Source organism: Achromobacter pulmonis (assembly GCF_002885955.2).
GTDB lineage: Bacteria > Pseudomonadota > Gammaproteobacteria > Burkholderiales > Burkholderiaceae_B > Achromobacter > Achromobacter pulmonis_A.
Genome location: NZ_POQS01000008.1, coordinates 228,157 through 283,533, shown reverse-complemented (window position 1 = coordinate 283,533; position 55,377 = coordinate 228,157). Strand labels below are relative to the sequence as shown.

At 68.6% G+C, this 55,377-nt stretch carries 54 protein-coding genes and 1 riboswitch (1 of these 55 only partly in view); of the genes, 24 read left to right on the top strand and 30 right to left on the bottom strand.

The genetic code is table 11. The annotated features are described in order from the left end of the window. Positions 1-433, top strand: partial view of a DUF2946 family protein gene (locus tag C1I89_RS27815; RefSeq protein ID WP_102775608.1) — the 3' portion only. It extends 167 nt beyond the left edge of the window; the window shows 433 of its 600 coding nt (coding positions 168-600); its start codon lies off the left edge, out of view; it ends in the stop codon at positions 431-433. Between the two features lie 8 nt (positions 434-441). Here C1I89_RS27815 and C1I89_RS27810 read toward each other — a convergent pair whose 3' ends face one another. Beyond that, positions 442-909 carry a nuclear transport factor 2 family protein gene (locus C1I89_RS27810; protein ID WP_181391072.1) on the bottom strand — a complete coding sequence of 156 codons (468 nt, stop codon included), beginning with the start codon at positions 907-909 and terminating at the stop codon, positions 442-444. A gap of 54 nt (positions 910-963) precedes the next feature. After that, complete coding sequence (locus C1I89_RS27805; protein ID WP_102775607.1) at positions 964-1,365, bottom strand: DoxX family protein; 402 nt, start codon at positions 1,363-1,365, stop codon at positions 964-966. Positions 1,366-1,469: 104 nt separating this feature from the next. Here C1I89_RS27805 and C1I89_RS27800 point away from each other — a divergent pair, with 104 nt between their 5' ends. The 5 genes from C1I89_RS27800 to C1I89_RS27780 are packed head-to-tail and all read left to right on the top strand — an operon-like array spanning position 1,470 to position 5,633. Beyond that, entirely contained in the window at positions 1,470-2,402 is a 933-nt protein-coding gene (locus C1I89_RS27800) for a LysR family transcriptional regulator (RefSeq protein ID WP_181391071.1), read from the top strand. A gap of 10 nt (positions 2,403-2,412) precedes the next feature. Beyond that, complete coding sequence (locus C1I89_RS27795) at positions 2,413-2,994, top strand: NUDIX hydrolase (protein WP_102775606.1); 582 nt, start codon at positions 2,413-2,415, stop codon at positions 2,992-2,994. Then, complete coding sequence (gene aat / locus C1I89_RS27790) at positions 2,991-3,764, top strand: leucyl/phenylalanyl-tRNA--protein transferase (RefSeq protein ID WP_102775605.1); 774 nt, start codon at positions 2,991-2,993, stop codon at positions 3,762-3,764. The genes C1I89_RS27795 and aat overlap by 4 nt, the downstream gene beginning before the upstream one ends. Before the next feature lie 40 nt (positions 3,765-3,804). After that, positions 3,805-4,542 (top strand): arginyltransferase, encoded by a 738-nt coding sequence (locus tag C1I89_RS27785; protein WP_102775604.1) that lies wholly within the window; start codon positions 3,805-3,807, stop codon positions 4,540-4,542. 50 nt (positions 4,543-4,592) lie between these two features. Next, positions 4,593-5,633 (top strand): quinone-dependent dihydroorotate dehydrogenase, encoded by a 1,041-nt coding sequence (locus C1I89_RS27780; RefSeq protein WP_102775603.1) that lies wholly within the window; start codon positions 4,593-4,595, stop codon positions 5,631-5,633. A gap of 124 nt (positions 5,634-5,757) precedes the next feature. Here the strand turns inward: C1I89_RS27780 and C1I89_RS27775 are convergent, their stop codons facing one another. Next, positions 5,758-6,339, bottom strand: a complete 582-nt coding sequence (locus C1I89_RS27775) for a phasin family protein (RefSeq protein WP_102775602.1) — start codon at positions 6,337-6,339, stop codon at positions 5,758-5,760. Between the two features lie 384 nt (positions 6,340-6,723). Between C1I89_RS27775 and C1I89_RS27770 the strand changes: the two genes are divergently transcribed. Beyond that, positions 6,724-7,701 (top strand): tripartite tricarboxylate transporter substrate binding protein BugD, encoded by a 978-nt coding sequence (locus tag C1I89_RS27770; protein ID WP_102775601.1) that lies wholly within the window; start codon positions 6,724-6,726, stop codon positions 7,699-7,701. 73 nt (positions 7,702-7,774) lie between these two features. Here C1I89_RS27770 and C1I89_RS27765 read toward each other — a convergent pair whose 3' ends face one another. From C1I89_RS27765 to C1I89_RS27755, 3 genes are all read right to left on the bottom strand, one after another. Continuing rightward, positions 7,775-8,638: an IclR family transcriptional regulator gene (locus C1I89_RS27765; RefSeq protein WP_102775600.1), complete on the bottom strand. Its 864-nt coding sequence runs from the start codon at positions 8,636-8,638 to the stop codon at positions 7,775-7,777. Positions 8,639-8,783: 145 nt separating this feature from the next. Then, entirely contained in the window at positions 8,784-9,599 is an 816-nt protein-coding gene (locus C1I89_RS27760) for a competence/damage-inducible protein A (protein WP_102775599.1), read from the bottom strand. A gap of 33 nt (positions 9,600-9,632) precedes the next feature. Next, positions 9,633-10,442, bottom strand: a complete 810-nt coding sequence (locus tag C1I89_RS27755) for an EI24 domain-containing protein (RefSeq protein ID WP_102775598.1) — start codon at positions 10,440-10,442, stop codon at positions 9,633-9,635. 64 nt (positions 10,443-10,506) lie between these two features. On the opposite strand from C1I89_RS27755, the gene C1I89_RS27750 reads away from it, so the two are divergent. Beyond that, positions 10,507-10,890, top strand: a complete 384-nt coding sequence (locus C1I89_RS27750) for a thioredoxin family protein (protein ID WP_102775597.1) — start codon at positions 10,507-10,509, stop codon at positions 10,888-10,890. A 66-nt stretch (positions 10,891-10,956) separates the two neighbouring features. On the opposite strand, the gene C1I89_RS27745 is transcribed toward C1I89_RS27750, so the two are convergent. The 3 genes from C1I89_RS27745 to C1I89_RS27735 all read right to left on the bottom strand — a co-directional run bounded on the left by C1I89_RS27745 (position 10,957) and on the right by C1I89_RS27735 (position 13,815). After that, complete coding sequence (locus C1I89_RS27745; RefSeq protein WP_102775596.1) at positions 10,957-12,408, bottom strand: DEAD/DEAH box helicase; 1,452 nt, start codon at positions 12,406-12,408, stop codon at positions 10,957-10,959. Between the two features lie 325 nt (positions 12,409-12,733). After that, positions 12,734-13,069 (bottom strand): AzlD domain-containing protein, encoded by a 336-nt coding sequence (locus tag C1I89_RS27740; protein ID WP_102775595.1) that lies wholly within the window; start codon positions 13,067-13,069, stop codon positions 12,734-12,736. Further along, complete coding sequence (locus C1I89_RS27735; protein ID WP_168202235.1) at positions 13,066-13,815, bottom strand: AzlC family ABC transporter permease; 750 nt, start codon at positions 13,813-13,815, stop codon at positions 13,066-13,068. The genes C1I89_RS27740 and C1I89_RS27735 overlap by 4 nt, the downstream gene beginning before the upstream one ends. A 203-nt stretch (positions 13,816-14,018) precedes the next feature. On the opposite strand from C1I89_RS27735, the gene C1I89_RS27730 reads away from it, so the two are divergent. The 4 genes from C1I89_RS27730 to C1I89_RS27715 all read left to right on the top strand — a co-directional run bounded on the left by C1I89_RS27730 (position 14,019) and on the right by C1I89_RS27715 (position 16,815). Then, on the top strand, positions 14,019-14,939 hold the full coding sequence (locus C1I89_RS27730) for a branched-chain amino acid transaminase (RefSeq protein ID WP_102775593.1): 921 nt from the start codon (positions 14,019-14,021) through the stop codon (positions 14,937-14,939). A gap of 79 nt (positions 14,940-15,018) precedes the next feature. Then, positions 15,019-15,240, top strand: a complete 222-nt coding sequence (locus tag C1I89_RS27725; RefSeq protein ID WP_102775592.1) for a zinc-finger domain-containing protein — start codon at positions 15,019-15,021, stop codon at positions 15,238-15,240. A 34-nt stretch (positions 15,241-15,274) separates the two neighbouring features. Continuing rightward, complete coding sequence (locus tag C1I89_RS27720) at positions 15,275-15,697, top strand: YybH family protein (RefSeq protein ID WP_102775591.1); 423 nt, start codon at positions 15,275-15,277, stop codon at positions 15,695-15,697. Between the two features lie 17 nt (positions 15,698-15,714). After that, positions 15,715-16,815, top strand: a complete 1,101-nt coding sequence (locus C1I89_RS27715) for a YheT family hydrolase (protein ID WP_102775590.1) — start codon at positions 15,715-15,717, stop codon at positions 16,813-16,815. Between the two features lie 3 nt (positions 16,816-16,818). Here the strand turns inward: C1I89_RS27715 and C1I89_RS27710 are convergent, their stop codons facing one another. Beyond that, the gene (locus C1I89_RS27710) at positions 16,819-18,342 is read right to left on the bottom strand and encodes a M48 family metalloprotease (RefSeq protein WP_258231543.1); all 1,524 of its coding nucleotides are present in this window, start codon (positions 18,340-18,342) and stop codon (positions 16,819-16,821) included. 56 nt (positions 18,343-18,398) lie between these two features. Here C1I89_RS27710 and galU point away from each other — a divergent pair, with 56 nt between their 5' ends. Next, a complete protein-coding gene (gene galU / locus C1I89_RS27705; RefSeq protein WP_102775589.1) occupies positions 18,399-19,250 on the top strand; it encodes a UTP--glucose-1-phosphate uridylyltransferase GalU in 852 nt (283 codons plus the stop codon). Positions 19,251-19,265: 15 nt separating this feature from the next. Here galU and C1I89_RS27700 read toward each other — a convergent pair whose 3' ends face one another. The 11 genes from C1I89_RS27700 to C1I89_RS27650 form a co-directional block, all read right to left on the bottom strand. Further along, positions 19,266-20,132: a cytochrome c oxidase assembly protein gene (locus C1I89_RS27700; protein WP_102775588.1), complete on the bottom strand. Its 867-nt coding sequence runs from the start codon at positions 20,130-20,132 to the stop codon at positions 19,266-19,268. 77 nt (positions 20,133-20,209) lie between these two features. After that, positions 20,210-21,301, bottom strand: a complete 1,092-nt coding sequence (locus C1I89_RS27695) for a porin (RefSeq protein WP_102775587.1) — start codon at positions 21,299-21,301, stop codon at positions 20,210-20,212. Positions 21,302-21,335: 34 nt separating this feature from the next. Then, positions 21,336-24,113, bottom strand: a complete 2,778-nt coding sequence (gene mgtA, locus C1I89_RS27690; protein ID WP_102775586.1) for a magnesium-translocating P-type ATPase — start codon at positions 24,111-24,113, stop codon at positions 21,336-21,338. Positions 24,114-24,531: 418 nt separating this feature from the next. Then, positions 24,532-24,864 carry a hypothetical protein gene (locus C1I89_RS27685; RefSeq protein ID WP_102775585.1) on the bottom strand — a complete coding sequence of 111 codons (333 nt, stop codon included), beginning with the start codon at positions 24,862-24,864 and terminating at the stop codon, positions 24,532-24,534. Positions 24,865-25,272: 408 nt separating this feature from the next. Beyond that, complete coding sequence (locus tag C1I89_RS27680) at positions 25,273-26,235, bottom strand: alcohol dehydrogenase catalytic domain-containing protein (protein WP_102775584.1); 963 nt, start codon at positions 26,233-26,235, stop codon at positions 25,273-25,275. A 14-nt stretch (positions 26,236-26,249) separates the two neighbouring features. Next, positions 26,250-26,579, bottom strand: a complete 330-nt coding sequence (locus C1I89_RS27675) for a phenolic acid decarboxylase (RefSeq protein WP_102775583.1) — start codon at positions 26,577-26,579, stop codon at positions 26,250-26,252. A gap of 8 nt (positions 26,580-26,587) precedes the next feature. Beyond that, entirely contained in the window at positions 26,588-27,616 is a 1,029-nt protein-coding gene (locus tag C1I89_RS27670; protein ID WP_102775582.1) for an aldo/keto reductase, read from the bottom strand. A gap of 3 nt (positions 27,617-27,619) precedes the next feature. Further along, positions 27,620-28,738 (bottom strand): alkene reductase, encoded by a 1,119-nt coding sequence (locus C1I89_RS27665; protein ID WP_102775581.1) that lies wholly within the window; start codon positions 28,736-28,738, stop codon positions 27,620-27,622. Next, the gene (locus tag C1I89_RS27660) at positions 28,731-29,696 is read right to left on the bottom strand and encodes a TIGR03571 family LLM class oxidoreductase (protein WP_102775580.1); all 966 of its coding nucleotides are present in this window, start codon (positions 29,694-29,696) and stop codon (positions 28,731-28,733) included. The genes C1I89_RS27665 and C1I89_RS27660 overlap by 8 nt, the downstream gene beginning before the upstream one ends. 12 nt (positions 29,697-29,708) lie before the next feature. Then, positions 29,709-30,515, bottom strand: coding sequence for a 2,5-didehydrogluconate reductase DkgB (dkgB, locus tag C1I89_RS27655; protein WP_102775579.1), 807 nt, complete (start codon positions 30,513-30,515; stop codon positions 29,709-29,711). 189 nt (positions 30,516-30,704) lie between these two features. Then, on the bottom strand, positions 30,705-31,889 hold the full coding sequence (locus C1I89_RS27650) for an MFS transporter (RefSeq protein WP_102775578.1): 1,185 nt from the start codon (positions 31,887-31,889) through the stop codon (positions 30,705-30,707). 102 nt (positions 31,890-31,991) lie between these two features. Between C1I89_RS27650 and C1I89_RS27645 the strand changes: the two genes are divergently transcribed. Then, positions 31,992-32,894 (top strand): LysR family transcriptional regulator, encoded by a 903-nt coding sequence (locus C1I89_RS27645; RefSeq protein ID WP_102775577.1) that lies wholly within the window; start codon positions 31,992-31,994, stop codon positions 32,892-32,894. 37 nt (positions 32,895-32,931) lie between these two features. On the opposite strand, the gene C1I89_RS27640 is transcribed toward C1I89_RS27645, so the two are convergent. Next, positions 32,932-33,936, bottom strand: a complete 1,005-nt coding sequence (locus C1I89_RS27640) for a sodium:calcium antiporter (RefSeq protein WP_102775576.1) — start codon at positions 33,934-33,936, stop codon at positions 32,932-32,934. 43 nt (positions 33,937-33,979) lie between these two features. Further along, positions 33,980-34,177, bottom strand: a riboswitch (yybP-ykoY riboswitch). Positions 34,178-34,306: 129 nt separating this feature from the next. On the opposite strand from C1I89_RS27640, the gene C1I89_RS27635 reads away from it, so the two are divergent. Continuing rightward, positions 34,307-35,650, top strand: coding sequence for an aminopeptidase P N-terminal domain-containing protein (locus tag C1I89_RS27635; protein WP_102775575.1), 1,344 nt, complete (start codon positions 34,307-34,309; stop codon positions 35,648-35,650). 6 nt (positions 35,651-35,656) lie between these two features. On the opposite strand, the gene C1I89_RS27630 is transcribed toward C1I89_RS27635, so the two are convergent. Beyond that, positions 35,657-36,124 carry an NINE protein gene (locus C1I89_RS27630; protein ID WP_102775656.1) on the bottom strand — a complete coding sequence of 156 codons (468 nt, stop codon included), beginning with the start codon at positions 36,122-36,124 and terminating at the stop codon, positions 35,657-35,659. Positions 36,125-36,206: 82 nt separating this feature from the next. On the opposite strand from C1I89_RS27630, the gene C1I89_RS27625 reads away from it, so the two are divergent. From C1I89_RS27625 to ruvA, 6 genes are all read left to right on the top strand, one after another. Continuing rightward, a complete protein-coding gene (locus C1I89_RS27625; protein WP_102775574.1) occupies positions 36,207-37,373 on the top strand; it encodes a UbiH/UbiF/VisC/COQ6 family ubiquinone biosynthesis hydroxylase in 1,167 nt (388 codons plus the stop codon). Between the two features lie 115 nt (positions 37,374-37,488). Beyond that, a complete protein-coding gene (gene dusB / locus C1I89_RS27620; RefSeq protein ID WP_168202257.1) occupies positions 37,489-38,514 on the top strand; it encodes a tRNA dihydrouridine synthase DusB in 1,026 nt (341 codons plus the stop codon). Positions 38,515-38,553: 39 nt separating this feature from the next. Next, positions 38,554-38,793 (top strand): helix-turn-helix domain-containing protein, encoded by a 240-nt coding sequence (locus C1I89_RS27615; protein ID WP_006217670.1) that lies wholly within the window; start codon positions 38,554-38,556, stop codon positions 38,791-38,793. Between the two features lie 103 nt (positions 38,794-38,896). Further along, positions 38,897-40,486 carry a bifunctional phosphoribosylaminoimidazolecarboxamide formyltransferase/IMP cyclohydrolase gene (purH, locus tag C1I89_RS27610; protein WP_102775572.1) on the top strand — a complete coding sequence of 530 codons (1,590 nt, stop codon included), beginning with the start codon at positions 38,897-38,899 and terminating at the stop codon, positions 40,484-40,486. Continuing rightward, a complete protein-coding gene (gene ruvC / locus C1I89_RS27605) occupies positions 40,486-41,034 on the top strand; it encodes a crossover junction endodeoxyribonuclease RuvC (protein ID WP_102775571.1) in 549 nt (182 codons plus the stop codon). The genes purH and ruvC overlap by 1 nt, the downstream gene beginning before the upstream one ends. Before the next feature lie 112 nt (positions 41,035-41,146). Beyond that, entirely contained in the window at positions 41,147-41,719 is a 573-nt protein-coding gene (gene ruvA / locus C1I89_RS27600) for a Holliday junction branch migration protein RuvA (RefSeq protein WP_102775570.1), read from the top strand. Between the two features lie 39 nt (positions 41,720-41,758). Here the strand turns inward: ruvA and C1I89_RS27595 are convergent, their stop codons facing one another. The 5 genes from C1I89_RS27595 to C1I89_RS27575 all read right to left on the bottom strand — a co-directional run bounded on the left by C1I89_RS27595 (position 41,759) and on the right by C1I89_RS27575 (position 47,345). After that, positions 41,759-42,667, bottom strand: coding sequence for a complex I NDUFA9 subunit family protein (locus C1I89_RS27595; protein WP_102775569.1), 909 nt, complete (start codon positions 42,665-42,667; stop codon positions 41,759-41,761). Positions 42,668-42,771: 104 nt separating this feature from the next. Beyond that, positions 42,772-43,737: a threo-3-hydroxy-L-aspartate ammonia-lyase gene (locus C1I89_RS27590; protein WP_102775568.1), complete on the bottom strand. Its 966-nt coding sequence runs from the start codon at positions 43,735-43,737 to the stop codon at positions 42,772-42,774. Between the two features lie 74 nt (positions 43,738-43,811). Beyond that, positions 43,812-44,885, bottom strand: coding sequence for a Holliday junction branch migration DNA helicase RuvB (gene ruvB, locus C1I89_RS27585; protein WP_102775567.1), 1,074 nt, complete (start codon positions 44,883-44,885; stop codon positions 43,812-43,814). A 210-nt stretch (positions 44,886-45,095) separates the two neighbouring features. Further along, on the bottom strand, positions 45,096-46,631 hold the full coding sequence (locus C1I89_RS27580) for a sensor histidine kinase (RefSeq protein WP_181391069.1): 1,536 nt from the start codon (positions 46,629-46,631) through the stop codon (positions 45,096-45,098). A 12-nt stretch (positions 46,632-46,643) separates the two neighbouring features. Continuing rightward, the gene (locus C1I89_RS27575) at positions 46,644-47,345 is read right to left on the bottom strand and encodes a response regulator (RefSeq protein WP_102775566.1); all 702 of its coding nucleotides are present in this window, start codon (positions 47,343-47,345) and stop codon (positions 46,644-46,646) included. 199 nt (positions 47,346-47,544) lie between these two features. Between C1I89_RS27575 and C1I89_RS27570 the strand changes: the two genes are divergently transcribed. Both C1I89_RS27570 and recQ read left to right on the top strand, forming a co-directional pair. Further along, the gene (locus C1I89_RS27570; protein ID WP_102775565.1) at positions 47,545-48,852 is read left to right on the top strand and encodes a fimbrial protein; all 1,308 of its coding nucleotides are present in this window, start codon (positions 47,545-47,547) and stop codon (positions 48,850-48,852) included. Between the two features lie 80 nt (positions 48,853-48,932). Then, positions 48,933-50,762, top strand: a complete 1,830-nt coding sequence (recQ, locus tag C1I89_RS27565; RefSeq protein WP_102775564.1) for a DNA helicase RecQ — start codon at positions 48,933-48,935, stop codon at positions 50,760-50,762. 156 nt (positions 50,763-50,918) lie between these two features. Here the strand turns inward: recQ and C1I89_RS27560 are convergent, their stop codons facing one another. Then, positions 50,919-51,971: a cytochrome d ubiquinol oxidase subunit II gene (locus C1I89_RS27560; protein WP_102775563.1), complete on the bottom strand. Its 1,053-nt coding sequence runs from the start codon at positions 51,969-51,971 to the stop codon at positions 50,919-50,921. Further along, entirely contained in the window at positions 51,968-53,311 is a 1,344-nt protein-coding gene (locus tag C1I89_RS27555; protein WP_102775562.1) for a cytochrome ubiquinol oxidase subunit I, read from the bottom strand. The genes C1I89_RS27560 and C1I89_RS27555 overlap by 4 nt, the downstream gene beginning before the upstream one ends. A gap of 136 nt (positions 53,312-53,447) precedes the next feature. Between C1I89_RS27555 and C1I89_RS27550 the strand changes: the two genes are divergently transcribed. Beyond that, the gene (locus C1I89_RS27550) at positions 53,448-55,214 is read left to right on the top strand and encodes a glutamine--tRNA ligase/YqeY domain fusion protein (protein WP_102775561.1); all 1,767 of its coding nucleotides are present in this window, start codon (positions 53,448-53,450) and stop codon (positions 55,212-55,214) included. The last annotated feature ends 163 nt before the right edge of the window (positions 55,215-55,377 follow it).

Here is a 55,377-nt window from a genome sequence, read left to right as displayed (position 1 = left end):
CAACCGCAATTACGAACATGACGAGGCCGGCCGCTGGTATTTCCAGAACGGCCCGCAGCGCGTGTACCTGCGCCTGGATGCCGCGCCCTACGTGTTGCGGCTCGACGATGAGGCCGGCGCCCTGCTCACCCACACGGACGCCGCGGTCGAGGCGGTGACCGGCTGGCGGCTGGACGATGCCGGCCGGCTTTACGCCATGACGCCGCTGGGCGCGGGCATCGTGCTGGACCGCGACCTGCCGCCGCTGCTGGAAAAGCTGGTCACCGGCGACGGCGCGCCGCTGCTGGAAGCGCTGGACGAGCTGGCGCCCGGCGGCGCGATCCAGGTCGCATGGCCCGGCGCCTATCCGGCCGCGCCGCTGGCGCCGGTCGCGCAGGCCGACGTCGCGCGGGAGCTGGGGTTCGATCCCGATCCCCGGCCGCCCGCGGCCTGAGCGGCGGCTCAGAACATGCCGTTGGCGTTGGCGGACCGCTCGGGGATGGGCTGGACCGCATCCCAGTGCTCGACGATCTTGCCCTGTTCCAGGCGGAAGATATCGATGATGGCGCTGCCGCGCGTGCCGGGTTCGCGCACCGCGTGCACATGCAGGATCACGTAGTCCCCGTCGGTGAAGGCGCGCTTGATCTCGCTTCGGGACTGCGGATACTTGTCGCGCAGAAAGGCGATGAACTTGCGAAAGCCGTCCGGCCCGTCTTCCGCGTTCGGGTTGTGCTGCACATAGCGGTCGCCCACGTATTTCAGCGCCGCCTCGGCATCCTTCTGGTTCAGGCCCTTCTCGTAGAAGGCCAGCACCGCCGCCTTGTTGGCGGCTTCCTGTTCGGCCGACGCATGGGCGACCAATGGCGACAGCGCGGCGGCCAGCAGCGACGCGGCCGCGGCGCGCTTGAGAAACGACAGGGGCAAGGACATGGCAACTCCGGTGTTTGGGGACGACCGTTCCATTCTATGGGCCGCGCGCGGCGCTCAGCCGCGGCGGCTGCCGTACAGCGCGAATTTGCCGTCGCCCAGCAGCGCCAGCGCGGCGGCCGCCACGGTCAGGAAGACCGGGTATTCCCAGCCGCCGCCCGGGTTGCCGGAGCTCCAGCCGTTGCCGAAATGCACGGTCGAGGCCACCAATAGCTGCACCGCGGCGATGGCGGCGATCCAGCGCGGCACCACGCCCAGGATCAGCAGCACGCCCGCGCCGATCTCGAAGAAGGTCACCGGATAGGCCAGCCAGCCGGCGAAGCCGATCTTGGCGAAGAACTGGGCCGTGCCGGGCAGCGTGAACACCAGCAGCTTGGTCAGGCCATGGGCCAGAAACATGGCGCCTAGCGCCAAGCGCAGCAGCAGCGCGGCATAAGGCGCGGTACGGGTATCAACCATTGCACTCTCCTGGAGCGATCATTCGGGAGCGCTATTCTTGCGATTCCAAAAACAATGATAAAGATGGAGAATCGCAAATTATTGTTCCTCGATAGGAAACAATCTTGGACACGCATACCGCCATGCAGACCTACGCCAAGGTGGTGGAACTGGGCTCGTTCGCGGCGGCGGCCGACAAGCTGGGGCTGGCCCGTTCCGTCGTCACGCGCCAGATCGCCTACCTGGAGCAGCGCTACGGCGTGCGGCTGCTGAACCGCACGACCCGCAAGCTCAGCATGACCGACGCCGGCCGCGCGTTCTACGAGCGCGTGCGCCCCATCCTGGCCGAAGTGGCGGACCTGGAGCAGTCGCTGCAGGCCGAGGGCCAGCGTCCCAGCGGCCGGCTGCGCGTCAGCGCGCCGGTGTCCTTCGGCATCCTGCACCTGGGCCCGGCCATCGCCGAATACCTGCAGCGCTATCCCGACGTGGTCATCGACCTGGACCTGAACGACCGCGTTGTCGACCTGGTGGAAGACGGCTTCGACGTGGCGGTGCGCATCGGCCCGCTGCTGGACTCTTCGCTGGTGGCGCGTCCGCTGGCGCCGCAGCAGCTGCTGGTGTGCGCGGCCCCGTCCTATCTGGCGCGCCACGGCACGCCGCAAAGCCCGGAAGAACTCAGGCAGCATCGCTGCCTGCACTACGCCTACGCCAGCACCGGCAACGAATGGCATTTCGAGAAGGACGGCGTGACCCATCTGGTGCGCGTGAACGCCGCGCTGCGCGCCAATAACGGCGACGTGCTGCGCACCGCGGCGCTGGCCGGGCACGGCATCATCCTGCAGCCCGACTTCCTGGTGGGCGAAGACGTGCGCGCCGGACGGCTGGTGGCGCTGCTGACCGACTACGCGCACACCCCGATCTCCATGTACGCGCTCTACCCGCACCGGCGCTTTCTGTCGCCCAAGGTGCGGTCCTTCGTCGAGCACCTGGAAGCGCGCTACGGGGCGGCGCCCCCGCCCGCGCCGGGCCGGCGCGCCAGTCCCCGCCGCAGCCGGTAGAATCCTACCCATGACCGCCAAATCGCCCATCGAATACTTCCCCGCGCCGCGCCGTTCGCATTTCTGCAGCCAATGCGGCTCGCCCGTCAATCGCCGGGTGCCCGAGGGCGACAACCGCGAACGCGACATCTGCGACCACTGCGGGGCCATCCACTACCAGAACCCCCGCCTCGTGGTCGGCACCGTGCCGGTCTGGGAAAACCGCGTGCTGCTGTGCCGGCGCGCGATCGAGCCGCGCTACAACACCTGGACGCTGCCCGCCGGCTTCATGGAACTGGGCGAAAGCACGGCGCAGGGCGCCGCGCGCGAAACGCTGGAAGAAGCCGGCGCCCGCATCCAGCTGGGCGAGCTCTACACCGTCATCGACCTGCCGCAGATCGACCAGGTGCACGTGTTCTACCTGGCCCAGGCCCTGTCGCCCGACCTGGACCCCGGCCCCGAGAGCCTGGAAGCGCGCTACTACGAAGAATCCGAAATCCCCTGGGACGACCTGGCGTTCCGCACCGTGGCCACCACACTGCGCCACTATTTCGAGGACCGCAAGTCCGGCGTGTTCTCGCCTCACCACTACACCCTAGAATCGCACCGTTGAAACTGCCCTGGCTCGCCGTCGATACGCCGTTCCCGCCTGCCGAGTTCGCGCTGACGGACCCCGACGGCCTGCTGGCCGCGGGCGCGGACCTGTCCATCCCGCGGCTGATCCAGGCTTACTCCAACGGCATCTTCCCGTGGTATTCGGAAGGCGAGCCCATTCTGTGGTGGAGCCCCGATCCGCGCATGGTGCTGGCGGTCAGGGATTTCGCGCCCTCGCACTCGCTGCGCAAGCTGCTGCGCAGGCTCGCGCGCGAGGAGGCCGCGGGCCAGGCCCGCGTGCAGGTGCGCGTGGACACCGCATTCGAGCGCGTCATGGCCGCCTGCGCCGCGCCGCGCGACGGCCAGCCCGGCACCTGGATCACCGGCGCGATGCAGCAGGCCTACCGCGCCTGGCACGAGGCCGGCTACGTGCACAGCATCGAAACCTGGATCGATGGCGAACTGGCCGGCGGCCTGTATGGCATCAGCCTGGGCCGCATGTTCTTCGGCGAATCCATGTTCGCCCGCCGCCCCGACGCCTCCAAGGTGGCGCTGGCCTACCTGGTGCGCTACCTGGCCGCGCACGGCGTGCAGCGCATCGACTGCCAGCAGCAGACCCGCCACCTGGCGAGCCTGGGCGCGCGCCCGATCTCGCGCGTCGCGTTCCTGCAGCATGTGCGCGGCGCCACCGCGCAGCCCGGGCCGCCGTGGACGCGCGGCACGCTCGACAGCGCCGGACGCCTGCATCCGGACGGCGCCTGCGGACCGGGGAACGGCGTTACTATGTAGCCGTCCCGTCGCGGACTCGCCGCCGTCTTCCGGGATCGCCATGAGCCAGCTTAAAGAACTTCCCTTCTCGACCCTGCAGTTCTACGCAACCGCTCCCTACCCCTGCAGCTATCTGCCTGGCCGCCAGGCCCGCTCGCAGGTCGCCGCGCCCGGTCACCTGATCAACGCGGGCACGTACTCGCAGCTGGTGGAACAGGGCTTTCGCCGCAGCGGGCTGTTCACCTACCGCCCCCATTGCGACAACTGTCAGGCCTGCATTCCGGTGCGGGTGGACGCGGCCGGCTTCGCGCCCAACCGCAGCCAGCGCCGCGCCTGGCGCGCGCACCAGGACCTGCAGTCCTTCGTCGCCGAACTGGCCTGGTCGCCCGAGCACTACCGGCTCTATACGCGCTACCAGCAAGGCCGCCATCCCGGCGGCGGTATGGACGAGGACAGCCGCACCCAGTATGCGCAATTCCTGCTCACCAGCCGCGTCAATACCCGGCTGGTGGAATTCCGCAGCCCCGAGGGCGAGCTGGTCATGGTGTCCATCATCGACGTGCTGGACGACGGCCTGTCCTCGGTCTACACGTTCTACGACCCGGACCACCCCGGCAGCCTCGGCACCTACAGCATCCTGTGGCAGGTCGAGCAATGCCGCATCCTGAACCTGCCCTGGCTCTACCTGGGCTACTGGATCGCCGCCAGCCGCAAGATGTCCTACAAGTCGAATTTCCATCCCGCGCAGTTCCTGGTCGACGGCGCCTGGCGCGACCAGCCCGAACCGCCGGCCGCCTGATCCCGGCGGCGGGCGCAGGGCCGGCCGAATTCGCTCTACAATTCCGCCCCATGTCTATTCTCTTCCACGCCTATCCCCTGGCCCGCCCGGCGCTGTTCGCCATGGACGCGGAAACCGCCCACGAAGTCACTTTGTCGGGCCTGCAGCGCGCCTATGACTGCGGCGCCACGCGCAAGCTGCTGCATGCGCAGCCCAAGGCGCCGTGCACGCTGATGGGGATGCAGCTGGCCAACCCGATCGGGCTGGCCGCGGGGCTGGACAAGAACGGCGCCTATATCGACGCGCTCGGGAACCTGGGATTCGGCTTCATCGAAGTGGGCACGGTCACGCCGCGCGCCCAGCCCGGCAATCCCAAGCCGCGCATGTTCCGGCTGCCGCGCGCCAACGCGCTCATCAACCGGCTGGGCTTCAACAACCAGGGCCTGCCGGCCTTCCTGGCCAACGTGCAGCGCAGCACCTGGCGCACCCAGGGCGGCATCCTGGGCCTGAACATCGGCAAGAATGCCGACACCCCGATAGAACGCGCGGCCGACGACTACCTGATCGGCCTGGAAGGCGTGTATCCGCACGCGGACTACGTGACGGTCAATATCTCGTCGCCCAACACCAAGAACCTGCGCGCGCTGCAGGGCGGCGACGAACTGTCGGCGCTGCTGGCGCAGCTGGCCGACAAGCGCAAGGCGCTGGAAGACCGGCACCAGCGCCGCGTGCCGATGGCGGTGAAGATCGCCCCGGACCTCACGCAGGAACAGATCGACGCCATCGCCGACGCCCTGCCGCGCCACGGCATCGACGGCGTCATCGCCACCAACACCACGCTCTCGCGCGACGCGGTCGCCGGCCAGCCGCATGCCGAAGAAGCCGGCGGCCTGTCGGGCGCGCCGGTGCACGAGCTGTCGCTGGCGGTCATCCGCCGGCTCAAGCAGCAATTGGGAAGCAGCCTGGCCATCATCGGGGTGGGCGGGGTGATGTCGGGCCGCCAGGCCCGCGAGAAGCTGGAAGCCGGCGCCGATGCGGTGCAGCTCTATACCGGCCTGATCTACCGCGGCCCGGCCCTGGTGGGCGAATGCGTGCGGGCGGTGGCCCGCTGACCGGGAAAAAAAAGGGGCCACCCATCGGGTGGCCCTAATTCCAGCTCTGCTCTGTCACTCAACAGTACTACATTACTGCGGTTTGCGCACTAGCGGTTTGCGCGCCGGTGCGCGCGCCAAAGGCTCAGGCGGCGCTGCGGCGGCTGCGGCTGGCGACCTTGTTGGCGGCCTCGGCAGCGTCGGTGGCGGCCTTGAACGTGGCGTTGGCGGCGGCGTTCAGGTTCGACTCGGCGACTTCGGCGGCCTGCTTGGCGGCCTTGCTCATCGAATCGTAGGCGCTGGTCGCGGTGGCCAGCGAGGACTTGATCAGGGCGACGGCGCTTTCGGAACCGGTCGGGGCGTTCTTGGAGAACTGGTCGACCACTTCGCTCAGCTGTTGCTGGCTTTCGGCGATCTGTTCTTCGGTCAGCTTGACCAGGCTGCCTTGCACGCCGGCGACGATGTCGTACACGTGCTTGGTGTAGGCCATGGCCTTTTCGGCGCCCGGCTGCAGCAGGCCCGAGGCGAAAGCAGCGGCTTCCTGCGGGTCCTTCAGTTCGGCGGCTTGCTGCGACTTCTGGGCGACTTCGTCCAGGGTGGCCTTGACGACCTTCAGGTTCAGCTCGACCAGCTTTTCGAAACCGGCGAACACAGCCGATTGAGCGGCCACGAGGGTGTTGATGTTGGCCTTTTGACGGTCCAGGACTTGTTGCGGAATGGCGCTCATAGAATGCTCCTTGGGAGGTAGCCGGGGGGCGATCCGGCAAATAAGGATTGGTTGTCTGCGACGAAGGGGTAAACGTGCGCGGAAACTGGTACTACAAGCTACCGCCGGCTCGTTTGATGCACTGCACAATTGCCATTCTAGGCTGGGAAAAAAACTTGTCAAGGAGTTTTTGTGCGGTGCAATAAATGATTGCACTTTCCCGGCGAGGCCCCGCGGACCGGCGTTTGATCCAAGACAAACAGCCCCCCGCTTGGGGAAAAACCGGACGTGACGGCGTATCAATTCTTTTCTACACTGCTTTCACGCCGCTGAAAAAACCATAATCGACAAGTCAGCCGGCAATAACTAAATCGCAGCAAGCAAAACCCTGCAACTGGAGACTCCATGACCCTCATTCCCCGCACGCTGTCGGCCCTGCTCGCCGCAAGCGCCATGCTCGCTGCCGGCGCAGCCCAGGCGGAATACCCGGATCGCCCCGTCAATATGGTGGTGCCTTTCGCCGCAGGCGGCCCGACGGACAACGTCGCGCGCTCGCTGGCCGAGGCCATGCGGACCGCGCTGGGCCAGACAGTCGTGGTCGAAAACAAGGGCGGCGCCGGCGGCACGATCGGCACCACCCAGGTGGCGCGCGCGCAGCCCGACGGCTATTCCGTCCTGCTGATGCACGCCGGTTTTTCGACGGCGCCGTCGCTGTACAAGAACCCCGGGTATGACCCCTACAAGAGCTTCGAGCCCATCGGCCTGGTGGTCGACGTGCCGATGACCATCATCGCGCGCTCGGACTTCCCGCCCAACAACATCCAGGAACTGGCCGACTACGTCAAAAAGAACAAGGACAAGGTCTCGCTGGCCAACGCCGGTATCGGCGCCGCCAGCCACCTGTGCGGCACCATGCTGGTCGAAGCGCTGGGCGTGCAGCTGCTGACCATCCCGTACAAGGGCACCGCGCCGGCCATGAACGACCTGCTGGGCAAGCAGGTGGACCTGCTCTGCGACCAGACCACCAACACCACGCAGCAGATCGACAGCGGCAAGGTCAAGGCCTACGCTGTCACCAGCCTGAAGCGCGTGCCCACGCTGCCCAAGCTGCCGACCATGGACGAGTCCGGCTACAAGGGCTTCGAAGTCGGCATCTGGCATGGCATGTGGGTGCCGAAGGGCACGCCCAAGCCGGTCGTGGACAAGCTGGTCAAGAGCCTGCAGGCCGGCCTGGCCGACCCCAAGTTCCAGGAACGCATGAAGCAGCTGGGCGCCACGGTCCTGACGGCCGAAGCCAACCCGCAGGCGCTGGAAGCCAAGGTCAAGCAGCAGGTCCCGCAATGGGCCGAGCTGTTCAAGAAGGCCGGCGTCGAAGCGCAATAAGGCCGCCTCGCCCGCTCAGGCGGATGCAAAAAAGAAAAGCCCCGCGGGGCTTTTCTTTTTGGGCGCGGGACGGTCAGCCCCTGAGCGCCTCGGCCGCCATGCCCAGCCCGTTGAAGCTGGCGGACACCGACGGCTCGTAGCCCAGCGCCTCGGAGATGCTGGCGGCGGTGTCCACCAGCGCCTTGATCCATTCGTCCTGCAGGCGTTCGGCCGGCGCCGAGATCGACAGCCCGGCCACCAGCTTGCCGGTGTCGTCGAATATGCCCGCGGCGATGCAGCGCACGCCCAGTTCGAGCTCTTCGTTGTCGCGCGCATAGCCGTGGCGGCGCACCAGCGCCAGCTCGCGCTCCAGGCGGTCCAGGTCGGTGATGCTGTTGCGCGTGTGGCCGGCCAGCCCGGTGCGCAGCGCGTAGGCGCGCACCAGGCGCGCATCGCCGGTGGACAGGAACAGCTTGCCGGTGGAGGTCAGGTGCAGCGGCGCGCGTCCGCCGATGGCGCGCACCACCTGCATGCCCGAGCGCTCGCTCCAGGCGCGGTCGATGTACACGATCTCGTCGCCCTGCTGCACCGACAGGTTGATGGTCTGCCCGGTCAGCTTGTGCAGCGAACGCATGGCGGAGATGGCCGCCTCGCGCACGTTCAGGCGCCCCTTGACCAGCGAACCCAGCTCCAGCAGGCGCATGCCCAGCTGGTACAGGCCGTTGTCGACCCGCTCGACGTACCGGCCGACCACCAGATCGTTGAGGATGCGGTGCGCGGTGGACGCGTGCAGGCCCGTGGTGGCGGACAATTCCTTGAGCGTCACGGGGTCCGGCTGCGCGGCCAGGGCGTCGAGCAGGCGCATGGCGCGCTCGATCACCTGGATGGCGATGGGATGGGCGGAAGCGCCTTCGGTTTCGGCGTCCAGGGGATTGCGGGAGGGCGAAAGACGGGCCATGGGATGATGTGGGTCTGCGCCGCAGGCGAACTGCTTGCGGCGACGCAACAAACATTTCTATCCCGTATTGTGAAATTTACCAGCCTGTTTGGCAATGGATTTTTCGTAAATAAAACGGGGCCACACCTTATCCGCCTGCCGGCCATCAGACGCCGGCCGGCGCTTCCAGCTTGCCGCCCAGGCGCAGGACCTCGGCCCGCAGGAAGGCCAGGGCCTCGGCCGCGCCCTCGGGCTCGCCCTTCACGCCCAGCTCGATATGCGGGGCGCCGCCCGTCTCGCCGACGCTGGGCAGGCTGAAGGCGCGCACGCCCGGCCAGCGCGTTTCCACGCTGACCATGGCCGGCGTGATGCGCGACTCCGGCATGCCGAACACCAGGAAGGAATGCTCGGCGTGGACGCGCACATGCTGCAGCGCACGATAACGGGTGTCCAGCGTCCATTCCAGCATCGGCCAGGCCATGACGGGAAAGCCGGGCACGAAGGTATGGTCGCGGATGAAGAAGCCCGGAATCCGGTTGTAGGGGTTGGGCACGATCTCGCAGCCCTGCGGGAACACGCCCATCTGCAGGCGCTGCTGGTTCTCGGGCGCGCTCATGTCGGCCGTGCCCTGCCCTTTGGCGGCCAGCTCGGCGGTGCGCTGGGCGATGGCCTGCTCGGCCTCGGGATGCAGCGCCAGCGGCAGGTCCAGCGCGGCGGCCGCCGCCTGCCGGGTGTGGTCGTCCGGCGTGCCGCCGATGCCGCCGCAGGAGAACACCACGTCGCCCGAGGCGAAGCTGCGGCGGTACGCCGCCGTCAGCGTGTCGCGGTCGTCGGGCAGGATCTCGGTCCAGCCCAGCTGCATGCCGCGCGCGCCCAGCAGCTCGACGACTTTGGAAAAATGCTTGTCCTGACGGCGGCCCGAGAGGATTTCATCCCCCACGATGATGAGGCCGATGCGGCGGGCGGCGGGTTCTGCGGCCATGTACGGTTCCAGAGTGGTGAGAAGAATGACGCCTCAGGCGTCGATGACGCGGTCCTGGCGCAGGCGCTTGAGCGCCTCCAGTCCGTAGTGCGCGTAGACCAGGGCCGAGAACACCGGCAGGATGATCCACGCCGGCGGCAACAGGTTCAGCAGCGAGCAGATCAGCCCGATGGTCCAGAAGCCGCCGTTGTTGCGTTCCAGGATGAGCTTGCGCTCGGCCGGGCTGGCATGTTCGACGATGGCGTCCACGCGCATCATGCGCGAAAACGCGAAGGCCCACCAGAAGATGGACAGCACCACCGCCATCGGCGGCACCAGCCACAGCGGCAAGGTCAGCGTCCAGCCCACGGCGAAGGCGACCGACACCCACACCGCGTTCCAGACGCTGACCGCGGTGGAAAACTTGCCCTGCCGGCTGACCGACGCGTACTCGCGCTGGCCCACGTGGCGCAGCACCAGCGGCATGACGAAGACGGCGGCGATGGCCAGCCCCAGGATGCCCGAGACCGGCAGCAGGATGGCCGCGGCGATGACCGGGATCAGATAGATCTTGAGCGAGAACAGGCCGACGGCGACCAGCCATTCGTCGACCCGGTTGACCACGTCCCAGTGCGAGACCTCGGCGCGCAGCCAATCGGTCAGCGGCGTCCAGAACAGCCACAGCAGCAGGAAGGCGCCCACCAGCGCGATCAGGAAAGGCAGCAGGACCGCGAACAGCATCGTCGGGTGGCATTGCGACACCAGCGCGCGCTTGAACGCCTGGCCCACGTTGGCCGCGCCCGCGCCGGCGCTGGAAAGACGGTCCTGCTCGGGCGTGGGGGAATCGGTGCGCATAACGGTCATGGCGTGGACAAAGAGGCGGTGGACATCCCGGGTATGATAGTCAAACACGCCTCGATCTGCCCACATGTCTCTACTCGTACCCGATACCGATCAGGCCGCGCTGCGGGCGCGCCTGGCCTCGTCGCCCGACACCTGGCTGGTCGCCTGTTTCTGCGCGGCCTGGTGCGATACCTGCGAACAGTACAAGCCCAAGCTGCAGGCGCTGGCCCAGGCCATGCCGCAACACGTCTTCGCATGGATAGACATCGAAGACCACGCGGAGCTGCTGGGCGAGGAAGACGTGGAGAACTTCCCCACGCTGCTGGTGCAGATCGGCCCGCGCGTGGTGTTCTACGGACCCATGCTGCCGCACATCGGCCATCTCGAGCGCCTGCTCGAAAGCCTGGACGAAAACAGCGCGACGGTGCAGACGGCGCTGCCCGACCTGCCGCGGCTGCTTGCTGCCTGAAGCGCCCGTCCATAAAAAAACCGCAAGGCCTCGCATCGAGGGCTTGCGGTTTTTTCATGGGTGGACTCAGGGCTTGCGGCTGCCGCCCAGCAGCACGGCGAGCTGCCGCTTGGGCGCCGACGGGTTGCTCTTGGGCGCGGCGGGCGCTTCGGCCGGCGCCGACGGCGCCGAGGGCTCGTAGGGCTTGAGGAAGAAATCGTCCACCGGCTGGCGCGGCGCGCCGGCGTAGCTGGAGCGGCGATCGCCCGAACGGCCGCGTTCGCCGCGGCCTTCGCGCGAGGACGAGCCGCCGCGGCGGTCGTCGCTGCGGCGGTGGCTGCGCGCCACCAGGTCGGCCGGCACGTCCAGCGTGCCGCGCGGCACTTCGCGCTTGATCAGCTTTTCGATGTCGAGCAGGAAGCGTTCTTCGTCGGGCGTGAACAGCGCGATGGCCTCGCCCGAGGCGCCGGCGCGGCCGGTGCGGCCGATGCGGTGCACGTAGTCTTCGGCGTTGTACGGCAGGTCGTAGTTGATGACGCAGGGCACGCCGGCCACGTCCAGGCCGCGCGCGGCCACGTCGGTGGCCACCAGCACTTCCAGCTCGCCGGCCTTGAAGGCTTCCAGCGCCTTCATGCGGTCGGCCTGGGTCTTGTCGCCGTGGATCGATTCGGCCTTGACGCCGTCGCGCTCCAGTTCGCGCGCCAGGCGCGCGGTGCCGATCTTGGTGTTCGAGAACACGATGACCTGCTTCAGTCCGCGCGACTTCACCAGATGCACGACGGCGGCGCGCTTGGCGTCGCTGGGCATCTTGTAGGCGATCTGCGTGATCGTCGCGGCGGTGGCGTTGCGCGCGGCGACTTCGATTTCGACCGGATGGTTCAGGTAGGAACGGCCGAGCTTGCGGATCTCGTTGCTGAACGTGGCGGAGAACAGCAGGCCCTGGCGCTGCGCGGGCAGCAGCCGGATGATGCGTTCGAGGTCGGGCAGAAAGCCCATGTCCAGCATGCGGTCGGCTTCGTCCAGCACCAGGATGCCGACCTGGCTGAGATTCACGTTCTTCTGCTCGACGTGGTCGAGCAGGCGGCCCGGCGTGGCCACCAGCACTTCGCAGCCGCGGCGCAGGGCTTCTTTCTGCGGCCCGATGTCCACGCCGCCGAACACCACCGCGCTGCGCAGCGGCGTCTGCTTGCTGTAGCGCTTGACGCTTTCGTACACCTGGTCCGCGAGTTCGCGCGTGGGCGTGAGGATCAGCGCGCGCACCGGATGGCGCGCGGGCGATGCGCTGGTGTTGGCCAGCGGCATGAGGCGGTGCAGGATGGGCAGCGTGAAGGCCGCCGTCTTGCCTGTGCCGGTCTGCGCCGCGCCCATGACGTCGCGCCCTTCCACCACTACGGGGATGGCCTGGGCCTGGATGGGCGTGGGAGTCGTGTAGCCGGTTTCGGCGATGGACTGCAACAGCAGGGGATGCAGCCCGAAGTCGGCGAACGTCGGCGCGGGCGCTTCGGAGGCGGGTGCTACGGGTTGAGTGGATTCAGTCATCAGGGTTAGGCAGATACCGGGACCAATGAAAAAGAACAAAACGAGAGTGCTGCACGCACTGCCCTGCATATGCATCGGGACAGCCCGAACACGCGCCATGTGAGTCCTGCCCTTGCAGGCCAGGCGGCGCGTTCTGGATTCGATACCTATGAGGGCAGTACCAGGCCCGGATTGCTGTGTATCGGCTGATTTTAGCGCAGCCGGATTACGCCGCTGTCAAACCGGCTTTCGAAAGCCGTTACAAGGCCCCTGCGCGGCCGGATGCAAGCGTCCGGCAGGCAGGCCGGAAGCGTCCACCTGATGGACGCCCGGAACGGAACGGCCGTCAACCCGCCAGCCAGCGCAGGCCCCACAGGGCCAGCATGCCGACGATGATGACCAGCACCGCGCTGCGGGTGCGCAGGAACACCAGCACCGCCAGCACGCCGGCCACCAGCTTGTAGTCGAACACCGGGCCCAGCCCGGCCTTCCAGGGCAGCAGGTCGGGCACGATGATGGCGGTCAGGGCGGCCGCGGGCGCGTAGCGCAGCGCCCGCCGCACGCCTTCGGGCAGCGGGATGTAGTCGCCGAACAGCATGAAGCCGGCGCGGGTCAGCACGCTGCACAGCGCCAGTAGCAGGATGGCGGAATAGACGTAGATCTCGGAAGGCCAGAGGGTCATGCGCGGCCCTTGAAGAAGCGTTCCGCCCAGATGCCGGCGACCACGCCGGCCACGACGGCGGCCGCCAGGCCCAGGCGCAGCGGCAGCGCCTGGCCGACCCAGGCGACCACGCCGGCGGCCAGCATGGAGACCAGCATGGGACGCGAGTTGGCCAGCGGCACCGTGATCGCCAGCAGCGCCAGCACCGCCGCGAAGTCCAGCGACCAGGCGGCGGGCACCATCGTGCCCAGGTAGATGCCGATGATGGAAGACCCCTGCCACACGAACCAGCCCGGCGTGATGACGCCGATGAAGTACCAGAGCTGCTCGCGCGTGCCGCGCTCGGCGGCGTCGCCATAGCGCGGCATGAACAGCACGAAGCCCATGTCGGTGGTGAAATAGCCCAGGCCCAGCCGCTTGGGCCAGGAAAGATGGCGGAAATAAGGCTGCAGGGCCGCGCCGAAGATCAGGAACCGCAGGTTGACCACGCAGCCGGCGGCGAAGATCAGCCACAGTGGCGCGCCGGTGGCGATCAGCGGCAGCGAGGTCAGCTGGGCCGAGCCCGCGTACAGCAGCAGCGTCATGGCCAGCGCCATGGATTCGGTCAGGCCGGATTTGACCATCGCCACGCCGGTGACCAGGCCCCAGGTGGCCGTGGCGATCAGGGCCGGCACGATGGCGTGGACGCCGGCACGGAAGGCGGTGACGCGTTCCCGCCGGTGCACGGCCGGGTCTTCGGTTTCGGAAAGCGCAGATTCAGAGGACAACGGCAGCCCCCTGGCGATTCGGACAGGACGACATGGAAACTCTAAGGAAAGGAACGCACGACAACCCGTTCGCCCGCCGGCGGCACAATGCGCTGGCGGCGCCGCGCCAGGGCGCGGAATAGGCGCGTATTGTACCCTCGCTGCTTGATACAATATGCGCCTCTATAGAGGAGCAGACGGGAAGCAGACCCGGGGAGAAGACCATGTCGATGGCAGACCGCGACGGATTCATCTGGTATGACGGCAAACTCGTCCCGTGGCGGGACGCAACCACGCACGTCCTGACCCATTCCCTGCACTACGGCCTGTCGGTATTCGAAGGCGTGCGCGCCTACCGCTCCGAGATCGGCACCGCCATCTTCCGCCTCGAAGACCACACCAACCGTCTGTTCAACTCGGCGCACATCTACCAGATCCCCATGCCTTTCGATCGCGACACGATCAATGAGGCCCAGCGGACGGTGGTGCGCGAAAACCAGCTCGAATCCGGCTATCTGCGCCCCCTGGTGTTCTACGGTCCGGAAAAAATGGGCGTGTCCCCCAAGGGCGCGCGCGTGCACGTGGCCATCGCCGCCTGGCCCTGGGGCGCCTACCTGGGCGAAGAAGCCCTGTCGCAGGGCATCCGGGTCAAGGTGTCGTCCTATGCGCGCCAGCACGTGAACGTCACCATGCCGCGCGCCAAGGTGGCCACCACCTACGCCAATTCCATCCTCGCCAACACCGAGGCCCTGCAGGACGGCTACGACGAAGCCCTGCTGCTGGATACCGAGGGTTTCGTGGCCGAGGGTTCGGGCGAGAATCTTTTCATCGTCAAGGACGGCGTGCTCTGCGAGCCCGAGATCGCCTCCGCCCTGACCGGCATCACCCGCAGCACCATCCACGCGCTGGCGGCCGACTTCGGCCTGCGCGTGGTCACCAAGCGCCTGACCCGCGACGACGTCTACATTGCCGACGAGGCCTTTTTCACCGGCACCGCCGCCGAAGTCACGCCCATCCGCGAGGTGGACAACCGCCAGATCGGCTCCGGCCGGCGCGGCCCCATCACCGAACAGCTGCAGAAAGCGTTTTTTGACATGGTGAATGGACGCAACCCGAAGTACCATCACTGGCTGAGCAAAGTCTGATCCCAGCGGCCCGGCCCGCGATCGGGCCGCGCCATCGCCACAACCTGCCGTTTACCGGTTTTTTTATTCAGGAATATCCATGACCGCTGCTGCCCCGGCCGCCGTCCCCCACTCCCACGAAGTCATCGAAGTCGGCGCCGAAGACCTGCCCGTTTTCTGCCCCGGCCCCAAGGCGCCGCTCTGGAGCATGCACCCGCGCGTCTTCCTGGACGTGGCCCGCACCGGTTCGGCCAGCTGCGCCTATTGCGGCGCCCAGTACCGCCTGAAGCCCGGCACCGTGCTGCACGGCCACGGGCACTGAGCCGGCCTTACAACGCATACCCGTTTCCGTCACCATGTTCGCCACGCCCGAAGAAGCAGAACACGCGTTCTACGAAGCCCTGGAACAGGCGGACAGCGTTCGCCTGATGCAGATCTGGGCCGACGACGAAGAGGTCGTCTGCATCCATCCGGGAGGCCTGCGCATCGTCGGGCACTCGGCGGTGCAGGAGTCGTGGCAGCAGGTGCTGGCCAACGGCCCCCTGCACATCCGCCCGCTGCGCCCGCTGGTCATGCAAAGCATGATGTGCGCGGTGCACGTGCTGGTCGAACAGGTGGCGATGCGCACCCGGGAAGGCACGCAATTCGCCAATTGCTACGCCACCAACATCTACCACAAGGGCCCCACGGGGTGGCGCATGGTCATGCACCACGCTTCGCCGGCGCCCACGGAAGCCGGGGTGCTCGACCTGCACGACGTACCCGACATGCTGCATTGACCGGGGTGGATTTCTCGTTGGCCGCTGCTCGCCTGGATACAACACCCTGCCCCGTTCCTTCCTGGCTGCCCGGAGGCGATAGCCAGACGGTCTATGCTGCCCTGTTCGCGCAGTACCATCGCATCGCCTTCGTGCGCGAGCGGGTCGATACGCCCGACACCGACTTCGTCGATTTCGACTGGACCGGCCCGGGGCTGTTTCCGCACAAGGCCGCCGACGGCGCGCCGGTCAGCGGCCAGCGTCCGGTGGCCAACGGCAAGACCGCCGCGGCCAGGTGGATGACCGAAGCCGACTGGCAATCCCTGCCGCACAACCCCGACACCCCCGCCCTGATCCTGTTCCACGGCCTGGAAGGCGGCAGCAGCAGCCGCTACGCGCAGTCCATCGCGCACCATTTCCGCGCGCGCGGCTGGATCGTTGTGATCGCGCACTTCCGCGGCTGCTCGGGCGTGCCGAACCGCCTGGCGCGGGCCTATTACTCGGGCGATTCGGCCGAGGTGGGCTTCATGCTGGAGACCGTGCGCCAGCGCATCCCGCACGCGCGCTGGCATGCCGCGGGCGTCTCGCTGGGCGGCAACGCGCTGCTGAAGTACCTGGGGGAGCACCACGAGGAAACCCGCTGGCTGAACGCCTGCGCGGGCGTCTCGGCGCCGCTGGACCTGGTGGCCTGCGGCAAGACCCTGTCCACGGGCGTCTTCAACCGCCGCGTCTATACCGCGCATTTCCTGAAGACGCTCAAGCACAAGGTGCTGGAGAAGGCGCACCGCTTTCCGGGCGCCGTCGACGTCATGCGCATCGCGCACGCGCACGACCTGCGCGAATTCGACGACACCTACACGGCGCCCATGCATGGTTTTCGCAACGCGCTCGATTACTGGACGCGCGCCTCCAGCAAGCCCTGGCTGCCGAAGATCGCCGTGCCCACGCTGGTGCTCAATGCGCGCAACGACCCCTTCATCCCGGCCGCCTCGCTGCCCACGCCGCAGGACTGCTCGCCTTCCATCCTGCTGCACCAACCTACGGACGGCGGGCACGCGGGCTTTCCCACGGGCAGCTTCCCGGCCCACCTGAACTGGCTGCCGCAGCGGCTGGGGCGCTTTTTCGAAACCGGGCTGTAGGGTTCAGCCCGACTTGAAGCGCTCCAGCAGCTGGCGTTCCTCGGCCAGCTTGTCCTTGACTTCCTTGATCTGCACGTCGATCTGCGACTGCTCATAGAAATCGTTGGACATGCCGCGCGCCTGCTGCAGCTGCGATTCGGCGGCGGCGAACGCGCCGGTCATGACATAGAAGCGCGCCAGGTCGCGGCGCGCCTGCACGGGCTTGCCGTTGCGCTCCTCGCTTTGCGCCAGCATCTGGTAGAGGCTGGGCTCGTCGCTGCCCCAGACCTTGATCTTGGCCCGCAGGTAGTCCTGCGCCTCGGCGTGGCGGCCCACGCTTTGCAGCGCCTGGGCGTAGGCGATGCCGAGCGCGCGCTGGTCGGGCCAGCGCTTGGTGGCGGCCTGGGCCAGTTCCAGCGCCTTGGGGTAGGTCTTGCGCGCCAGCGCCACGTCGATGCCGAGCTTGGCCAGCTGGGGCGAGTTGCGTCCGTCCGCGGCGGCCAGTTCCAGGTTGCGTTCGGCTTCGGCCAGGTTGTTGCGCTGGAAGGCCTGCAGCGCCAGGCCGTAGTAGGCGGCCGAGCGGCGCACGCCGGACAGCGCCTGCGCCTCGTCCTGGAGCTGCTGGGCGGCCGAACGCAGGCTGACGGCGTCGCGCCCCTGCACCACCCGCATCTTGGCGCGCAAGTACCAGAAATCGTCGCTGTCGATATGGCGCGAGGCCGGCATGCCGCGCACGCGGTTCTGGATGTCCGACATGCGCTCGATGGACAGCGGGTGGGTGCTGGCCCAGGAGCCGCCGCCGGCGCCTTCGTTCAGGCGCGAGGCGTTCATCAGGCGCGCGAACATCTGCGACATGCCGCTGGCGTCGTAACCGGCCTTGGTCAGCATCTGGACCCCGGCGCGGTCGGCCTCGCGCTCGGCGTCGCGCGAGAAGCCCAGCTGGCGGTTGATGGCCGCGGCCTGGCCGAACGCGGCCACGCCCACCGCCAGGTTGCCGCCGCCGCCGGCCAGGGCGGCCAGCAGCGCCCCGGCCAGGCTGGCCAGCATCACCATGCCGTTCTGGTTCTGCTGCGTCATGCCGCGCGCGATGTGGCGCTGCACGACGTGGCCGATTTCGTGCGCCAGCACCGCCGCCAGTTCGGATTCGCTGGCCGAGGACACGATCAGGCCGGTATTGACGCCGATGTACCCGCCGGGCATGGCGAAGGCGTTGATCTCGGGGTCGCGCACGCCGAACATTTCCACCTCGGGCACGGCGCCCGACGCGTAGGACGCAAGCTTGCGCCCCATGGTGGTGAGGTACTGGCTGAGTTCGGGGTCGTCGATATAGGTGGGGTCGCGCCGCCCCTGGGCCATGATGGCCTGGCCCAGGCTGCGCTCCAGCATGGGCGAGAGTTCGGCCGCCGAGGCCGCGCCCATCGAAGGCAGCCCCATCGGCTGCGCCCAGGCGGTTGCCGGCAACCCCGGCACGGCCAGCGCCGCACAGAGGCCGAAAATTGCGCCTCGTTTCGCAATCGAGCAAATGGATGGCATTTTCCTGCGGTTCATAAGCCTATGATAGCGATGAGATTAAAATGTTTCATCGACTCCCCAACGAGGTCTCAATGCGTCCTGTCCGTAAAGCCGTTTTCCCCGTCGCTGGCATGGGCACGCGCTTCCTGCCCGCCACCAAGGCGATGCCCAAGGAAATGCTGCCCGTGGTCGACAAGCCGCTCATCCAATATGCCGTCGAAGAGGCCGTCGCCGCCGGCATCACCGACCTGATTTTCGTGACAGGACGCAACAAGCGCGCAATCGAAGACCACTTCGATTCCGCCCCCGAGCTTGAATCCGACCTGGAAAGCAAGGGCAAGCACGAGCTCCTGGCCATGGTGCGCGGCATTCTACCCGCGCACGTCAACTGTCTGTACATCCGCCAGTCGGCCCCGCTCGGGCTGGGCCACGCCGTGCTGTCGGCCGCCCCGGCCGTGGGCGACGAGCCCTTCGCCGTGCTGCTGGCCGACGACCTGATCGACTCCGACACGCCAGCCCTGAAGCAGCTGGTGGACGTGGCCGTGGCGCAGAACGCCAGCGTGCTGGGCGTGCAGGACGTGCCCCGCGCCGACACCCGCAAGTACGGCATCGTGGCCACCCGCGAGGGCGAGTCCCGCGCCGACGGCCGCACCGAGCGCGTCACGCACATCGTTGAAAAGCCCGATCCCGAAGTCGCCCCGTCCACGCTGGCGGTGGTGGGCCGCTACGTGCTGGAAGCCGCCATCTTCGATCATCTGCGCTCCACCAAGATGGGCGCCGGCAACGAAATCCAGCTCACCGACGGCATCGCCTCGATGATGCGCGAACGCGCCGTGTACGCGCACCGCTACGACGGCGTGCGCTACGACTGCGGCAGCAAGGCCGGCATGTTCCAGGCCACCGTGGCGCTGGGCAAGAAGTACCACGGCCTCGAACCGGAATGAACCCGCACTAGGCGGCTAGGCCGACAGCGCGCGGCTCTTGGCCCGCGCGCGGGCCTGGGCGTCGCGGTCGGCCTTGCGCAGGCGCCCCTTGGCCGACAGCCGCATCAAGGTTCCCAGGGCCACCATCAGGCCGATCACCTCGACCAGCGCGGCGGGAATCCACATCGTCAGCCCGCCGATGGTCTGGTCGGTCTGGGCCGACATCGCGATGGCGCGGCCGCACAACTCGAACAAAGGGTAGATATCGCTTTCCGTGAAGGCGATGACCGCGCCCGCCACCATCTGCGGCAGCATCGTCAGCACCGGCGAAATGACCCGGCCGCCGGGCGTCATGGCCGCTGGCGGCGCGGGCCGGCGGTCGAGGATCAGGTTCCAGTACATGAAGCCGCTGATCACCACCGACCAGTTCATCAGGCGGTACAGGCGCCAGTCCAACATGGAATAGAACTGCACCGACGGGATCAGCCAGACCAGCACCAGGAACACGAACAGCGACGGCACGAAGATCTTGTTGGTCAGCACCGCCACCGTGGCTCGGCCCGCGCCGGTGCGCAGGAAGTCCCGCAGCCGCAGCCGCCAGGCCATGGGCAGGCCCGCCCGCATGACCTGCCCCGGGAAAGCCGCCATCACCAGCAGCGGCCCCAGATGGTGCAGCACCAGGTGCTGGATGCGGTGGATGAAGAACATGCGCTCGGCGTAGTAGTCCAGCCGGGTATGCATGGACAGGTACAGCAGCACCAGGCCCGCCCAGAACAGGATCTTGCGCGCGCCGGTCACGCGATGGACGCGCTGGCCGCGCACGAACAGCGCGATGGCGACCGCAAAGGAAGCCACCAGCGTGGGAGAGAACTCCCAGGGTACGAGCCATTCGAGACTATCCATGCAAACCGTCCGGAAAACTGCGGGGATGACGAGGACCGGCGCCAGGCGCCGCATCCCGTCGATTGTAGCTGCGGAGCTCAGAAACGGTGGGAGATGCCGGCGCCGCACCGGATGGTGTGGGAATGGGCCGGATCGAACTGTTCTTCCAGGGTGTAGTTCGAGGCATAGCCCGCAAACGCATAAAGCGTGGTCCGCCGCGACAGGCCGTAGGTATAGCCCAGCGTGGCCACCTGCGCGTTGCGCGCCCGGGCGCCGTCGTCCCAGCGCCAGTCCGGATGCGCCAGCGACCATTGCAGCAGCAGCGTGCCCGGCCCGGCCGGCACGCTGGCGCCGATCAGCCAGGCGTCGACCGTGCCGCCGCGCGCGAACGCCGGCGGTCCCAGGCCGTCCGGGCCGCCCCCGTCCAGCCCGGCATAGCCGTTGCGCTGGCGAGACCAGGCCACGGACAGCCTCAGCACCTCGAAGTCGTAAGCCGCGCCGAGCTGCACGGCCTGCGGACGGCCGCCGGCCTCGGGGCCGTCGGCCAGCCGCAGCTGTTCCCAGGTGGCGACCGCCAGCAGCGGCCCCTGCTCGTACTTCAGGCCGGCGCTGACGGCCCGGTTGTTCGCCGCGGTGCGGAAGCGATCCTGGCCGTCGGCGTCGAAGGAATAGCCGAGGCCGGCCTGGAAACCGCTCCACGTCGGCGAAAGATAATTCACCATATTGTCGAGCTGGTAGTTGTCCGAAGCCTTGAAGGTGGCGCCCATGCCCATTTCCTTCCAGGAAGCGATTTCCAGCGCGCTGCCGTACAGCTGGCCCACCGGGTGCTGGCGGCCCAGCCGCAGCTCGCCATAGTCGTCGCTGGCCAGCCCGACCCAGGCGGCGTAGTCGAACAATTTGCCGTCGCCGTCGGCCCGCCGGCCCGAGGACGGGTCGAAGCCGCTTTCCAGCTGGAAGCGCGACCGCCAGCCGCCGCCCAGCTCTTCGGCGCCCATCAGCCCCCACAGGGAGTCGGTGAGCCCGCCGTCGAGCAGGCCGGCGCGGCTGCCCTTGCCCGAGGTGCTGGTGACGGCCACGCCGGCGTCCACCACCCCGTACAGGAGCACGCCGCTCGCCGCGTCCGCGGCCTGCGCCCAGGGCGCCAGAACCGCGCCGGCCAGGGCCAGCGCGCCCATGCAGAAGTTTTTCATGCCGGTCTCCCGATACGGCCACGGACGCCCGCGGCTATTGCCAGCCATGACGGCGCACCCAGATCGTTTTCAGCAGCTGCGTCAGGACGCAGTAGCTGAGCAGGATACCCGCGAGCCAGGGGAAATAGCGCCACGGCAGCGCCTGCAGCTGGAAATACCCGGCCAGCGGCGAGAACGGCAGCAGCAGCCCCACGCCCACGACCGCCAGCGTCATCGCCGCCAGCGGCCAGGCGGGACGGCTTTGCAGGAACGGAATCTTGCGCGTGCGGATCATGTGCACCACCAGCGTCTGCGACAGCAGCCCTTCGACGAACCAGCCCGACTGGAACAGCGTCTGGTGCTCGGGGGCGTTGGCCTGGAACACGTACCACATGAGGGCGTACGTGGCGATGTCGAAAATGGAGCTGATCGGGCCGAAGAAGACCATGAACCGCCCCAGGCCGTCGGGGTCCCATTGCTGGGGCCGCCGCAGCAGTTCCGCGTCCACGTTGTCGAACGGGATCGCGGCCTGGGAGATGTCGTAGATCAGGTTCTGCAGCAGCAGGTGGATGGGCAGCATGGGCAAGAACGGCAGGAAGGCGCTGGCCACCAATACCGAAAACACGTTGCCGAAATTCGAGCTGGCCGTCATCTTCAGGTACTTGAGCATGTTGCAGAAGGTCTTGCGGCCTTCGATGATGCCGTCCTCCAGCACCATCAGGCTTTTCTCCAGCAGGATGATGTCGGCGGCCTCTTTCGAGATGTCGACCGCCGAGTCCACCGAGATCCCCACGTCGGCCGCGCGCAGCGCCGGCGCGTCGTTGATGCCGTCGCCCATGAAGCCCACGGTGCAGCCCTGCGCCCGCAGGCTGCGCACGATTCTTTCCTTGTGCGCCGGCGTCAGGCGGGCGAACACGTTGGCCTCGCGCACGGCGGCGGCCAGCTGGCGCTCGTCCATCTCTTCGATCTCGGCGCCCAGGTAGACCTTGCGCACCGTGAAATCGACCTCCCGGCAGACCTTCTGCGTGACCAGCTCCACGTCGCCGGTCAGCACCTTCACTTCGACGCCGGACTCGCGCAGCGCCGCCAGCGCGGGCGCGGTGGACTCCTTGGGCGGGTCCAGGAACGCGATGTAGCCCACCAGCACCAGGTCGGACTCGTCGGCCACGCCGTAGGCGCGGCCGGCCGGCGGCATTTCCTTCACGCCCACGGCGATGACGCGCAGGCCGTCGCGGTTCAGCGCCGCCGTCACGCGGCGGATGTCCTGCCGGCGCGCATCGGTCAGCGGATGCGTCTCGCCGCCCACGCGCAGGCGGGTGCAGGCGGCCAGCACTTCCTCCAGCGCGCCCTTGCAGATCAGCTCGTGGTGGTCGCGGCCGTTCTCGGTTTCGTTGACCACGACCGACATGCGGCGGCGCGCGAAGTCGAAGGGGATCTCGTCGACCTTGCGGTACTTCGCGGCCAGCTCCAGGCTGCGCTCGACTTCGGCGTGCTGCAGCACGGCCACGTCCAGCAGGTTCTTCAGCCCGGTCTGGTAGTAGCTGTTGAGATAGGCGTAGGCCAGCACCTCGTCGCAGCTCGCGCCGTAGACGTCGATGTGCCGCTCCAGCACGATGCGGTCCTGGGTCAGAGTGCCGGTCTTGTCGGTGCACAGCACGTTCATCGCGCCCAGGTTCTGAATGGCGTCCAGGCGCTTGACCACCACTTTGCGCCGCGACATGCGCAGCGCGCCCTTGGCCAGCGTGGCCGTGACGATCATGGGCAGCATTTCGGGGGTCAGCCCCACGGCGATGGCCAGCGCGAACAGCAGCGCCTCCAGCCAGTCGCCCTTGGTGAAGCCGTTGATCAGCATGACGATGGGCGCCATCACCAGCATGAAGCGGATCAGCACCCAGCTCACCCGGTTGATGCCTTGCTGGAACTGGGTGGGCTGGCGGCTGGCCTGCGTCACACGTCCGGCGAGCTGGCCGAAATAGGTGCGCGCGCCGGTGGCCACCACCAGGGCCAGGCCGGAGCCGCTGACCACGTTGGTGCCCATGAACGCCATGTTTTCCAGCTCCAGCGCGGCGGCGGCCGGGGTGCGCTGGCATGCGTGCTTCTCGACCGGCAGGGATTCGCCCGTCAGCGCCGCCTGGGCCACGAACAGGTCCTTGGCCGCCAGGATGCGGCAGTCGGCCGGAATCATGTCGCCGGCCGACAGCAGCACCACGTCGCCCGGCGCCAGGTCGGCCAGGGGCACTTCCGCCTGGCGCGGCCCGCCGGCCTGCGCGCCGCCGAACTGGCGCGGCGCCGGGCCGGCATCGCCGCGCAGCACCGTGGCGGTGTTCTGCACCATGGCCTTGAGCGCCTCGGCTGCGCGGTTGGAGCGCCGCTCCTGCACGAAGCGCAGCACGGTGGAGATCAGCACCATGGAGCCGATGATGAGGGCCGCGGTCCACGATTGTTCGGCCGGCGCGGCCATGCGCACGTCGGTCAGCCACGACAGCACGGCCAGCGCCGTCAGCAGCAGGTTGAACGGATTGCGGTAGGACAGCCACAGATGGGCATGCCAGGACAGCGGCTTTTCGTGGTCGACCTCGTTGGCGCCGTGGCGCTCGCGCGCGGCGCGGGCCTGGTCTTCGCTCAGCCCCGCCCGGCTGCTGCCGTAGCGGGCAAACAGGGCGTCGTCGTCCAGCCGCGCCAGCGCCAGCATCTGGCGGTTGGCGCGGCGGCCGGCTTCGACCGACGCGGCGGCGTCGCCGGCCCGCAACGGCATGGGCGTGCGGCGGAAATGGCGCGCGACATGGCGCAGGCCGGCCGCCGACGAAAAGAAGGAATGGAGGAACTTGAACATTGGAGTGCTCCGGTTTTTCTGGTGTTGTCGGAGACACTGACGCTTCCGCCCACGGCTGCGCGCGGCCGGCCGCGGGCCACGGCCTGCGGGGGGCAGGTCGTCGTTCCGCTTACGGGCGTGCGCAGACGCCGGGGCGATGTTGCCGGTGTCCGGATCGCGTCGTAGATGCGCCGGGTGCGGAAAACGGAAGAAAGGCTGGCGAAGGAATCCGGGGCGGCGCTAGCGGCTCACGTGGCGTGGGCCAGGCCGGAGATCCTGGGCTGCGGGCTCCGTACGGACCGGAACGGCTGTCCGATCGTCGGCTCGCAGCGAGAAGACGGGTCAGACAGGCATGCCGGTGCCGCGCACTGCACGGCGCAATCGAGATTCAGGGTCTAAGGCACTGGGCATGGATCTCTCCTGGTTTGGGCCGGACGGCTCAGGCCATCGCGGCCTGCGCGCCGAAATGCACGCGGCGCACGGCGGGGTTGGCGCTCAGGCGGCGGGCCTGCGACATCAGCTCGCCGCGCAGCTCGGGGGGGCAATTGACCGTGATGCAGGCCGATGCCGTATCGGGGTCGTGGCCCGGTTCGATCTGGACTTGCGAGACGGCCAGGCCGGCGGCGCTGAAGTCCAGATAGATCTGCTTGCGCAGGGCGCCCAGTTCGCCGCGCGGACAAATGACGGTCAGGCGCGAAGTGCCGCGGCGGCGGCTCAGGGCGGCGGCACGGTCCACGCCGGCGCGGCGCAGGAACAAGTCGAAGAAACGCATAACGACCTCCATTGCAGGAACGGGGAGCGTGATCGCGAATACGCGCGCAGGCCTGCGCGGCGCTGGAAGCACGGCACGAAACAGGCGTGCGCGTACGCGGGCGCTGCGGCTAGCGGCGGTTCTGGCGGTTGGTACGCCGGTGTATACGTTGGGGAGGTTCCCGGTAAGCCTGATGCGACCGGGAAGACCGCAACCTGTTCAACAGGCTGCGGCAGACGGAGTTCTGCGTGGACCTGTCAGACAGCGGCGTCGATGCAAGATCGACAACTTTCGCCGGAATCGGTATTCACGAAGATTGCTCCTGGGATGGATAACGCCCAAGATTTTAGCCGGGTTTCCACTTATGGACAAGGGTTATCCACAGAAAAAACGCCCGGCATCCATATGGGCCGCCCTGAGAGCGCCGGCCTACGCAAAAACCGCCACGTATTTGCTGCCGTCGTTGTTTGCCTTGAGCCGGGCCAGGGCGGTATCCAGCTGCTCGAAGGCCACGGTCTGGATGGCCGGCAGCACCAGCTTGCCCTGCTGGACCTGCTGCAGCAGCTGCGCTGCGGCGGCGACCAGTTCGCTCCACTGCGCATCGCTGCCATGGCCGTGCTGGGCGGCCAACGCGATTTCGTGCAGCGAAATACAGCTGCTGAAAGGCGCGACCGGCGAGGCGTCCAGCCGGTCCTGAATGCAGACCAGATGGCCGTAGTACTCCAGCATGGCCGCCAGCCCCCGGGCACTGTCGCCACTGACCGTATCGAAGGCGGCATAGAACCGCATGCCCGCGAAGCGCTCGGCCCAGCGCTCGTCACGGTAGTCCACCGCCTGCACCACGCCGGCTTGCGCCAGGAAGGCATGGCGCCGCGGGCTGGCCGTGGCATAGACCTTGGCGCCGCGCTGGGCCAGCAGTTGGCAGATCGCGCTGCCCACGGCGCCGCCCGCGCCGTTCAGCAGAATGGTCTTGCCCGCAATGGCTGGCAGCTTCTGCAGCGCCTGCCAGGCGGTCAGTACCGGACACGGAAAAGCCGCGGCAGCCACGTCGCTCAGGCCGCCGGGCACGGGCAGCAGCGCGCGGGCGTCGACCAGCGTGTATTCGCTGAAACTGCCATCCTTGCGCAGATCGGTGTGGTAGGCCACCCGCGTTCCCACGCGCAGGTGCGATGCCGCATCCCCGACGGCGGCGATCACGCCCATGCCGTCCACGCCCGGAATGGTGTCGGTGTCGAAACGGCCCAGCCGTCCGTCGATCAGCTTCCAGTCGACGGGATTGAGGCCGATGGCGCGGTTTTTCACCAGCACCGTGGCGCCGGTGGGGCTGGGCCGTGTTTTGCGGCCCAGGCGGATCTGCTGCTGGTTCAACAACCAGGCTTGCATGGTGTTCATGCTTGCTTCCTTTTTCAGTGGAGCTCGGTCAGCGGCCCCTGCATGCGATAAAAGCTCAGATCGGCGGCGGTGAAGAAGGCCTGCGAACGGCCGCGGATGAAATCGTCGATATGCACGACGGTGGCGCCATCCGCTTCCTGCCAGGAGATCGCGTAAACGCCATCGTTGACCTCCTGCCACTGGCATTGCGCCTCGCCGCTGGCGCCGGCGTAGGCGCCCGAGACGATGGCGTAGCGGATCGTCTTGCCATCTTCCGAATAGATGTTGTGCGCCGACAGACCGTCGTAGTCGACACGAAAGCTGCGCCCGGCGAACAACGGGCGGGAGGGGGTAGTGGTGCTCATGGCTTCGATCAGAGAGGTAGAGGCGCGTGGGCCGACACCAGGCCCTGATCGCGCAGCGCCGTCCAGAACGCGGCCGGAATCGGCGCCTTGGCCAACGCCAGGTTCTCGGCAATGCGCTCGGGGCGGCTGGCGCCAGGGATGGCCGCGATCACCGCGGGGTGGGCCAGCGAGAACTGCAGGGCCGCGGCACGGATGTCCACCTGGTGCTCCTCGCTCAAGCGGCGCAGGCGCGCCACGCGCTCCAGGATTTCCGGCGATGCCTTCTGGTACTCGTAGTGATCGCCCCCGGCCAGCACGCCGGAGTTGTACGGACCGCCCACCACGATGCCCACGCCGCGCTTCAGGCTGGCCGGCATCAGCTTGCGCAGTGCGTCGGCATGGTCGAGCAGCGTGTAGCGGCCCGCCAGCAGAAAGCCGTCGGGATCGGACTGCTCCAGCGCCATCTCGCAGGGCTCGACGCGGTTCACGCCCAGGCCCCAGCCCTTGATCACGCCCTGCTCGCGCAGGCGGGTCAAGGCCCGGGCGGCGCCGTCCATGGCTACCTGGAACACGTCCTTCCAGCTGTCGCCGTGGAAATCCACGGCCGGGTCGTGGATGAAGACATGGTCGATGTGGTCGGTCTTCAGGCGCTTGAGGCTGCCCTCGATGGCGCGCATGGTGCCGTCGGCCGTGTAGTCGTAGGCGATCTTGTTGGGCAGACCGTGCTCGAACAGGCCGCCCTTCTCGCCCAGGTCGCGCTTGGAGGTGTCCTCCACCTCGTCCAGGATCAGGCGCCCCACCTTCGTGGTCAGCACGTATTCGCTGCGCGGATGGTGCTGCAGCGCCTCGCCCAGGCGAAGCTCGGCCAGGCCCGCGCCATACAGCGGAGCCGCGTCGAAGTAGCGTATGCCCTGCTGCCAAGCGGACTCCACCGTGGCCAGCGCTTCCTGCTCGGGAATGTTGCGGTACATGTTGCCCAGGGGCGCCGTGCCGAAGCCGATCGCGGTCGGTGCGGACATGCGCTTGGGGGCGGCAAGACTGTCGGTGTTCATGTTCATGGCTCAGGCTTCTTCGGTTTCCAGTGCGGGGTAGTCGGTCAGGCCGCACTCGCCGCCGCCGAACAGTGTTTCGCGGTCATGCAGGTTCAGCGGCGCGCCGGTGCGCAGGCGCTCGGGCAGGTCGGGGTTGGCGACAAAAGGCCGGCCAAAGCCGATCAGGTCGGCCCAGCCCTGCTCCAGGGCCTGGCGGGCGCGCTCGGCCGTGTAGCCGCCGGCATAGATCATGGCGCCGGGGAAGGCCTGACGCAGGCGCTGCTTGAAGTCCACCGGCATGAGCGGCGCGTCTTCCCAGTCGGCCTCGGCAATGTGGATATAGCCCACGCCCATGCCGGCCAGCAGCCGGGCCGCTCCCAGGTAAGTGGTTTCAGGGTCCGCGTCCACACAGCCATTGAGCGTGGTCAGCGGCGCCAGGCGAATGCCGACGCGGCCGGCGCCGCCCGTGCCCTCGATCAGCGCCTGGGTCACTTCGCCAAGGAAGCGCAGGCGGTTTTCCAGCGCGCCGCCATACTCGTCGGTGCGGCCGTTGGCGTTGGAGTCGATGAACTGGTTGACCAGGTAGCCGTTGGCCGCATGCAGCTCCACGCCGTCGAAACCGGCTTCCATGGCGTTGCGCGCGGCCTGGCGGTAGTCGGCCACGATGGCGTGGATCTCGTCGACGCTGAGCGCGCGCGGCATGGACGCCTGGGCGAAGCCGGGCTTGCCGTCGGCCTCGGCCACGAACACATTCACGCCCTGGGCCTGGATGGCCGAGGAAGACACGGGCGACTGGCCATTCAACAGGCTGCTGTGGCTCAAGCGGCCCACGTGCCAGAGCTGAGCAAAGATGCGGCCGCCGGCGGCGTGCACGGCTTCGGTCACCAGGCGCCAGCCTGCTATCTGCTCCGGCGTATGGATGCCGGGCGTCCAGGCATAGCCCTTGCCCAGCGGCGAGATCCAGGTGCCTTCGCTGACGATAAGGCCGGCGCTGGCGCGCTGGGCGTAGTACTCGGCCATCAGGGCGTTGGGCACGTCGCCGGGCTGGCTGGCGCGCGAACGCGTCATCGGGGGCATGACGATGCGGTTGGGCAGGTCGATGCCGCCCATCGAATACGGTTTGAACAGGGGATCTTGGATATCAGGCATTGCAAATCTCCTCGGCCGGCGCAGTCACCTTGGCCGCTGAACGATGAAAAACAGGCAGCACGTGCTCGGCGATCTCATGGAAAGTCTCGTCGAGCGGGCGCTGGTTGCGGCGGAAATGCAGGCCCACGTGATCGACGCCGGCCGCGCGCAGCGCGTGCAGTTCGGCGATCAGGGCCCGGCGGCCGCCGCGCAGGCCGAAGCGCCAGCGTTGCAGCGGCTCGTCGGCGTCTTCGGTCAAATCCAGATGGATGAAGCTGGCGTATGGCTTGCCGCCCGCCACGGCGCGCCAGGCCGCCACGCGGCGCGCATGGTCCTCGGGCGTGCCCGGGTAGGCCAGGCAGCCGTCCATGTTTTCAGCCACCCAGTCGGGAGTCTGCTGGGCCAGGCCGGCCACCAGCAGCGGCAGCGCCGCGTCCATGCGCGGCAGCACATCGAGCCCACCCGGCAAACGGGCCTGCGCGCTGTCGCGCAGCAGCTGCACCTGGTCGCGGAAGCTCGCGCCACGGCCCGCGAAGTCGCGGCCGAACAGCGGATACTCCACGGGACGGTCGCCGCTGGCCACGCCCAGCAGCAGGCGGTTGCCGCTCAGGCGCTGCACGGTGGCGGCGGACTTGAGCGTAAGCAGCGGCTCACGAATCGGCAGCACCACGGCGGCCGTGCCCAACAGAATGTCCTGCGTGACGCCGGCCAGGTAGCCCAGGTAGGAAAACACCTCGAACACCTGGGCCGCATCGCCGAAGGACGGGTCGTACAGCGGCACGTCCCGCACCCACAGGGCGCGAAAGCCGAGCGTGTCGGCCAGCCGGGCCAGTTCGGCATGGCGGCGCAGGTCCGGCTCGCCGGGCAGGCGGCCGTCCTGCCGTCGCGCCTGTTCGCCCGCGGGCGTCCAGTCGTTGTCCAGCGGCGCCTCGATGCCTATGCTGAAGCCGCCTTCGGTCAAGCGAGCCAGAGTCGCCATTTCAAGCGCTCCTTAGTCCCACACCGGAGCCAGGCCCTCGGGGCTGACTTCGCGGCCGTTGCGCTCCAGGGAGGCGATCAGGGCCATGTCTTCGGCGTCCGGCTTGAAGTCGCGCGCCAGCAGGTTGCTGGCCAGGTTCTCGCGCTTGGTCGAGGACGGAATCACGGCATAGCCCAGTTGCAGCGCCCAGGCCAGCGCCACCTGCGCCACCGTGGCGTTGTGCTTGGCGGCGATGCGGGCCAGCACCGGGTCTTTGAGCACCTTGCCGTAGGCCAGGGTCATGTAGGAGGTGACCTGGATGCCCTGCTCCTTCAGGAAAGCCGTCAGTTTGCGGCCTTGCAGGTAGGGGCTGAGCTCGATCTGGTTGGTCGCGATCTCGCCCTCGCCCACGGCGGCGATGGCCTGGCGGGTCAGCTCGATATTGAAGTTGGAGATGCCGATCTGGCGGGTCAGGCCCCGGGCCTTGGCATCGGCCAGGGCTTCCATGTACTCGGACAACTCCACGCCATTGCCGGGCGCGGGCCAGTGGATCAGGGTCAGGTCCACATAGTCGGTGCGCAGCTTCTTGAGGCTGTCCTGCAGGCTGGGGACCAGCCTGGCCTTGCTGTAGTTCTCGACCCAGATCTTGGTGGTCACGAAGAGGTCCGTGCGCTGCACGCCGCTTTCGGCGATGGCCTGGCCGACTTCAGCCTCGTTGCCGTAGATCTGCGCCGTATCGACGGCGCGGTAACCCACGTCCAGGGCGTTGCGGACCGAGTCGATCACGACTTGGCCGTTCAGGCGGAAGGTGCCGACGCCGAAGGAAGGAATATTGCTCATGGAAGGACTCCTGGGATGATGTGAAAGGCGGGGTGGTTTCCCGATAGGCTGAAGTTTGCGCTTTTCATATTTGCCAATTAAGCCTCTTATCGAACAAATTCTTTTGAAATAAAGTCAAATATCGGAGCGAAAAAAAGCCAGTCGAACGACTGGCCTCAGGCTCGCGGCGCCGGCGCCCGCCATGAACTTTCAGGCGCTGGCCAGCTGCCGGGAGGCGGCGCGGCGGTCCAGCCGCCCCGACAGCACGGTCAGGCCCAGGGCGCCCAGCGTCGCCAGCGCTGCAACCCAGGGGGTGTGGGCCAGGCCCAGGTGGCTGACGACCTGGGCGCCGGCCCAGGAACCGCCGGCCACGCCCAGATTGAAGGCGGAGATATTGAAGCCGGTGGCCACGTCGGTGGCCTCGGGCGCCACTTCTTCCGCCAGGCGCACCACATAGACCTGCAGGCCGGGCACGTTGCCGAAGGCCACGGCTCCCCAGGCCAGCACGGTCAGCAGCATCAGCGGCTTGCTGGGCGCGGTGAAGGTCAACACCAGCAGCACGGCGGCCAGCAGCGCAAAGATGAGCTTGAGCGCCACCACCGGACCCTTGCGGTCGGCCAGGCGGCCGCCCCAGAAATTGCCGACGGCCACCGAAACGCCGTAGGCCAGCAACACCAGGCTCACCATGTTGGGACTGAAGCCGGTGATGTCTTCCAGAATCGGCGCCAGGAAGGTGAAGGCGATCAGGGAACCGCCGTAGCCCACGGCCGTCATGGCATAGACCAGCAGCAGGCGCGGCTGCAGCAGCACGCGCAGTTGGCGGCTGAGCGGCGCCGGTTGGGCATGCGCGATATTGCGCGGCACCAGGGCCCATGCGCCGATCATCGCCACCAGGCCAAAGGCCGCGACGACCAGGAAGGTAGTGCGCCAGCCGAAATGCTGGCCGATGAACGTACCCAGCGGAATCCCGGTGACAAATGCCACGGTCATGCCGCTGAACATGGTCGCGATCGCGCTGGCGCCCTTCTCGCGCGGCACCAGGCTGGTGGCGACGATGGTGCCCACCGAGAAGAACACGCCGTGGGCCAGGCCGGTGAGCAGGCGGGCCACGATCAGCGTTTCGTAGCCGGGCGCCAGCCAGGCCACCAGGTTCCCCGCGGTGAACAAGGCCATGAGGCCGACCAGCAACAGCTTGCGCGGCACGCGGCCGGTCAGCGCCGTCAGAACGGGCGCGCCGATGGCCACGCCCAGCGCATACAGGCTGACCAGCAGACCGGCCGAAGGCAGGGAAACGCTCAGATCGGAGGCGATGGTCGGAATCAATCCGACGATGACGAATTCGGTGGTCCCGATGGCAAAGGCCGCCAGGGTGAGGGCAAGCAGGGCGAGAGGCATGGCTGCGATCCAGTGATATTTTTCAATGGCTTGCAGTGTCCTCGGTTTATATTTGCGGATTAAGCCCAATATCAAACAAATTCTTTTGAATTAAGTTCAATAATGAAGACCACCCTCGATGAGTTGCAGGCTTTTGTGGCGGTCGTGGACACGGGCTCCATCACCGCCGCCTCGGAGCTGCTGGGCCTTACGATCTCGGCCACCAGCCGCACGCTGGCCAGGCTGGAAGAAAAGCTTCAGACCACGCTGCTACGCCGCACCACGCGCCGTCTGGAACTGACCGAGGAAGGCGCCAGCTTTTTGCAGAGCGCCCGCGCCATCATCGCCTCGGTCGACGAAGCCGAGGAACAGATGGCCGCGCGCCGCATGCGCCCGGCCGGGCGGCTGCGCGTCGATGCGGCCACTCCTTTCATGCTGCATGTGCTGGTGCCGCTGATAGCCGGTTTTCGCGAGCGCTATCCGCAGGTGGAACTGGAAATGAACTCCAACGAAGGCATCATCGACCTGATCGAAAAACGCACCGACGTGGCCTTTCGCATCGGCGTCCTCAAGGACTCCACGCTGCACGCCCGTCCCGTCGGCAGCAGCCAGGTGCGCGTTCTGGCCAGTCCGGCCTACCTCAAGCGCCACGGCACGCCCACCGGCACGGAACAGCTGGCCCGGCATTCGCTGCTGGGCTTCACCCAGCCCGAATCGCTCAATGACTGGCCGCTGCGCGGCCCGGCCGGCGACACCCTGCGCATCCAGCCGACGATAGCCTCCTCCAGCGGCGAAACCCTGCGCCACATGGCCCTGGCAGGCCTGGGCATCGTCTGCCTGTCGGACTTCATGACGCGCGAAGACCGCAAGAGCGGCAAGCTGGTGCAGTTGTTTGCCGCCGAGACACTGGACGTGCGCCAATCCATCAACGCGGTCTACTACCGCAATACCGCGCTGGCGGCGCGCATCACCTGCTTCGTGGACTATGTCATGGAGACCCTGGGCCAGCGGCCATTCACGGCCTGAAAAGGGGCGGCGCGGACGGTTTGCGCGCCGCCCGCCATCAGGCGTAGAAATGCCAGCCCAGGTAGGCCGCGAAAGCCAGGTACAGGCCGCCCACCGCCGACAGCGCCGGCACGCTCATGGCCGCGCGCTGGAAGCGCAGCCACAGCAGGCCGATCGACAGCATGGTGAACAGGCCGGCCACCAGCAGCGGCGCATCCAGCAGCCACGGCGTCATGAAGATGCCCAGCGCGCTGGGTATGGTGGCCTGGATCATCATGGCGCCCGAGATGTTGGCCAGCGCCAGGCGCTCCTTGCCCTGCCGCACCCAGATGAGCGCGTTCATGATTTCGGGCAGTTCGGTCGCCACCGGCGCCAGCAGCAGGGCCGCGACGTGGGGCGAGGCGCCCATCGCCACGCCCAGCGCCTCGATCTGGTTCACGAACACGTGCGAGGCGCCCGCGATCACCACCAGCGCCAGCACCGTCTGCACGATCGCCCAGGACAGCGACGGGTCCTCGTCGCGCGGGCGCAGCTTGAGCGGCTCCAGGTCTTCGCTGTCCAGGCTTTCCTCGTCGTTGCTGAGTTCGCGCTTGACGTAGAGGGCGTAGGTGGCCAGGAACAGGATGCCCAGCCACGGTTTCCAGGCGAACGCCAACAGGCCCAGGCCGACCTTGAACACGAAGATCCCCATGAACCAGGCCTGGTCGCGGGCCAGCCTGCGCTGGTCCGCATTGATACAGTCGGCCTGGCTCACGCGGCCGCGGCGCGCGCGCCACAGCGCCAGGCCGACCACGGCATAGGCCAGCGTGGCCAGCACCAGCGGCCCGCCCATGGCGGCGCCGACGCCGATGTCCTTTTGCTCGGGGGTGTCGCCGAAGACCACGGCCATGAAGGTGACCGCGCTCTCGGGCAAGGCGGTGCCGAACGCCGCGAGCACGGTGCCCGTGGCGGTGGCGCCGAGCTGGAAGCGGTGGCCGACCCACTCGACGCCGTTGACGAAGAATTCGCAGGCGAAGTAGATCACTGCCGCAGACAGGAAGAACAGGAACAGGGTGAGGAACATATAGACGCAGCCGGACGAGCAGAAACCATTGGCGCGACATCGCGGCTCGCCCGGCCAGGGGTGAACGCAATGCGGCCAAAGGTCTCGCCTGGCTGATCCATGCGGCGGGCGCGCCGCCGAGCATGGAAACCGCTAACGCCATGGAGTTCTAGCGGCTGCTCCGCAGCGCTGAACCACCAAGTCTGTTGACGCTAGCTCCTTTGAGGGGGCAAAGGATGGCTACTCCCCAATGACAGAGCGGCGATTGTAGCAGCCCGTGCCGATCCGTCCAGTCATTTCGGCATGACCGCGCGGGGTGTCGTGTTTGCGGTATGGCAGGTAAAGTAAACGCCATCCCCAACCCTTGCCGGGGCTTGCGCCCCCGCCCGCCATGAGCCTGCCTCCCGACGATATCGCCCCCTTCGCCGCCCGCCGCCAGCGCCTGATGGAACAGATGCGCGCCGCGGGAGGCGGTATCGCCGTCCTGGCGACCGCGCCCGAGGCCGTGCGCAACCGCGACGCCGAATATCCGTACCGGCACGACAGCGATTTCTTCTACCTCACCGGCTTCACCGAGCCGGACGCGTGGCTGGTCCTGATCGCCGGCGCGTCCGACCGCGCCCTGCTGTTCTGCCGGCCGCGCAACGCCGAACACGAAATCTGGGAAGGCAAGCGCTTCGGCCCCGAGGCCGCCGCGGCGCATTTCGGCTTCGACGACGCCCATCCCGTCGACGCGCTGGACGAGCTGATGCCCACGCTGCTGCTCGACCATCCCACCCTGTACGCCCCGCTGGCGGGCGACAAGCGCACCGACGGGCGGCTGCACCGCTGGCTGGCGGCGGCGCGCGAGGCCAGCCGCGGCGGCCACGCGCCGCCCGCGCGCCAGCAGGACATCCGGCCGGTGCTGGCCGAGATGCGGCTGGTCAAGGACGCCTCGGAGATCGCGGCGATGCGCCGCGCGGCCAAGATCTCGGCCGGCGCCCACGCGCGCGCCATGCGCGTGTGCCGCCCCGGCATGCACGAATACGAACTCGAAGCCGAACTGCTCTACGAATTCCGCCGCCACGGCGCGCAGTCGGTGGCCTACAACAGCATCGTGGCCGCCGGCGCCAACGCCTGCGTGCTGCACTATCCGGCCGGCGAGGCCGTGCTGCGCGACGGCGACCTGGTCCTGATCGACGCCGGCTGCGAGGTGGACAGCTACGCCAGCGACATCACCCGCACGTTTCCGGTCAACGGCCACTACAGCGGCCCGCAGCGCGCGCTGTACGACCTGACGGTGGCGGCCCAGGAGGCTGCCGCCCAGGCCACCGCGCCCGGGCGCGGCTTCAACGACGCCCACCAGGCGGCGCTGCGCGTGCTGGCGCAGGGCATGCTGGACCTGAAACTGCTGAAAGGCTCGCTCGACGGCGTGCTGGAATCCGGCGACTACAGCCGGTTCTACATGCACCGCACCGGCCACTGGCTGGGCCTGGACGTGCACGACGTGGGCGACTACCGCCAGCCCGGCCCCGCCCAGGGCGCCGAGCGTCCATGGCGCAGGCTGGAGGCCGGGATGATGCTGACCATAGAACCCGGCATCTACGTGCGGCCGGCCGGCGACGTGCCCGAGGCCTACTGGAACATCGGCATCCGCACCGAGGACGACGCGCTGGTCACCGACGAGGGCTGCGAGATCATCACGCGGGGCGTGCCGGTGCAGGCCGGCGAGATCGAGGCGCTGATGCGGGAATAGCGGGCGCTAGAACACGTAGCCGTCCAGCCAACCCATCGCCACCCAGGTATAGACCACCACCATCGCGATCGCGCCCATGGACGCGATCGCGCCGACCAGGCAGGCCAGCAGGGCCACCAGCACCGGCCCCCAGGCCGTGTTGCTGGGCCGGCCCAGGCCGGGGTTGTAGAGGCGGTCGAATTTCTCGTCCGGCATCAGCGAGAACACCGCGCTTTCGATGAACCCGTCGATCATCGGAATGAACAGCAGGAAGAAGGCGGGGTTGTCGTACCAGACCGGATAGAAACGCAGCGCGCAAAAGCCGCTGACCAGCGCCAGCGCGGTCACCACCCAGGCGTGGCGCCGGCCCAGATACCACCAGTGCGCGCCCATCCACCCGAAGAAACAGGCCAGCAGGCCCACGGCGACCTTGCCGCGGGGACGGCGGGCGGATGCTGTAGACAACGGGGAGGATTGCGCCTGGGCCTGCGTCATGTCGATCAACCGGTAAGGGGAACGCCGGCGCCTGGGCGCGCCGGCTCTGCGTGCGATTGTAGTGGACGGTTAAAATCCGCGGATGACCTCATCCGCCTTCGACATTGCGATACTCGGCGCCGGCCCCGTGGGCCGGGTGCTGGCCCTGATGTTGGCGCGCGTGGCGCCGGACCCGGCCCGCATCGCCCTGCTCGCGGGCAGCGCGCCCGCCCCGGCCGCGGCGGCCGCTGCGCCGGCCGCGGACCCGCGGGTGCTGGCCATGAACCACGGCAGCCGCGTGCTGCTGGAATCGCTGCAGGCCTGGCCCGAGCGCTCGGCCGACATCCGCAACATCCATGTGTCGCAGCGCGGGCGGCTGGGCCGCACCCTGATCCAGAACACCGATTTCGGCGTGCCCCAACTGGGCAGCGTGGTCGCTTACGCCGGGCTGTACGCGAAACTGGACGAGCGCGTGGCCGACAGCGGCGTGACCGTGCTGTCCGGGCCGCCCGCCCGGATCGACCGCCAGGACGGCGACGGCGTGCGCATCCGGCAGGGCGAGACCGAACTGCTGTGCCAGGTCGCCGTGCAATCCGACGGCGCGGGCGCTTCCGACCTGCGCCGCGACTACGGCCAGCACGCCGTGCTGACCAGCGCGCAGGCCACGCTGCCGCGCCGCGGCTGGGCCTGGGAACGCTTCACCGCGGAGGGTCCGCTGGCCCTGCTGCCCCATCCGCAGACGCCGGACGCCTATTCGGTGGTCTGGTGCTGCGCGCCGGAACGCGCCGCCGAACTCGCCGCGCTGGACAACGCCGCGTTTTCGCAAGCCCTGTCCGCGGCCTTCGGCGACCGCCTCGGCCGCCTGTCGAGCCAGGCGCCGCGCCACGTCTTCCCGCTGGCGCTGAGCGCGCGCCGCGCGCAGGTCCACGGCCGCGTGGCGGCCATCGGCAACGCCGCCCAGACCCTGCACCCGGTCGCCGGCCAGGGCCTGAACCTGGGGCTGCGCGACGCCGCCCGCCTGGCCCAGACGCTGGGCGGCTGGCTGGCCCATCCCCAGGGCAGCCCGGCCCCGGCCCTGACCGAGTTCGCCCGCGCCCGCCACGTGGACCGCGCCATCACCGCCGGCCTGACCGACCTGATGCCGCGGGTCTTCGCCACCGGCCTGGCGCCGGTCGAGCACGCCTGCGGCCTGGCCCTGCTGGCGCTGGACCTGGCCTCGCCGCTGCGCGCGCCGCTGGCCCAGCATCTGCTGCAGGGGTTCCGCGCCTGAGTCCTCTCGACCCGTCCCCCGTCGGGGCGGCTCGGTTTGCTTTGGTCGTCCATCGTTACCAGCCGTTTGCCGGCCGGAAAAATGAGGGCGCGATCGAGCCGGTTAAAATGTGAGCATGCGCATAGGCCAATGGTCCCTTCCCAACAACGTTCTGGTCGCGCCCATGGCGGGCGTGACGGACCGTCCTTTCCGCCAGCTCTGCAAGAAGCTGGGGGCCGGCTACGCCGTCTCGGAAATGGCCGCCAGCAACCCGAAGCTGTGGGATAGCGTCAAGACCTCGCGCCGCCTGAACCACGACGGCGAAATCGCCCCGGTCTCGGTGCAGATCGCCGGCGCCGATCCCGCCATGATGGCGGAGGCGGCGGTGTTCAACGCGAATAAAGGGGCCCGGATCATCGACATCAACATGGGCTGCCCGGTCAAGAAGGTCTGCAACGTCGCCTCCGGGTCGGCGCTGCTGCGCCACGAAGACCTGGTGGCCCGCATTCTCGATGCCGTGGTGTCGGCCTGCGCGCCGCTGGGCGTGCCGGTCACGCTCAAGACCCGCACCGGCTGGGACCGGGAGAACCGCAACGCCTTGCGCATCGCGAAAATGGCGCAGGAGGCCGGCATCGCCGCCCTCACCCTGCACGGCCGCACGCGCGCCGACCTCTATACGGGCGAGGCGGAATATGACACCATCCGGGCCGTCAAGGCGGAGCTGGACATCCCCGTGGTCGCCAACGGGGATATCGATACTCCTGAAAAAGCCAGGCGCGTCCTGGATTACACTGGCGCCGATGCGGTCATGATCGGCCGGGCGGCCCAGGGCCGTCCGTGGATTTTCCGCGAAATCGACCACTACCTGCGCACGGGCGAAACACTGGCCCCTCCCTCATACGGGGAAATGCGCGAGCTGTTGCTCGAACATCTCGACGACCACTACCGGTTCTATGGCGAGCACACCGGCGTACGCACGGCGCGCAAGCACATCGGCTGGTATCTGGACGGCCTGCCGGGAGCGGATTCGTTCTGCGCCCGCATGAATCTGATCGACAATACCCGAGACCAGTGGCGGGCGGTGTCGGACTGGTTCGACCTCATCTCGCGCGACGGCGGGCCTCATCCGGCGCCGATCGCAGAAGCCCTGCTGGCGGCATAACCGCCTCAACACCACCAACATAAAAATATCTGTACTCAAATGAGCAAGAAAGATGTCCTGGAAGAATGCGTGCGCGCCAGCCTGGAGCGCTATTTCGAAGACTTGGGCGAATCCGAGCCCCACGACATGTGGGACATGGTGATGCGTTGCGTCGAACGCCCGGTGCTCGAAGTGGCGCTGGAGCGCTCGGGCGGCAACCAGTCGCGCGCATCCGAAATGCTGGGCATCACCCGCAACACGCTGCGCAAGAAGCTGCTGGCGCACAATATCCAGGTATAGCTTTCCCGCGCGGGAGAGGCGCCGCGGCGCGCCGCCCGCTCCTTCAAGATTTCCCATCTGACCAGAACGAGAAAGGCGTCCCGCCCCACTCCCGTCCCTCACCATGAAAATCGAAACCGCCCTGCTTTCGGTGTCCGACAAGACCGGCATCGTTGAATTTGCCCGCGCGCTGGCCGCGCGCGGCGTGCGCCTGCTGTCGACCGGCGGCACCGCCAAGCTGCTGGCCGACTCCGGCCTGACCGTCACCGAAGTGGCCGCCCACACCGGCTCGCCCGAGATCCTGGACGGCCGCGTCAAGACGCTGCATCCCAAGATCCACGGCGGCCTGCTGGCGCGCCGCGACAGCGCCGAGCACATGGACACCATCAAGGCGGCGGGCATCGATCGCATCGACATGCTGGTGGTCAACCTGTATCCGTTCCGCGAAACCGTGGCCAAGCCGGACTGCACCTTCGCCGACGCGGTCGAGAACATCGACATCGGCGGCCCGGCCATGCTGCGCGCGGCGGCCAAGAACCACGGCACCGAAGCCGGCGGCGTGACGGTGGTGATCGACCCGGTCGACTACTCGCGCGTGCTGGCCGAAATGGACCAGGGCGGCGCCACCTCCTACGGCCTGCGCCTGGCGCTGGCCGCCAAGGTCTACGCCCACACCGCCGCCTACGACGGCGCCATCGCCGCCTACCTCAGCAGCCTGGCCGACGCCGAGCCCAAGCAGGACGCCGTGCCGGCGCGCAACGAATGGCCGGGCACGCTGACGCTGCAGGTCAAGCAGGAGCAGGCGCTACGCTACGGCGAGAACCCCCACCAGACCGCCGCCTTCTACGTCGACGCGCAGCGTCCGGCCGGCCTGCTGGGCAACTACCGCCAGCTCCAGGGCAAGGAACTCTCGTACAACAACATCGCCGACGCCGACGCCGCCTGGGAATGCTCGCGCAGCTTCGAGGCCCCGGCCTGCGTCATCGTCAAGCACGCCAACCCCTGCGGCGTGGCGGTCGCGGCCGACACGCTGGGCGCGTACCAGCAGGCCTTCAAGACCGACCCGACCTCGGCCTTCGGCGGCATCATCGCCTTCAACCGCCCGGTCGACGCCGCCACCGCCGAAGCCGTCAGCTCGCAGTTCCTGGAAGTGCTGCTGGCGCCGGCCTATGACGGCGCCGCGCTGGCCATCCTGGCGGCCAAGAAGAACGTGCGCGTGCTGGAAGTGCCGATGGGCACGGGCCAGAACGCCTTCGACGTCAAGCGCGTGGGCGGCGGCTGGCTGGTGCAGAGCCCGGACGCCTACAACGTGCCGCGCGACGCGCTCAAGGTGGTCACCAAGCGCCAGCCCACCGAGCAGGAAATGAACGACCTGGCCTTCGCCTGGAAGGTCGCCAAGTACGTCAAGTCCAACGCCATCGTGTTCGTGGGCGGCGGCATGACGCTGGGCGTGGGCGCCGGCCAGATGAGCCGCATCGACTCGGCCCGCATCGCCTCGATCAAGGCGGAAAACGCCGGCCTGACGCTGAAGGGCTCGGCCGTGGCCTCGGACGCCTTCTTCCCCTTCCGCGACGGCCTGGACGTGGTGGTGGCGGCGGGCGCGACCTGCGTGATCCAGCCCGGCGGCAGCGTGCGCGACGACGAAGTGATCGCGGCGGCCGACGAGCACGGCATCGCCATGGTGCTGACCGGCACCCGCCACTTCCGCCACTGATGCGCGTCCTCGGCATCGATCCCGGCCTGCGCCGCACCGGCTTCGGTGTGATCGATGCCGACGGCCCGCGGCTGCGCTACGTCGCCAGCGGGACCATCGTGGTCCCGCCGGCGCTATCCCTGCCCGAACGTCTCAAGGTCATCCTGGACAATCTGCGCGAGGTCGCGCGCGACACGCGGCCCGACGTGGCCGCGCTGGAAATCATCTTCCTCAACACCAACCCGGCCTCCACCCTGCTGCTGGGCCAGGCGCGCGGCGCGGCCCTGTGCGCGCTGGCCGACAGCTCGCTGGCGGTGCACGAATACACCGCGCTGCAGATCAAGAAAGCCGTGGTCGGCACCGGCCGCGCCGCCAAGGAGCAGGTGCAGATGATGGTGCAGCACCTGCTGGCGCTGGACGGCGCGCCCTCGCCCGACTCGGCCGACGCGCTGGCCTGCGCGATCTGCCACGCCCACGTCGGCCCCCTCCAGGACAAGCTCGACCGCCTGGGCGGCGCCCTGCACATGGGCGGCAAGACCCGCATCCGCAACGGCCGCCTGCTGGGCTAGGGCCTGTGCGTGGCTCCTTTTAGTGTGAACAGGCCCTAGCGCCCAGCGTATAGAATCCCCGCATTCGCCGCGCATCGCGCGCGGTTCCACTCTTGCCAGGCCTGCCATCACCATGATCGGACGCATCACCGGAACCCTGATCGAAAAACTTCCGCCCACCATCTGCGTGGACGTGGGCGGTCTGGGCTATGACATCGACGTGCCCATGAGCACGCTGTACGCCCTGCCGGACAACGGCGCGCGCGTCACGCTCTACACCCACCTGACCGTGCGCGAGGACGCCCACATCCTGTACGGCTTCGCCACCGCCGGCGAACGCAGCGCGTTCCGCGAACTCATCAAGGTCAGCGGCATCGGCGCGCGCACCGCGCTGGCGGTCCTGTCGGGGCTGTCGGTGGCCGACCTGGCCCAGGCCATCACCCTGCAGGAATCCGGACGCCTGACCCGCGTGCCCGGCATCGGCAAGAAAACCGCCGAACGCCTGCTGCTGGAAATGCGCGGCAAGCTCGGCGCCGACATCGGCGCGACCCCGCACGCCGCGCCCGACAGCCAGTCGGACATCCTGAACGCGCTGCTGGCGCTGGGCTACTCCGAGAAGGAATCGCTGTCGGCGCTGAAGACCCTGCCAGAAGGCGTGGGCGTGTCCGACGGGATCAAGCAGGCGCTCAAGGCATTGGTGCGCTGAGCGGGGCCCGCTGCGAAAGACCGCGGTTTGCGCCGCCCGTCACAGATACCGCGGCGCGACGGCTTCCAGGCCGGTCGGCACCACGTGCAGCTCGGGCGCTATCGGCCCGCCGCAGACGTTGTCGCGGCGCAGGGAGTCCAGGTTGTCGCGCGACATCAGCGGCGTGCCGGGCAGGCATTCGAACAGCATGGCCTGCATGCGGCCCACGCCCATCGGCATGTTGAGCACCGGCCGCGGATGGCCGCTCCAGGCGGCGCACAGGCGCGCGATCTCGCCCAGCGTATAGACCTGCGGGCCGCCCAGTTCATAGGTCTTGCCGCGGGCGCCGGGGTCGCGCAGCGCCGCCATCAGCGCGGCCACCACGTCGCCCACGTACACCGGCTGCATGCGCACGTGGGCGCCGGCCAGAGGCAGCACCGGCAGCCAGCGCGCCAGCCGGGCGAACATATTGGTGAACTGGTCGTCGGGGCCGAACACGACGGAGGGACGGAAGATGGTCCAGCCGCCTTCGCGCCAGCCGGCGAATTCCTGCTTGATGGCGGCCTCGCCATCGCCCTTGGAGCGCTGGTACATGCTGTCGCCCTGCGGGTCGGCGCCCAGCGCGCTGACGTGCAGCAGGCGCGGCACGCCCTGGCGGCGGCAGGCCTGCGCGATGCGCTGCGGCAGCAGCACGTGCGCCCGCGCGAAGTCCGAGCCATAGGGCCGGCCTGAATTGCCATGCAGGATGCCCACCAGGTTGACGACCGCGTCGCAGCCGCGCGCCAGCGCGTCCAGCGTGGCGTCGTCGTGGACGTCGCGTTCGAGCAGGGTGACGGTGGGGAAGATCTGCAGATCGCGCCCACGGCTGAAACGGCGGGTGGGCACGATGATTTGTTGCGGCTGCGCGCTGAGCCGCGCGATCAGGTGGCGACCGATGAAACCGGTGCCGCCAATGACAAGAATACGCATGCGCAGCCCCTGTTCGTCAGGATTCAGCCCCGATTCTGCCCTGCACGGGCGACAACCGCAAGCGCGCATCGGCGGCCGGCCGCGCCGGCCGCCGCCGGCGTGCGTCAGCCCGCCAGCAGTCTGGCGTAGGCCGGGAGATCGACGTTGCCGCCGCTGATGATCACCCCGACCCGGGCGCCGCGCACCGGCACCACGTTCTGCATCACCGCGGACGCGCCCAGGCAGCCGGTGGGCTCGACCACCATCTTCATGCGTTCGGCGAAGAATTTCATGGTGGCGACCAGCTGCTCGTCGGTCACCGTGACGATGTCGCGCACGTGCTTCTGGATCAGCGGGAAGGTCAGATTGCCCAGGTGCGTGGTGGCGGCGCCGTCGGCCAGGGTCTTGGGCGCCGGAATGCGGACGACTTCACCCTTGCGCAGGGACTGCTGGCCGTCGTTGCCGGCCTCGGGCTCGACCCCGTAGACCAGGCAGCGCGGGCTCAGCGCGTAGGCGGACAAGGCCGAGCCGGCCAGCAGCCCGCCGCCGCCCAGGCAGACGAACAGATAGTCCAGCTCGCCCACGTCCTCGAACAGCTCCTTGGCCGCGGTGCCCTGGCCGGCGATGACGTCGGCGTGGTCGTAGGGCGGGATCAGCGTGGCGCCGGTCTCGGCCTGGATGCGGCGCGCGATGGCCTCGCGGTCCTCGGTGTAGCGGTCATAGGTGACGATCTTGCCGCCGTAGCCCTCGGTGGCGGCGCGCTTGGCCGCCGGCGCGTCCAGCGGCATGATGATGGTGGCCTGCACGCCCTGCAGCCTGGAGGCCAGCGCGATGGCCTGGGCATGGTTGCCCGACGAGAACGTGACCACGCCCGCGGCCCGCTGTTCGGGCGTCAGGCGCGCGATCGCGTTGTAGCCGCCGCGGAACTTGAAGGCGCCCATGCGCTGGAAGTTCTCGCACTTGAAGAACAGCGAGGCGCCGCTGATCGCGTCGGCGGTGGCCGAGGTCAGCACCGGCGTGCGGTGCGCGTTGCCGGCCAGGCGCTCGCTGGCGCGCGCGACGTCGTCGTAAGAGGGCAATTCGGGCTGCATGGGGAATCGGTCCTTGAAGGGAAACGGAACCCCAGGATGATAAACCCGCCGCCGCCCCTCGGGCGCGGGCGGGCCTATTTGCCGAACAGGTCGCCCGATCCGCTGGCGCTGCCGGCCGGCGGGGTCAGCCCCAGGTGGCGCCAGGTCGTCAGCGTGGCCGTGCGTCCGCGCGGCGTGCGCTGCAGGTAGCCGTGCTGGATCAGGTAGGGTTCGATCACGTCCTCGATGGTGTCGCGCTCTTCGCCGATGGCCGCGGCCAGGCTGTCCACGCCCACGGGGCCGCCGTCGAACTTGTGGACGATGGCTTCGAGCAGCTTGCGGTCCATCAGGTCCAGCCCCTGCGGGTCGACTTCCAGCATGGCCAGCGCGCGGCCGGCCACGTCCGCGTCGATGATGCCGCCGGCCTTGACCTCGGCGTAGTCGCGCACGCGGCGCAGCAGCCGGTTGGCGATGCGCGGCGTGCCGCGGGCGCGGCGCGCCACCTCGGCCGCGCCTTCCGGCGTGATGCCGGCGTTGAGCAGGCCGGCGCTGCGCGTGACGATGCGGCCCAGGTCGGCGGCGTCGTAGAACTCCAGCCGCGAGACGATGCCGAAGCGGTCGCGCAGCGGATTGGTCAGCATGCCGGCGCGCGTGGTCGCGCCCACCAGCGTGAAGGGCTGCAGGTCCAGCTTGACGCTGCGCGCGGCCGGCCCTTCGCCGATCAGGATGTCGATCTGGAAGTCCTCCAGCGCCGGATAGAGGATTTCCTCGACCACGGGCGACAGGCGGTGGATCTCGTCGATGAAGAGGACGTCGTTCTTTTCGAGATTGGTCAGCAGCGCGGCCAGGTCGCCCGGGCGCTCCAGCACCGGGCCGGAGGTCTGGCGCAGCTGCACGCCCATTTCATGGGCGATGATGTGGGCCAGCGTGGTCTTGCCCAGGCCCGGCGGGCCGAACAGCAGCACGTGGTCCAGCGCCTCGCCGCGCTTTCTGGCGGCGGCGATGAAGATTTCGAGCTGTTCGCGGGCGCGCTGCTGCCCCACGTACTCGTCCAGGGCCTTGGGCCGCAGCGCGCGTTCGATCGACTCCTCGTTGGGAGATACCGGCTGCGGCGCCACGATACGGGGGGCGTCGGGGCGGGAGGAAAGCGAATCGGACTGGATGGCCATGGTGCGGAAACGGCAAAGGACGAAGCAGGATGCATCGTACCGTAACCCTAGTGTGCTTTCCCGTAGATACGCCCGCACGAAATTCCCCCCTTGACGCCAGGGCGTCGTTGCAAATCCTCGCGATACCTACGGGTATCGCTGCGGTTTGCGCCTAGCCCTGACGTCAAGAGGAGAAATTTCGTCATGCGGACGCATCTACGGGACAGCACACTAGGCGGTTTCCGACAGGGGCAGCCGCACCCGCACGCACAGGCCGCCGGAATCGGCCGCGCGCAGCTCCAGCGAGCCGCCGTGGGCGCGCGCGATGGCCTCGGCCAGGGCCAGGCCCAGCCCGACGCTGCCGGTGCGCGTGCGCGCGTCGTCGAGCCGGCTGAACGGGCGCAGCGCCTCGCGGCGGCGCTCCGGCGCGATGCCGGCCCCGTGGTCGGCCACGTCCAGCACCGCGTAGCGCCCTTCGCGGCTCAGCGTCACGTCGACCGGCGGCGCGCCGTGGTTCAGGGCGTTGCCGATCAGGTTGTCCAGCAGCCGGCCCAGCGCCACCGCGTCGGCCTGCACCACCAGCGCCGCGTCGTCGTCGGCGCCGTTGCGCAGGCGGATGTCGGTGCCCGCCCCCTGCCAGGCGCCCACGCGCTCGATCAGCCAGTCGCCCAGCACCATCGAGGCGTAGCGGTAGGCGGCCGGGTCGGTTCCGCGCACGAAGCCGATGAACTGGTCGACCATGTGCTGCATGTCCTGCAGGTCGGCGCGCAGGCCTTCCTTGAGCTTGGAATCGTCGGCCAGCTCGATGCGCAGCCACATCCGCGACAGCGGCCCCTTGAGGTCGTGCGGCAGGCCGGACAGCAGCGTGCGGCGCACCGAATCGGATTCGGCCAGCGCGTCCAGCATGGCGTTGAAGCGCTCGCCCAGCACCCGCGTCTCGTGCGGCCCCGAGGGGTCGACGCGCTGCGGCTGCCCCGCGGCCAGCCGGTCGGCGGCGTCGGCCAGCCGCGTGATCGGGCGCGTGATGTGCCAGGAAAAACCCACGGCCAGGAGCAGCAGCAGGCCCAGCCCGCCCAGCCAGGCGGCGATGAAGGGCGTGGTCACGGGCGGGTCGAGCCGGTCCAGCGGGATCACCAGCCACTCGCGCAGGCGCGGCACGTCCTCGGTGTTGGAATTGGGGGCCAGCGAAATGAAGATTTCCGGCGTGGGCCCGCGCGACAGGGCCACGCGCGTGCCGTCGTTGAGCCGCTCGTTGAGCTGCTGCACCAGCCCGCGCAGGTCCTGGCGGATGTCGTCCGGCTCGGGCTTGTGGCGCCGCCTGAACTCCTGCTCCGCGCGGCGTTCGTCGCGGTCGTCGTCGCGCACTTCGGGCGGCGGCGGCGCCGGCGGGCCGTGCAGCTGCGGATCGGCCGACGGCGGCGAGGGCGGCGTGGGCGCGGGCTTGGGCGGCGGCTTGGCGCGGCGGCCGTTGAAACGCTGCAGCTTGGCTTCGGCCGGCAGCACGCGCGACCACAGGCGCCACTGGTTCTGCGAGGCCGTGCGCACGAAATCGGCGCGTTCGTCGGCCGGCACCTGCGACACGGCGGCCCGCAGCGTGCGGATGGTGGTGACGATGTAGCCGATCGCCACCTCTTCCATGAACTTGTGGCGGAAGTAGGACACCGTCACCAGCGTGGCCGCCTGCGTCAGCAGCACCGCGCCCAGGATCAGCAGGATCAGCCTCGCCCGTAGCGAGCGCGGCATCAGGAAACCGGGAGAAAAGCGCATCGGGACGGGGCTCTAGGGCGAAAACCGGTAGCCGATGCCCCAGACCGTCTGGATCCAGCGCGGCTGCTTGGGATCGTCCTCGATCACGCGGCGCAGGCGCAGGATGGCGATGTCGATGGCGCGGTCGTTGCGTTCGCCGGCGTCGTCGTCGCGCGCCAGGGCCAGCAGGCGTTCGCGCGACAAGGGCTTGCCGGCATTGCGCACCAGCGCTTCGAGCAGGTTGATCTCGCCGCCCGTCAGCTTGACCACGGTGCCGTCGCGCGAGAGCTGGCGCGTGGACGGATCGAACAGGAACGGGCCGAACGAGACCGGCGCGTCCTTGGTCAGGGCGGACGGGCCGCGCTTGCGGCGCAGCACGGCCTCGATGCGGGCCAGCAGTTCGCGCGGATCGAAAGGCTTGCCGACGTAATCGTCGGCGCCGGCCTCCAGGCCGATGATGCGGTCCACCGCCTCGTCGCGGGCGGTCAGCAGGATGACGGGGATGTCCTCGCCCTGTTCGCGCAGGCGGCGACAGGCGTCGGCGCCGTCGCCGCCGGGCAGCATGCGGTCGAGCACCAGCAGGTCGGGCGCGTAACGGGTGATGCGGGCCGACAGGTCGGTGGCGTCGGGCGCCAGCAGCGTGTCGTAGCCGTGCCGGTTCAGGTAGTCGGCAAGCAGCTGCCGCAGGGCCGGATCGTCGTCGACGACCAGCAGCTTGGTGTGGGGATTGTCCATGGATGCCATAGTGGGGCGCGGCGCGTCGGGCCGCAAGAGGCAGGAAATCAACTGAAATATACCTGTTGCACGATGTAGAACGCCGTTTCCGGCGCTTTTATCGGAAGCCGATCGAGGCGATAAAATGAATCCTGCCCAGCCGCGGACAGCCCATGAACGTTCACAGCATCCGCGGCGCTCCCTTTCTACACTGGTTTCTATGCCCGCCCCTGCATTCTTCCGGCGAAACTGGCTGCTGCGCGCAATCCTGGCCGCAGCCGCGCTGGGCCCGCTGCCGGCCGCGGCCGGCAGCGCGGCGGACGCCCTGCTGCCCGCGTCCGGCACGCCGGCCGGCTGGGTGCGCGGCATCGGCGCGCTGGCGCCGGTCCAGACCATCCCCGTGCGTCCCGCGCCCGCCATCGGCGCGCGCGCGGTGCCGCTGGACCCCTCCCCCTGCGACCTGCAGACCCTGGAACCCGCCATCGACACCCGCGTGCACGGCGGCGGCGACGGCCAGACGCCGGAACTGAGCACTCCCGGCACCGGGGCCGAGCTGTCGGGCGACGTCCGGCCGCCGGCGGTCGACTGCCGCGCCCTCACCGCCCCCGAGGAGGCCGCGCCCGACTACTCCTTCGCGCTGGAGGAAGGCGACATTCCCGTGGTCGTGATCTCGGGTGTGGCGCGCCCGTCCCGGCCCTGGTTCGCCTCGGTCAGCGGCCAGGACGGCCTGCGCTATGGCGGCAGCCGCAACTGGGTCTACCGCAACACGGCCGGCCCCTCCATCGCGGTCGGCAACATCACCGCCGCCGCCCCGGCCTGGGGCAGCGGCGCCCCCGTGGGCGGGCTGCAGATCTCGAACTGGGCCGGGACGGGCCCCACCATCGCCGAAGGCGCCTTCGGCTATTCCTCGTCCGTCGGCCTGCTCAACAACATGGACCCGGCGGCGCGCTCGGGCGCCGTCGACTACGGGGCCTCGGCAGGCAGCGGCAGCGTGCGCTACGGCCTCACGCCGGCCCTCACTCTGGAAGGCCAGATGCAGAGTGCGCCTTCGCTCACCACCCGCGGCATGGGCACCACCTACGCCGCCGGCGAATACGGCACCTTCCAGGCCGGGGCCACGCAAAGCTCGTTCGACGCGGTCAACGCCTGGCGCTACCGCTTCGGCTACAACGTGGAGGTGGCCAACCTGGTCCACCTGGGCTATACGGCCGAACAGGTGGGCGCGGGTTTCGGCGACCTGTCCATGTATGCCGACGGCGCGGCCGCCACGGGCCAGACCCGCAACACGCTGTCGGCGGGCGTCCCCATTTCGGGCTGGGGCACCTTCAGCGGCACCTATTCGGGCCTGCGCGAAGGCTCGACCCAGGCCGAACAGCGCGTCGGGCTGTCGCACAGCATGTTCGTGGCGCCCAAGGTCCAGCTGGCCGTCGGCGCCGACCGCGACATCCTGTCGGGCGACTACGAGTGGCGCGCCAACCTCAGCATGCCGGTCGACACCTTCATGCGCGGCACCTGGCTGAACTGGTAGCGGACGGAAATCTCCCTGGCGCGACGGGCCGCGGGATTTGGGGCTTAAAATCCCTGCCATGATGCTTCCGGCCTACCCCCATGTCTGACGCGCGCGCCCTCAGCGTATTGCAGCGCGTTTTCGGTTACGAATCCTTCCGCGGCGACCAGCAAGCCATTGTCGATCAGGTGATCGGCGGCGGCGACGCGCTGGTGCTCATGCCCACCGGCGGCGGCAAATCGCTCTGCTACCAGGTGCCCTCGCTGGTGCGCGAAGGCACCGGCATCGTGGTGTCGCCGCTCATCGCCCTGATGCAGGACCAGGTCGACGCCCTGACCGAACTGGGCGTGCGCGCCGCCTACCTGAACTCCACCCAGGAATGGCGCGTGGCCCGCGAGGTCGAACAGGCCTTCCTGGCCGGCGAGCTGGATCTGCTCTACGTGGCGCCCGAACGCCTGCTGACCGACCGCTGCCTGCAATTGCTGGAACGCGGCCGCATCGCGCTGTTCGCCATCGACGAGGCCCACTGCGTGTCCCAATGGGGCCACGACTTCCGGCCGGAATACCTGGGCCTGTCGATGCTGCACGAGCGCTGGCCCGACGTGCCGCGCATCGCGCTTACCGCGACCGCCACCGACGCCACCCGTCGCGAAATCGCGCAGCGCCTGTCTCTGGACGAGGCGCGCCACTTCGTCGCCAGCTTCGACCGCCCCAACATCCGCTACCGCATCGTCGAGAAAAACGAGGTACGCAAGCAGCTGCTGGACCTGATCCGCACCGAACACGAGGGCGAGTCCGGCGTGGTCTACTGCCTGTCGCGCGCGCGGGTGGAAGAGACCGCCGAATTCCTGTGCAACCAGGGCATAGACGCCATGCCCTACCACGCCGGGCTCAGCGCGCAGGTGCGCGCGGCCAACCAGGCGCGCTTCCTGCGCGAGGACGGCGTGGTCATGGTGGCCACCATCGCCTTCGGCATGGGCATCGACAAGCCCGACGTACGCTTCGTCGCGCACATCGACCTGCCCAAGTCCGTGGAAGGCTATTACCAGGAAACCGGCCGCGCCGGTCGCGACGGCCTGCCCGCCACCGCCTGGCTGGCCTACGGCCTGCAGGACGTGGTGCAGCAGCGCCGCATGATCGACGAATCGCCCGGCGACGACGCCTACCGCCGGCGCCTGGGCCAGCAGCTCGACGCCATGCTGGGGCTGTGCGAAACCGTGGAATGCCGGCGCGTGCGGCTGCTGGCCTACTTCGGCCAGCAGATCACGGCCTGCGGCAACTGCGACGTCTGCCTCGACCCGCCCCAGGCCTGGGACGGCACCGTCGCGGCGCAGAAAGTGCTGTCGGCCGTCTACCGGCTATGGAAGGAACGCGGCCAGCGCTACGGCGCCGGCCACATCATCGACATCCTGCGCGGCAAGGTCACCGACCGCACCAGGCAGCATGGCCATGAAACCCTGAGCGTCTTCGGCGTGGGCGCCGACCTCAGCGACACGGCATGGCGCGGCGTGCTGCGCCAGCTGCTGGCGCAGGGCCTGCTGACCGTGGACAACGAAGGCTACGGCACGCTGGCCCTGACCGAAGGCAGCCGCGCCGTGCTCAAGGGCGAGCGCCAGCTGATGCTGCGCCGCGAATCGGAAAAGAAACCGCGCTCGGGCAAGACCGGCAGCGGCCGCCCCAAGGCCGCCGCCATCGACCTGCCGCCCGAACTGCAGCCCGTCTTCGAAGCCTTGCGCGCCTGGCGCGGCGAAGTGGCCAAGAGCCACGGCGTGCCGGCCTACGTCATCTTCCACGACGCCACGCTGCGCGAAATCGCGCTGGCCCAGCCCGACTCCATGGACGCGCTGAGCCACATCAGCGGCGTCGGCGCGCGCAAGCTGGAAGCCTACGGCGAGGAAATCCTGCAGCGGGTGTCCAGGCCGATCGTTTGATGAGGGTGTGGTTGGCGGCTGGCGCCGCCTGATGGGTTACGCGCGCTGGAGGCCGGAGTCCTTTTCCAAATCCTCTCGCGCTGCACCCATCCTACGCAAGCCTCACAGTCGGCATCCCAGCCCGCATCAAATCGGCATCACTGCCGCCCCCACCCCTCACGCCGGCGGCGGCAGCAGCGGCACCGGCGGGCGTTCCTTGCCGAACACCGAACGGTAGGCCAGGATGTTGAACACCAGCACCACCGGCACGCCCACGACCGCGCCGGCCAGGACCAGCCGCATCGAGCCCAACGCGCCCGCGCCGTCCCAGATCGTCATGTCGTCCAGGATCAGATAGGGGAACAGGCTGTAGGCCAGGCCGCTCAGCATCAGCAGGAACAGGGCCACGCACAGCACGAAGGGCAGCCAGCTGAAACGGTCCGCCTTGCCGGGCAGCCGCGCCAGCAGCATTTCGGCCGCGACGAAGCCGGCCAGCATCAGCACCCAGACCGTGGCGGCCACGCTCAGGTGGGCGATGTTGCTCCATTTGTAGAAGATGCCGGCGTTGGCCAGCCCCAGCGTCACCGCGATCGACACCATGCCCACCGCCGTCCAGCGGATGGCGTGGCGCGCCCAGTTGGCCGCGCGCCGCTGCAGGTCGCCGTCGACCCGCATGACCAGCCAGGCCGCGCCCAGCAGGATATAGGCCGCCACCGCGCACAGGCCCACGAACACCGAGAACCAGCCGTAGCCGGCGTCGGACTGGTAGCCGGTGGCGATGCGGCCCAGCAGCATGCCCTGGCCGAAGGCGGTGATGAGCGAGCCGGCCCAGAAGCCGAAGATCCAGCGCGGCTTCATTTCGTTGCGCGCGCGGATGCGGAATTCGAACGCCACGCTGCGCAGCACCACGCCCAGCACCATGCAGGTGAGCGGCCCGTAGAGCTTGCCCAGCACCGCGCCCCAGGCGAACGGAAAGGCCGAGGCGAACAGCCCCATGCCCAGCAGCAGCCAGAACTCGTTGGCGTCGCGCCACGGACTCAGCAGGCTCATCATGCGGCCGCGCTCGTGCTCGGGCGCGAGCTGCAGCAGGATGCCCACGCCCAGGTCGAAGCCATCGAGCACCATGCCCGCGGCGATCACCACGAACAGCAGCGCCATGAACGCCAGCGGCATCCAGAACGAGGGGTCGTCGGGATTGAGGCCTTGCGAAGCGGCCAGCATGGCGATCATGGCGCACCTCCGGCCAGCTTGCGCACCGGCACCACGCCGTAGCGCGCCGCGTGGAACAGCATGCCGGCGAATGCGGCCAGCAGCACGGCGTACAGCACGCCGTAGCCGATCAGGCCGTACAGCACGGTGTTGGACGAAACCGAACCCAGCACTTCCGATTGGGTGACGGTGCCGTTGACCACGAAGGGCTGCAGCCCGATCACCGACACCCACCAGCCCGCCACCACGGCGATGCCGCCCGAGAACATCATGCCGCACACCACCCGCTGCCACCAGCGCGGCAGCGTGGACAGGTCCAGCCCGCGCCGGAACGTCCACAGAAAGGTCACGCAGGCCACGGCCAGCATCAAGAGGCCCAGCCCGGCCGCCACGCGCAGCGACAGGAAGGTGAGCGCGACCGGCGGCAGCATGCCCGAATACTTGTCCAGCCCCTGGTAGGTGCCGTCAGGATTGCGGTGCAGCCACATCCCGCCCGCATTGCGCACGGTCACGTCGGCCAGGTTGCGATGGTTGCGGGCGTCGGGCCAGCCGAACAGCACCAGCTCCGGCTCGGCGCCGCTTTCCCAGTAGCCGGCCGCCGCGGCCGCCTTGGCCGGCTGCAGCTTGGCGACCAGCTGGCCGGCGCCGGTCGCGACCGGGATCTGCAGGAAGGCGGCCACCAGCGCGACCACCAGCGCGGTCTTGAACGCGTTGCGCTCGCCGTCGCCCAGCGGGCGGCGCAGCGCCTGCAAGGCGGTCACGCCCATCATCAGGAACGAGGCGGCCAGCGCCGCGCCCACCGCCACCACGGCCATGCGCCACCCCACCGAGGGGTTCAGCACCACGGCCACCCAGTCGTAGACCTGGTAGCGGCCGTCGACCAGCAGCGCGCCGTCGGGCGTCTGCATCCAGGATTGCAGGGCCAGCACCCAGAACACCGCCACCAGCTGCCCCACCGCCACCATCAGCACGGCCAGCGTGTGGGCACCGTCGGACACGCGCCGCTGGCCGAACAGCATCACGCCCAGGAAACACGATTTCAGGATGAACACGGAAAGAATGCCGTAGCCGAGCAAGGGGCCGGCCACGTTGCCGACCTTGTCCATCAGCCCGGCCCACAGGCTGCCCAGCTGGATCAGCACGGGCACGCTGGCCGCCAGCGTCAGCACGAAGGCGAGCGCGAAGATGCGCACCCAGAAGCGGTAGGCGGCCGTCCAGCCGGGCAGGCCGGACCAGCGCGCCCGGACCTTGAAAAACAGCAGCACCCAGGCGAGAGCCAGGGAAACAGCCAGGAACAGCGCCAGGAAACTCAGGCTGGCCACGAACTGCGCGCGGGCCAGGGATAAGGTGGATATGTCCATGATGGGCCGTAGTGTAGAGCCAGTTACAAGACTGTGGGGACAGTTTGAAACCGGTTGCGCCAGCCCTGAAAAGGGATCTGCGGCGGAACATGGCAAAATTGACGCTTTGTCGCCGCTTTTTCCTATTCTTTCAAGAATGACCTCCGCCACGACGCCGACCCCCGCCGCCTCAAACTTCCTGCTGAACATCGTCCAGGACGATCTCGACGCCAACCGCTACGCTGGCAAGCGTTGGGCCGGCAAGCCTGGCCCGGCGGCGCAGCAACAGCAGGGCGGCCTGGATCCGGCCCGCATCCGCACGCGCTTTCCGCCGGAGCCCAACGGCTACCTGCACATCGGCCACGCCAAGAGCATCTGCGTGAACTTCGGGCTGGCGCGCGACTTCGGCGGCGTCTGCCACCTGCGCTTCGACGACACCAATCCCGAAAAGGAAGACCAGGAATACGTCGACGCCATCATCGAGGCCGTGCACTGGCTGGGCTTCGACTGGAAGGCCGACGGCAACGACAACCTGTATTTCGCGAGCGACTACTTCGGCTACATGTACGAGTTCGCCGAAGCGCTGATCGAGGCCGGCCACGCCTACGTCGACGAACAGAGCGCCGACGAGATCCGCGCCAACCGCGGCACGCTGACCGAGCCCGGCGTCAACTCGCCCTGGCGCGACCGCCCGGCCGCGGAATCGCTGGCCCTGCTGCGCGAAATGCGCGATGGCAAGCATCCCGACGGCAGCCTGGTGCTGCGCGCGAAGATCAACATGGCTTCGCCCAACATCAACCTGCGCGACCCGGTCATGTACCGCGTGCGCCACGCCACCCACCACCGCACCGGCGACCAGTGGTGCATCTATCCGATGTACAGCTGGGCGCATCCGGTCGAAGACGCGCTCGAAGGCATCACGCACAGCGTCTGCACGCTGGAGTTCGAAGACCAGCGTCCGTTCTACGACTGGATCCTGGAACGCCTGGCCGAGCTGGGCAAGCTGGCCCGCCCGCTGCCGCACCAGTATGAATTCGCGCGCCTGAATCTCAGCTACGTCGTCACCAGCAAGCGCAAACTGCTGCAGCTGGTGCGCGAAGGCTACGTGGACGGCTGGGACGACCCGCGCATGCCCACTATCTTCGGCCTGCGCCGCCGCGGCTACACGCCGTCGTCGATCCGCCTGTTCTGCGACCGCACCGCGGTTTCCAAGTCCGACTCGCGCATCGACTACAGCCTGCTCGAACAGGCCGTGCGCGACGACCTGGACCCGGTGGCCGCCCGTTCGGTGGCGGTGCTGGACCCGATCAAGCTGGTCCTCACCAACTATCCGGAAGGCCAGAGCGAGATCTGTACCGCGCCGCGCAACCCGCACGATCCGCAGGCCGGCCAGCGCGAGTTCCCGCTGTCGCGCGAGCTCTGGATCGAACGCGACGATTTCCGCGAGGAAGCCCCCAAGAAGTACTTCCGCCTGTTCCCGGGCAACACCGTGCGCCTGAAGTACGGCTACGTGGTGCGTTGCACCGGCTTCGTCAAGAACGAAGCGGGCGAGGTCGTCGAGGTCCATGCCGAGTACCTGCCCGACACCAAGAGCGGCACGCCGGGCGCCGACAGCGTCAAGGTCAAGGGCAACATCACCTGGGTCAGCGCGGCCCACGCGGTGCCGGCCCAGATCCACCTGTACGACCGGCTGTTCGCCGACCCGCGTCCCGACGCCGGCGACAAGGACTTCCTGACCTGCCTGAACCCGAATTCCAAGCAGACCGTCACGGCCTGGCTGGAACCGGGCACCGTGGCCTCGCCGGGCGCGACCTGGCAGTTCGAGCGCCTGGGCTACTTCGTGGCCGACGCCAAGGATTCCACGCCCGAGGCGCCGGTGCTCAACCGCATCGTGACCCTGCGCGACTCCTGGGCCCAGGGCTGAGGCGCCCCGGATCCGCACTGTCCGCGAAAGGCGCCGCAAGGCGCCTTTTCCTTGCCCGCTCCCCCTGCGGAAACACTCCCCTGGGACGTACGGCGGGTTATCATGCCCGACATCCCGCAGCCGGCCGCGCGCCTGCCGTTTCAGACGCCCGGACCGCCAGCAG

Bases quoted from the DNA above. Each gene is read 5' to 3' on its own strand.
- C1I89_RS27685 (WP_102775585.1), bottom strand. From the start codon at position 24,864: ATGCGTTTCTTCGACTTGTTCCTGCGCCGCGCCGGCGTGGACCGTGCC.
- C1I89_RS27785 (WP_102775604.1), top strand. From the start codon at position 3,805: ATGAGCCAGCTTAAAGAACTTCCCTTCTCGACCCTGCAGTTCTACGCA.
- C1I89_RS27765 (WP_102775600.1), bottom strand. From the start codon at position 8,638: ATGGCCCGTCTTTCGCCCTCCCGCAATCCCCTGGACGCCGAAACCGAA.
- C1I89_RS27695 (WP_102775587.1), bottom strand. From the start codon at position 21,301: ATGAAAAACTTCTGCATGGGCGCGCTGGCCCTGGCCGGCGCGGTTCTG.
- C1I89_RS27750 (WP_102775597.1), top strand. From the start codon at position 10,507: ATGTCTCTACTCGTACCCGATACCGATCAGGCCGCGCTGCGGGCGCGC.
- C1I89_RS27555 (WP_102775562.1), bottom strand. From the start codon at position 53,311: ATGGACATATCCACCTTATCCCTGGCCCGCGCGCAGTTCGTGGCCAGC.
- C1I89_RS27675 (WP_102775583.1), bottom strand. From the start codon at position 26,579: ATGAGCACCACTACCCCCTCCCGCCCGTTGTTCGCCGGGCGCAGCTTT.
- C1I89_RS27745 (WP_102775596.1), bottom strand. From the start codon at position 12,408: ATGACTGAATCCACTCAACCCGTAGCACCCGCCTCCGAAGCGCCCGCG.
- C1I89_RS27550 (WP_102775561.1), top strand. From the start codon at position 53,448: ATGACCTCCGCCACGACGCCGACCCCCGCCGCCTCAAACTTCCTGCTG.
- C1I89_RS27795 (WP_102775606.1), top strand. From the start codon at position 2,413: ATGACCGCCAAATCGCCCATCGAATACTTCCCCGCGCCGCGCCGTTCG.
- C1I89_RS27740 (WP_102775595.1), bottom strand. From the start codon at position 13,069: ATGACCCTCTGGCCTTCCGAGATCTACGTCTATTCCGCCATCCTGCTA.
- C1I89_RS27660 (WP_102775580.1), bottom strand. From the start codon at position 29,696: ATGGCGACTCTGGCTCGCTTGACCGAAGGCGGCTTCAGCATAGGCATC.
- purH (WP_102775572.1), top strand. From the start codon at position 38,897: ATGAAAATCGAAACCGCCCTGCTTTCGGTGTCCGACAAGACCGGCATC.
- recQ (WP_102775564.1), top strand. From the start codon at position 48,933: ATGTCTGACGCGCGCGCCCTCAGCGTATTGCAGCGCGTTTTCGGTTAC.
- C1I89_RS27665 (WP_102775581.1), bottom strand. From the start codon at position 28,738: ATGCCTGATATCCAAGATCCCCTGTTCAAACCGTATTCGATGGGCGGC.
- C1I89_RS27760 (WP_102775599.1), bottom strand. From the start codon at position 9,599: ATGGCCGCAGAACCCGCCGCCCGCCGCATCGGCCTCATCATCGTGGGG.
- C1I89_RS27640 (WP_102775576.1), bottom strand. From the start codon at position 33,936: ATGTTCCTCACCCTGTTCCTGTTCTTCCTGTCTGCGGCAGTGATCTAC.
- C1I89_RS27775 (WP_102775602.1), bottom strand. From the start codon at position 6,339: ATGAGCGCCATTCCGCAACAAGTCCTGGACCGTCAAAAGGCCAACATC.
- C1I89_RS27650 (WP_102775578.1), bottom strand. From the start codon at position 31,889: ATGCCTCTCGCCCTGCTTGCCCTCACCCTGGCGGCCTTTGCCATCGGG.
- dusB (WP_168202257.1), top strand. From the start codon at position 37,489: ATGCGCATAGGCCAATGGTCCCTTCCCAACAACGTTCTGGTCGCGCCC.
- C1I89_RS27770 (WP_102775601.1), top strand. From the start codon at position 6,724: ATGACCCTCATTCCCCGCACGCTGTCGGCCCTGCTCGCCGCAAGCGCC.
- C1I89_RS27635 (WP_102775575.1), top strand. From the start codon at position 34,307: ATGAGCCTGCCTCCCGACGATATCGCCCCCTTCGCCGCCCGCCGCCAG.
- C1I89_RS27670 (WP_102775582.1), bottom strand. From the start codon at position 27,616: ATGAACATGAACACCGACAGTCTTGCCGCCCCCAAGCGCATGTCCGCA.
- C1I89_RS27780 (WP_102775603.1), top strand. From the start codon at position 4,593: ATGTCTATTCTCTTCCACGCCTATCCCCTGGCCCGCCCGGCGCTGTTC.
- C1I89_RS27720 (WP_102775591.1), top strand. From the start codon at position 15,275: ATGTTCGCCACGCCCGAAGAAGCAGAACACGCGTTCTACGAAGCCCTG.
- galU (WP_102775589.1), top strand. From the start codon at position 18,399: ATGCGTCCTGTCCGTAAAGCCGTTTTCCCCGTCGCTGGCATGGGCACG.
- C1I89_RS27595 (WP_102775569.1), bottom strand. From the start codon at position 42,667: ATGCGTATTCTTGTCATTGGCGGCACCGGTTTCATCGGTCGCCACCTG.
- C1I89_RS27570 (WP_102775565.1), top strand. From the start codon at position 47,545: ATGCCCGCCCCTGCATTCTTCCGGCGAAACTGGCTGCTGCGCGCAATC.
- C1I89_RS27755 (WP_102775598.1), bottom strand. From the start codon at position 10,442: ATGACCGTTATGCGCACCGATTCCCCCACGCCCGAGCAGGACCGTCTT.
- dkgB (WP_102775579.1), bottom strand. From the start codon at position 30,515: ATGAGCAATATTCCTTCCTTCGGCGTCGGCACCTTCCGCCTGAACGGC.
- C1I89_RS27700 (WP_102775588.1), bottom strand. From the start codon at position 20,132: ATGGATAGTCTCGAATGGCTCGTACCCTGGGAGTTCTCTCCCACGCTG.
- C1I89_RS27560 (WP_102775563.1), bottom strand. From the start codon at position 51,971: ATGATCGCCATGCTGGCCGCTTCGCAAGGCCTCAATCCCGACGACCCC.
- C1I89_RS27810 (WP_181391072.1), bottom strand. From the start codon at position 909: ATGTCCTTGCCCCTGTCGTTTCTCAAGCGCGCCGCGGCCGCGTCGCTG.
- ruvA (WP_102775570.1), top strand. From the start codon at position 41,147: ATGATCGGACGCATCACCGGAACCCTGATCGAAAAACTTCCGCCCACC.
- C1I89_RS27645 (WP_102775577.1), top strand. From the start codon at position 31,992: ATGAAGACCACCCTCGATGAGTTGCAGGCTTTTGTGGCGGTCGTGGAC.
- C1I89_RS27580 (WP_181391069.1), bottom strand. From the start codon at position 46,631: ATGCGCTTTTCTCCCGGTTTCCTGATGCCGCGCTCGCTACGGGCGAGG.
- C1I89_RS27590 (WP_102775568.1), bottom strand. From the start codon at position 43,737: ATGCAGCCCGAATTGCCCTCTTACGACGACGTCGCGCGCGCCAGCGAG.
- C1I89_RS27730 (WP_102775593.1), top strand. From the start codon at position 14,019: ATGTCGATGGCAGACCGCGACGGATTCATCTGGTATGACGGCAAACTC.
- ruvC (WP_102775571.1), top strand. From the start codon at position 40,486: ATGCGCGTCCTCGGCATCGATCCCGGCCTGCGCCGCACCGGCTTCGGT.
- ruvB (WP_102775567.1), bottom strand. From the start codon at position 44,885: ATGGCCATCCAGTCCGATTCGCTTTCCTCCCGCCCCGACGCCCCCCGT.
- mgtA (WP_102775586.1), bottom strand. From the start codon at position 24,113: ATGTTCAAGTTCCTCCATTCCTTCTTTTCGTCGGCGGCCGGCCTGCGC.
- C1I89_RS27575 (WP_102775566.1), bottom strand. From the start codon at position 47,345: ATGGACAATCCCCACACCAAGCTGCTGGTCGTCGACGACGATCCGGCC.
- C1I89_RS27630 (WP_102775656.1), bottom strand. From the start codon at position 36,124: ATGACGCAGGCCCAGGCGCAATCCTCCCCGTTGTCTACAGCATCCGCC.
- C1I89_RS27805 (WP_102775607.1), bottom strand. From the start codon at position 1,365: ATGGTTGATACCCGTACCGCGCCTTATGCCGCGCTGCTGCTGCGCTTG.
- C1I89_RS27615 (WP_006217670.1), top strand. From the start codon at position 38,554: ATGAGCAAGAAAGATGTCCTGGAAGAATGCGTGCGCGCCAGCCTGGAG.
- C1I89_RS27625 (WP_102775574.1), top strand. From the start codon at position 36,207: ATGACCTCATCCGCCTTCGACATTGCGATACTCGGCGCCGGCCCCGTG.
- C1I89_RS27710 (WP_258231543.1), bottom strand. From the start codon at position 18,342: ATGAACCGCAGGAAAATGCCATCCATTTGCTCGATTGCGAAACGAGGC.
- C1I89_RS27725 (WP_102775592.1), top strand. From the start codon at position 15,019: ATGACCGCTGCTGCCCCGGCCGCCGTCCCCCACTCCCACGAAGTCATC.
- C1I89_RS27680 (WP_102775584.1), bottom strand. From the start codon at position 26,235: ATGAACACCATGCAAGCCTGGTTGTTGAACCAGCAGCAGATCCGCCTG.